The sequence below is a fragment of the Pseudomonas sp. BN414 genome (assembly GCF_029871275.1).
Taxonomy (GTDB): Bacteria; Pseudomonadota; Gammaproteobacteria; order Pseudomonadales; family Pseudomonadaceae; genus Metapseudomonas; species Metapseudomonas resinovorans_C.
This window is the reverse complement of sequence record NZ_SSOL01000027.1, coordinates 1-42,309: the sequence shown is the minus strand read 5'-3', so window position 1 is coordinate 42,309 and position 42,309 is coordinate 1. Positions and strand designations below refer to the sequence as shown.

The window sequence follows — 42,309 nt, the reverse complement described above, 5'->3', positions numbered from 1 at the left end:
GTACAGCGCGAAGCGCTGGCTGGATAGACCTAAACCGGTGTCCAGTTTTACTTGACCACTTCACGCTGCGAAACCGCTTTCTGGCACACCAGTGGTTGCGGGAACAGATCATCCAGGCGGTTTGAAACCTGTAGGAGCGAGCTTGCTCGCGAACCTTCTGAGCCCACCTTTCGCGAGCAAGCTCGCTCCTACACAAAGACCGCAAAGTGGTGGAGGCCCCGCTGGAGCTACCGGGCTACGAGATGGCCATGCTCTGACACGAACGCTCCCACCGAGACCCGGCGCACCAGTGGTTGAGGGAACAGATCATCCAGGCGGTTTGAGACTTGTAGGAGCGAGCTTGCTCGCGAACCTTCTGAGCCGACCTTTCGCGAGCAAGCTCGCTCCTACACGAAGTCCGCATTGAAGGCACAGAGCAGCGGCGGTGCACGGACAGCCCCCTCTCCCGCTGGGGTGAAGAGGCACGCTTTCGGAAGCACCGCTTCCGGTGCCGATGAACGCCTGAGCGCGAAGCGATCAGGCTGGGGCGCAAAGCGGGGTTGGGGTGAGGGGGCAGGCCGGCTCGGTGCCTGCCTATTTCGCGAATGAATTCGCTCCCACAAGGGAATGTGGTGCAGGAATGTCAGAAACAACAACGGGAGCCCTAAGGCTCCCGTCGAGGTGAATCATCAGTGCGGCTGGTTCAGGGTCAGGCGCATTTGGCGGTTCACATCCTTGTACAGCAGGTAGCGGAAGCGACCAGGGCCACCGGAGTAGCAGGCTTGCGGGCAGAAGGCGCGCAGCCACATGAAGTCGCCGGCTTCCACTTCGACCCAGTCCTGGTTCAGGCGATAAACCGCCTTGCCTTCCAGCACGTACAGGCCGTGTTCCATCACGTGGGTTTCAGCGAAGGGAATCACGCCGCCCGGCTCGAAGTTGACGATGTTGACGTGCATGTCATGACGCATGTCGGCCATGTCGACGAAGCGGGTGGTGCTCCAGCGGCCTTCTGTATCCGGCATCACCTTCGGCTCGATGTCCTGCTCGTTGGTGACGAAGGCTTCCGGCAGCGGTACGCCGTCGACTTTCTGGTAGTGCTTGCGAATCCAGTGGAAGCGGGTGTGCTGACCGGAGGTGTTGCGCACCTTGTAGTCGGCACCCGGCGGAATGAAGGCGTAGCCGCCCGGCAGCATGGTGTGGACCTGGCCTTGCAGGGTCAGGGTCAGCTCGCCTTCCACGATGAACAGCACCGCTTCGGCATTGACGTCCTGCTCGGGCTTGTCGCTGCCGCCATTGGGGGCGAGTTCGACGATGTACTGGGAGAAGGTTTCGGCGAAACCGGACAGCGGGCGGGCGATGACCCACATGCGCATGTTGTCCCAGAAGGGCAGGTGGCTGGTGACGATGTCACGCATCACGCCCTTGGGGATAACGGCATAGGCTTCGGTGAACATCGCGCGGTCGGTGAGCAGCTCGGTCTGTGCCGGGTGCCCGCCGTGCGGCGCGTAATAGGTGGATTTGGACATGGGGCATTTCCTCATTGTTGTCATGCTGCCTGGCGCGCATGGCGCCGAGGCGACAAACCGTGCAGATCGGTGCGCCAGGGGGAGGGCGCGGCCGTCGCTGAAAGCCACGATATCCAGCGGCGATTTCATGCACAAATTAAATGTTGGAATCCGCCGTATTCATTTTTCGAATGTGAGTGCGGCTGACGCTCAGCCCCGAGTGTCCTGGGCCAGGACCCGTGTCAGTACGCGCGCGAGCTCCTGCACCATCGGGTCCGCGGCAGGGCGATGGAGCAGGGCCACTTCGAACATATCCACAGCGGGTAGACCGGTGTTCTTCGGCACCACCGCGTGGCCTGCCGTGACCGCGCGCAGGGGCAGCAGGCCGATGCCCATGCCGTCGGCGATGGCCGACTGAATGCCGGAGAGGCTCGAACTGGTGAAGCTGATGTGCCAGCGGCGGCCCACGGATTCGAGGGCGCTGATCATCTCGTCGCGGTACACCCCGCGTGGCGGGAAGGTGACGATCGGCAGCGGGTCGAGGTCGATGCAGGGGTTGTTGGCGCTGTCCACCCAGCGCGTCTTCTCCGGCCAGCAGGCCACCGCCTCGCGGCTGTTCTGGCGCTGTTTGAGCAGCACCAGATCCAGTTCGCCACGGTCGTAGCTGGCACTGAGGTCGCGGCTGAGACCGCTGGTGACCTCCAGTTTCACTTGCGGGTAGCGCCGGTTGAAGGCAGCCAGTTGCTCGGTGGTGCGCCCGGTCGCGAAGTCGTCCGGCACGCCGATGCGTACGGTCAGCGCCACGGTGGCACCGGAGAGCGCCTCGGCCATTTCGTCATTGAGGGCCAGCAGGCGTCGTGCATAACCCAGCAAGGTGTCGCCAGCATCGGTGGGCAGCACATCGCGGTTGCCGCGTTCCAGCAGGCGATGCCCGGCCATTTCTTCCAGACGGCGAATCTTCTGGCTGATGGTGGATTGGGTCGAATGCAGGCGGGTGGCGGCGGTGGTGAAACTGCCGCAGTCGGCCACCGTGACGATAGCTCTCAGCAGGTCGAGGTCGAACAGGCGGCTATTCGATTTCTCACTTTCACTCATGGCGGTATCGGATTTGTGAATGATTATTCAGCTTTTAGCAGCTCACCTTCGTCCCGGCAATCCAGCCTGCAGCCTGCATTGAGTGCCCGGAACGATCAGGCCTGGGGCACCGCAGTGCCCCAGGCCTGGGGCACCGCAGTGCCCCAGGCCTGGGTTGCGGCTAGCTCAGCGGGATTCGATCCTGCTCAGCGAGTGGCCGCGACAAAGATGGAGGCGGCGAGCAATCCCAGGTCCTTGAGGAGGAACTGGCCGGGCGCAACGCTGATGCCTGGGAATCCGACGCTGGGCTCGATCACACCGGGGGTCGAGAACATGAAGCTCAGCGTGGTGAAGAACAGCCCGGCGGAAAGGGCACCACCCACCAGCGAAAACTTCGGCGACAGCAAGCGTCCCGCAATCAGAAGGCCAATGGACACTTCGAGGAACCCGAGCAGGGTGGAGAAGGTCCGCACGCTGAACAGGTCATAGAGCCAGCCCAGCAGCGGGCTGTTGCTCACGAGCGGGACCAATCCTTCTGCTTCGTACTGGGTGAATTTCATGCCGCCGAACCAGAAGTAAATGACGGCGAGGGCGAAGTAGGTGCCGTAGATTCCGACAGCGGTGGTGTAGGACCCGAGCGACAGTCTGTTGGTTTGGGCGTGGCTGGCTTGGCTGGTGATATCGAGCGTTTTCATGATCTGGCTTCCCGTAACTTGGCTAAGGGTGTCCCGGCAATCTGGTTGAGCGGCCATGGGACAAGGGTTCAACGTGCAACCTGCGTGGGAACGACCGAGTGCTCGTTCCGCGCCCCTCACGCCAGGGGCCATCAGTTTCCGATGAGTCATCTCCTCCTGATCCCACGCGGTTTGCGTTGGGCGTGGAGAGAGTGTTGCCGGGTACGCCAAGCGTTTGGGTACAGAACGTATGAGGTTTGGTGCAGATCGTCTAAAGCGAGCGGGAATCCCCTGCCGGCCGCGACGCTGGCGCAGTGCCCAGCCCTGGGCTTCGCTTTCCGATAAGGGGACCGGCAGATCGGTCCGGCCTTGAGAGGAGCATTGCCATGAGCGGGCATAGCGAACTGCTGGAGCGGGTACTGGTGGCGCATGGCGGACGCGAGCGTTGGAATGCGTTCACCCGGGTGGATGCCAGCATCGTGACGGGCGGTTCGCTCTGGGGCATGAAGGGGCTGACGCAGGACAGCGAACCGCGCCGCATGACCGTCTGGTTGCATGAGCAGAGGGCCTCGGTGATGCCGTTTGGCGCGCCTAATCAGCGCACGGCATACACGCCCGGCCGGATTGCGATCGAAACCACCGATGGGCAGTTGCGGGCGGAACGGCTCGACCCACGGGCGTCGTTCCAGGGCCATGGGGAGACAACGCCCTGGGACCCGCTTCACCGCGCCTACTTCAACGGCTACGCGCTGTGGTCATACCTGACCATGCCGTTTCTCTTCACGCTGCCGGGTGTGAAGGTTGAAGAGGTCGCGCCCTGGGATGAGAACGGTCAGCCATGGCGGCGTTTGCGGGTGCACTTTCCAGAGGACGTCGCGACGCATTGCCCGCTACAGGACTTCTATTTCGGCGAGGACTTTCTCCTGCGCCGCCATGACTACAGCGTCGACGTGAGTGGCGGATTGCCCGCCGCCCAGTACGTCCACGATTACATCGAGGCCCAGGGGCTGCGCGTGCCGGGCAAGCGACGGGCGTACCGCCGCGATGCGAATAACCACGCCATCGAAGCGCAGCTGCTGGTCGCCATCGATATCAGCGAACTGCATTACTCATGAGAAATCGATGCTCTGGTCCCAGGGGTCGCTGCTCTTGCCGCGTCTGTTGACTTGCCGGCGGTCCTCCTCGAAGCGGATGGTCTCGCGGCGATCCCCCGTCTTTCGCCGATCACCGCCTTGACGTGTTTCGATCTGGAACTTCGCCTTGCCCCGGGCGGAGGGTTCCGAGGGATCGATGGGCTTCATGCTGAGCTTGTCGAGGTTCGGTTTGTCGTTCGTATTCATCGCTTCACTCCGGTGGGACGCCAACTACCAGAGGGTAGATCGGGGATCGGCCCCACACTTGGGGGATGGAATGAACGGGCGATTGGGGCGCCTATTCGTTGCCTGATTCGCTCCAGTCGACATCGTGCTCGCCGAGGTATGCATCGACTGCCGACCCTACTGTCGGGTGGAACACCTCGGTCCCGATCTCATCCAGTACGCCCAGGCGGTGCATCTTGTCCTTGACCGGGTCCTTCATCTCGGCAAAACGCAGCTCGATCCCCCCTTTGCTTAGCCTCCGCTCCAGCTCCACCAGCATGTCCGCCGAGGTGACGTCGACGCTGGTGACGGGTTCGGCAGCCACCACCACGCGGCGAACCGGAGTGGGTGACTGGGCGATAGCTTCTTCTATGCAGCGCTGGAACTGCTCGGCGTTGGCAAAGAACAGCGGCGCATCCCAGCGGAACAGCAACAACCCCGGCACCTGTCGCGCATCTGGATAGCGCGAGATGTCGTGGTAGCCACGGATGCCCTTCACGCGGCCAAGGATCGCGTGATGAGGGCGCCAGCCGTCCCAGAGAAATTCGATCACCGCAATCAGCACAGCCAGGCCGATGCCGGGGACCGCACCGAGCACGACCACGCCTATCAGGCAAACGATGGACAGCCAGAACTCCCAGCGCTGGATGCGGTGGATACGGCGAAGATCTCTGAGTTCGAACAGCCCGATGGCGGAAGCAATGACCACGGCCGCGAGCGCGCTTTCCGGCAGGTGCTGCAACAAGTTGGGGCCGAGTAGCAACAGCAGCGACACGCCAAGGGCGCCAAATACGCCCGTCAGTTGGGATTTGGCACCTGCAGACTCGGCTACGGGCGTGCGTGAGGAACTACTGCTGATGGGAATTCCCTGGAACAGTCCGGTCGCCAGGTTCGCCACGCCCAGGCCGATCATTTCCTGGTTCGGGTTCACGCGGGTCTTGGTTTTTGCCGCGTAGGTACGAGAAAGCACGCTGGTATCGGCGAAGGCGACCAGGGCCACGGCGAAGCCGCCGATCAGCACGGCGGTCAGGTCTTTCATCTCGATGAGCGGCAGGGCGAAGCTCGGTAATCCCTGGGGTACCTCACCGACCACCTTCACGCCGTGGCTGGCTTCCAGGCCGAATGCACCCACTACCAGGGTGGCCGCCACGACCGCAATGAGAATGCCGGGTACGCGCTCGAAGCGTTTGAGCAACAGAATGACGACCAGGCTGCCGGCGCCCACCGCAAAGGCGTACCAATTGGCCTTGCCGTCGAACAGCGCCTGGAACAGCCTCACCACATCACGCAGCGGACCGGCACTTTCAATGGAGATACCGAACAGCTTCGGCGTCTGGCTTATCAACACCGTCAGTGCGATGCCGTTCATGTAGCCGTAGCGAATCGGCTTGGACAGCAATTCCGTCACGAACCCGAGCCGCAACAGGCCCGCACCGATGCAGACCACGCCTGACACCAGCGCCATGGCACTGGCCAGGACGATGGCGCGCTGCGGGTCGCCTCCAGAGAGCGGCAGCACGACCGCAAGAATGATAGCGACCAGTGCCGAGTCCGGCCCGAGCACCATGTAGCGGCTGGGGCCGAACAGCGCATAGGCGAGCAGGGGAACGATGGTGGCGTACAGGCCGTAGATACCGGGAACGCCCGAGGCCTCGGCATAGGCAATGCCGACGGGAATCAGCATGGCCGTGAGGACCAGGCCGGCCAGCAGGTCCCGCGGAAGCCAGCCAGGTTGGTAGTCGTGCAGGAGCTGCAATCCCGGCACCCAGCGCCGCCATCCAGTGGGCGCAGGAGCCGGGGTGCCCGGCGGTGGCTCTGGCGCAGCAGTCTTGCTGGATGGGGGCTGGTTCATGAACCGCTCCTGTTTCGTGTTGGCCCGATGGCGTAAAGCGACATGTCACGCATGCAAAGGTAGACCCGGGGGAGCAGTCGCACCTGACGGCGCGATGGGCAGTGCCTAGACTCATCAGGCACACGCCTCGTCGTATCCGCGGCGGGTAGTCTGGCGTGCCGTCGTCACTACAACCGGCCCATACCGGGAGGAGGCGGGCGTGAACAAGCATCCAATGGCTGGCATCTCGCGGCGGCATTTTCTCGGCGGCGGCGTGGTGCTGCTGGGTGGCGGATTGCTGGCAAGGTCCGCCTTCGCCCAGCAAGCCTGCTCGGTGACCCAAGGCGATATTCTCGGCCCGTACTACCGCTTCGGTGCGCCGTTCCAGTCGCGGCTGGCCGGGCCCGAGGAACCGGGTGAGCGTCTGGTGGTGACGGGCACCGTGCTCAGCTCCGATTGCCGCACGCCCGTCCCGAACGCGCTGGTGGAGGTCTGGCAGGCCAACGGTGCAGGCCTGTACGACACCGAAACCCCCGGCAACTACACCGACAAGGGCAACTTCAAGTTGCGCGGCATGCTCTACACCGACGAACAGGGCAAGTATCGCATCGAGACCGTCATGCCTGGCCGCTACCCCGTTCCGCCGAATCTGCCGGGGCTGGAAAAGTACGGCGGGATCATGCGCCCCGCCCATATCCACTTCCGGATCATGGAGGCGCTCCATGTGCCGGTCACGCTACAGCTCTACTTCAAGGGCGACCCCTTCATCGCCGACGATCCGTGGGCCCATGATCGCTTCACCAACACCATCGAGTTGGAGCAGGACGGTGAGTTGCGCAGGGGCCTGTTCGATATCGTGCTGGCCCGCGGCTTCGGCTGAGTCATGCCCCAGTTGCAGGCGATACTGCTCGATATCAGCGGTGTGCTGTGCGATGGCGAACAGCCCATTCCTGGCGCCGTGCAGGCCGTGCGCCAGTTGCAGGACAGAGGCTACCCCCTGCGGCTGATCACCAATACCTCGCGCCAGGGCCTGACCACCATCCAAAGACAACTCAAGGCCATGGGCTTCGAGGTGCAGCCGGAGCAATTCTTCACTGCGCCCAGGGCCGTGCGTCGTTACCTGCAGGACCACGGGCTGCGCCCGTTCTGCCTGATCCATCCGGGGCTGGAAGAGGAATTCGCCCAATGGCTCGATCAGGCAGACCCGGATGCCGTGGTCGTGGGTGATGCAGAAATGCGCTTCGACTATGAACACCTGAACCGCGCCTTCCAGTTGCTGATTGGCGGCGCGCCCCTGATCTGCATGGGCGACAACCGCTACTTCCGTGCCCAGGGCGCCTTGCATCTGGATGCCGGGCCTTTCGTGCGGGCCCTCGAATACGCCGCAGGCACCACGGCGCTGGTGCTGGGTAAGCCATCTGCGGACTTCTTCGCCAGCGCGCTGGACGATATGGGCGTGCGTGCCGATCAGGCGTTGATGATTGGTGACGATGTGGTGGCTGACATCATCGGTGCCCAGGCTGCTGGCCTGCACGCTTGTCTGGTGCGAACTGGCAAGTATCGGCAAGGGGATGAGTCCCAAGCTCCGGAGGCCCTGGTGGCCGCCGACCTGGCGGAGGCAGTGGCGCGGTATTGCTGAGCGGCGGGTTGGGCCTTGCTATCACGGAGCTACCGGTCGGAATACCTATTCATTCATTCCGGGTAATAGGTCAGAAAATTCATGAAGTAAGGTGCGATCCCGGTGCTGAGCGCTTTGCGTGATCTGGCCAGGCGAACGAAGGTTCTGGAGGAACTCCATCACCCTCGACGCGATGGGTTTCGTGCCTCAACCCATCCTACGTGGAGCCTGATCAGACTTTGGACGTAGGTTGGCGCGGGCGGCGTTCCGCTAGAGCGAAGCGAGACCCAACGTGAGCACCTGATGTGTTGGATCGAAGAAACCGTCGCGGGCTGTCACACAATTACGTAAACGTCGCGCTCGAACTCGAGTAGCTTTACGCCGTTTATGTAATCGAGAGTTGAACAATGGATATCTTCGACCGTTTGAAGGCCGCCGCGCCTGCCGACTGGAAGAGCTATGTAGATCATGCATTCGTGCGCCAGATGGCAGCCGGGACGCTGCCGCAAGCTGCCTTTCAGACGTATCTGGTGCAGGACTATCTGTTCCTGATCCAGTTCGCCCGGGCCTGGGCACTGGCCGCCTACAAGAGCCGCACTCCGGCGGATATTCGGGCGGCGCAGGCGGGGCTGGCGGCCATCCTCGACGAGACCGACCTGCATGTGCGGTTGTGCGCGCGGTGGGGGCTTTCGCAGGAAGACATCGAGTCGGCGCCGGAGCACCAGGCGACCGTGGCGTATACCCGCTTCGTACTGGATTGCGGCGCTGCAGGAGACCTGCTGGAACTGCACGTGGCCCTGGCACCCTGCGTGATCGGCTATGCCGAGATCGGCCGCAACCTGACGCCCGACGGCGTTGCAGCGCTGGGTGATCATCCCTATCGCGAGTGGATTGGCGAGTACGCAGGCGAGGCGTATCAGGGCGTGGCCGCAGCGGCGCGCAAACACCTCGATGACCTGGCGGCGCGCAGCATGACGGAGCGTCGTTTCGAGGAACTGGTAGACGTATTCGCGAAGGCATCGCGCCTGGAAGCGGACTTCTGGCAGATGGGCTTGGCAAGCGCGCAAGCCTGATCAGAGATATGGCAGCCACTGATGCGGCTGCCATCCAGGCAGCTTCAATCGTCTCTGACGAACCTCTCCCGAAACCTGTCGTGAAATGAAAAGTGCCTGACAGCCAAAGCGAAGTCGGGACGAACCGTCATTCCTAGGATCTTGAGCACCAGGCCGGAGCTGCATCACGCAGCAACCTCGCCTCTGCACACCAGTGTCCCTTGGCGCCTGTCGAGGCCGGGATTCCCTGGTTCCCACAATCCGCAGCGTTGCTCGAATCAGGAATACAGATGCGCCAGAACTTGCCGATCACCCAACGGGAGCGCAGCGTTCCCGATCACCAGCATCTGACTTCGGCCACCGATTGCCGCGGCATCATCACCTACTGCAATGACGAGTTCTCCGCTGTCAGCGGCTTCAGCCGCGAGCAGCTGATCGGCAGCCCACACAACCTGATACGCCACCCGGACATGCCCGAACAGGTGTTCGGGCAAATGTGGGACTACCTCAAGGCTGGCAAAAGCTGGATGGGCATCGTCAAGAACCGCTGCAGCAATGGCGATTTCTATTGGGTCAACGCCTATGTCACGCCGATTCTCGAGGCGGGGCAGGTGGTGGGTTACGAGTCGGTGAGGACCCGTCCTGACGCCAGGCAGGTGCGCCGCGCCGAGCGGCTTTATGCGCGACTCAATCGCGGGCGGGCGGCAAATTCCCCGGGAGAGCGACTGGGCGTGGCTGCGCGCTTCTTGCTGCTGCCAGTGCTCGGCGCGCTGCTGGGCACGACCCTGTACGCCAACGGGCATGCGGGGTTCGGCATCGCCAGCGCGCTGCTGCTTACCTTCGCGCAAACCCTGGCCACCCTGGGTTTTGTGAAGCGTGCCTTATCGCGGGTGGCACAGGCCGCGCCCAAGGCTTTCGCCAGTGACTTGGTGGCCCGCACCTATACCGATGACACCGGTGCTGTGGCCAGCTTGCAGCTGGCGCTGATCAGCGAGGGCGCGCGGATTCGTTCCGCGCTTTGTCGGCTAGGCGATTTTGCTGACCTGACCGGGTGTTTCTATCAATCCCAGCTCAGCGCGCCGCCGGTCTGGTATTCAATAACGCGAGTTTCGAAGAAGTTCTTCTCTTTCTTCAGGTCCATGATTTCGGACATCCACGGGAACGGGTTGCTGGTGCCCGGGTATTCCTCTTTCAGGCCGATCTGGGTCAGGCGGCGGTTGGCGATGAATTTGAGGTAGTCCTCCATCATCGCGGCGTTCATGCCCAGTACGCCGCGCGGCATGGTGTCGCGAGCGTATTCGATTTCCAGCTGGGTGCCCTGCAGGATCATCTGGGTGGCTTCGTCCTTCATCTGGGCATCCCACAGGTGCGGGTTCTCGATCTTGATCTGGTTGATCACGTCGATGCCGAAGTTCAGGTGCATGGATTCGTCGCGCAGGATGTACTGGAACTGCTCGGCAGTGCCGGTCATCTTGTTGCGGCGGCCCATGGAGAGGATCTGGGTGAAGCCGCAGTAGAAGAAGATGCCTTCCAGTACGCAGTAGTAGGCGATCAGGTTGCGCAGGAACTGGCGGTCGGTTTCCGGGGTGCCGGTTTCGAACTTGGGATCGGAGATCGAGCGGGTGTACTTCAGGCCCCAGGACGCTTTCTTCGCGACCGAAGGAATCTCGTGGTACATGTTGAAGATCTCGCCTTCATCCATGCCCAACGACTCGATGCAGTACTGGTAGGCGTGGGTGTGGATCGCCTCTTCGAAGGCCTGGCGCAGGATGTACTGGCGGCACTCGGGGTTGGTGATCAGGCGGTACACGGCCAGCACCAGGTTGTTGGCAACCAGGGAGTCGGCGGTGGAGAAGAAGCCGAGGTTGCGCATCACGATGCGGCGCTCGTCTTCGCTGAGGCCGTCCTTGCTCTTCCACAGGGCAATGTCGGCGTTCATGTTCACTTCCTGCGGCATCCAGTGGTTGGCGCAACCATCCAGATACTTCTGCCAGGCCCAGTCGTACTTGAAGGGTACGAGCTGGTTGAGGTCGGCGCGGGCGTTGATCATCTGCTTGTCGCCAACTTGCACGCGCGCGGCGGAGCCTTCGAGGTCGTCCAGGCCTTCCTGAATGTCGAGGGCGTCCAGGGCCTTCTTGGCGCGGGCTACGGCGTCGGAGTCGTCGGCCGATACGGCGCGGGCGTCTTCAACGGAGCCGGCGGCTTCGTCGTCGAGCTTGTCGATGGTCTTGGCTGCGGCCTGGGCAACGGCGGATGCTGCCTTGGCTTCGGTGGGGTCTTCTTTGTCGAATTCGTCCCAGCTGAGCATTGTTCCTCTCCTGGTCTGCGGGCCGGTCTGTGCCGGCCTGGGTGTTTGGGTGCGTGGATGGATGCACGCGAAAGCGTTGGATCAAGGACGGGGCGGTGGGCTGCCCTGGCCTGTGCACACCCGGTTTGTGGGTGTGATTGTTCGGATATCGGTGCTGCCTTTTTTACCCTCTCCCCCGGCCCCTCTCCCGCAAGCGGGAGAGGGGAGGGAAGAGCCCTCTCCCTAAGGAGAGGGGGAAGCGGCCTTATTGGCAGGCTTCGCAGTCCGGGTTATCGATGGAGCACGCGCTCGGTACCGGAGCCGGTGCCGGCGCTGCAGCCGGGGCGGCTTGCAGGGTGTCGCTGCCACCTGCCGATACGGCGTTCAGCTTGCCGGTGTTGATGGTCGACTTCTCGGTGCTGGTGGCGGCCAGGGCGCGGAGGTAGTAGGTGGTTTTCAGGCCACGGTACCAAGCCATGCGGTAGGTCACGTCCAGTTTCTTGCCCGAAGCGCCGGCGATGTAGAGGTTCAGGGACTGGGCCTGATCGATCCACTTCTGACGGCGGCTGGCTGCGTCGACGATCCACTTGGTCTCGACTTCGAAGGCGGTGGCGTACAGGTCTTTCAGGTCTTGCGGGATGCGCTCGATCTGCTGCACGGAGCCGTCGTAGTACTTCAGGTCGTTGACCATGACCGGGTCCCACAGGCCACGGGCTTTGAGGTCGTGTACCAGGTAGGGGTTGATCACGGTGAACTCGCCGGAGAGGTTCGATTTCACGTAGAGGTTCTGGTAGGTCGGCTCGATGGACTGCGATACGCCGGTGATGTTGGCGATGGTCGCGGTCGGCGCAATGGCCATGATGTTCGAGTTACGGATGCCTTTCTGTACGCGGGCACGTACCGGAGCCCAGTCGAGGGATTCGGTCAGGTCGACGTCGATGTACTTCTGGCCACGGGCTTCGATCAGGATCTGCTGGGAGTCCAGCGGCAGGATGCCTTTGGACCACAGGGAACCATCGAAGGTCTCGTAGGCGCCGCGCTCGTCGGCCAGGTCACAGGAAGCCTGGATGGCGAAGTAGCTCACCGCTTCCATGGACTTGTCGGCGAACTCGATGGCCGCGTCGGAGCCGTAGGCGATGTGCTGCAGGTACAGAGCGTCCTGGAAGCCCATGATGCCGAGACCGACCGGACGGTGCTTGAGGTTCGAGTTGCGAGCCTGCGGAACCGAGTAGTAGTTGATGTCGATAACGTTATCGAGCATGCGTACTGCGGTCTTGACGGTCTTCTCGAGCTTGGCGGTGTCCAGCTTGCCATCGACGATGTGGTTGACCAGGTTGACCGAGCCCAGGTTGCAGACCGCGATCTCGTCCTTGTTGGTGTTCAGGGTGATCTCGGTGCACAGGTTGGAGCTGTGGACCACGCCCACGTGCTGCTGCGGGCTGCGCAGGTTGCACGGGTCCTTGAAGGTCAGCCACGGGTGGCCGGTCTCGAAGAGCATCGAGAGCATCTTGCGCCACAGGTCTTTGGCCTGGATGGTCTTGAACAGCTTGATCTTGCCGTACTGGGTCAGGGCTTCGTAGTACTCGTAGCGCTCTTCGAAGGCCTTGCCGGTCAGGTCGTGCAGGTCCGGTACTTCGGACGGCGAGAACAGGGTCCACTGGCCATCGTCGAACACGCGCTTCATGAACAGGTCCGGAATCCAGTTCGCGGTGTTCATATCGTGGGTACGGCGGCGGTCGTCACCGGTGTTCTTGCGCAGCTCGATGAACTCTTCGATGTCCATGTGCCAGGTTTCCAGGTAGGCACAGACAGCGCCCTTGCGCTTGCCACCCTGGTTAACGGCGACGGCGGTGTCGTTCACCACTTTCAGGAACGGAACCACGCCCTGGGATTTGCCGTTGGTGCCCTTGATGTAGGAGCCCAGCGCACGGACCGGGGTCCAGTCGTTGCCCAGGCCACCGGCGAATTTCGACAGCATGGCGTTGTCGTGGATCGCGTTGTAGATGCCCGACAGGTCGTCCGGCACGGTGGTCAGGTAGCAGGACGACAGCTGCGGACGCAGGGTGCCGGCGTTGAACAGGGTCGGGGTCGACGACATGTAGTCGAAGGAGGACAGCAGGTTGTAGAACTCGATGGCGCGTTCTTCTTTCTGCTTCTCTTCGATGGCCAGGCCCATGGCCACGCGCATGAAGAAGACCTGCGGCAGTTCGAAGCGGATGCCGTCCTTGTGGATGAAGTAGCGGTCGTACAGGGTCTGCAGGCCGAGGTAGGTGAACTGCTGGTCACGCTCGTGGTTGATGGCCTTGCCCAGTTTTTCCAGGTCGAAGGTCTTCAGTTGCGGGTCGAGCAGTTCGAACTCGACGCCTTTTTCCACGTAGGCCGGCAGGGCCTTGGCGTAGAGGTCGGCCATCTCGTGGTGAGTGGCGCTCTCGGCAACACCGAGGAAGCCCAGCGCTTCGGCGCGCAGGGTGTCCATCAGCAGGCGGGCGGTGACGTAGGAGTAGTTCGGCTCGCGCTCTACCAGGGTACGGGCAGTCATCACCAGGGCGGTGTTGACGTCCTTCTCGGCTACGCCGTCGTAGAGGTTCTTCAGGGTTTCACGCTCGATCAGCGCGCCGTCGACTTCGGCCAGGGCTTCGCAGGCTTCGCTGATGATGGTGTTCAGGCGGCCCATGTCCAGCGGCTGCTGGCTACCATCGGCGCGGGTGATGCGGATGCTCGGGTGCGGCTGGGCGACGTCGCTGCCAGCGCCACGCTTGGAGCGCTCCTGGGCGCGGGATTCGCGGTAGATCACGTAGTCGCGGGCGACTTTCTGCTCGCCGGCGCGCATCAGGGCCAGTTCGACCTGGTCCTGGATTTCTTCGATGTGGATGGTGCCGCCGGAAGGCATGCGACGCTTGAAGGTCGCGGTGACCTGTTCGGTCAGGCGGGCGACGGTTTCATGGATACGCGAAGAAGCAGCGGCAGTACCGCCTTCCACTGCGAGGAACGCCTTGGTGATGGCAACGGTGATCTTGTCGTCGGTGTACGGGACGACGGTGCCGTTGCGTTTGATCACGCGCAGCTGGCCGGGCGCAGTGGCGGCCAGATCCTGATTGGAATCTGCTGCCTGCGGCGCTGCGGCCTGCGGGTTCTCGCGAGTGGTGTCGGTCTGCATGGGGTTCTCCATGTTCTGATTTATGTAAGGGCGCCCGAGTCGCCTTCATTCCTTTTCACAACGCGATACGCACGGCAATGCGCCGGACGCGAAACGTGGAGCTACGAGGCTGAAGGACAGGACTCAAGTGCCTTCCTGGCCCTACAAGTCAAACGTCACGGTGTTAAAGCGCCGTGACAAACACAATACCTAGTGGTGGGCGTTGTTCACGCCGCACCGGCTTCCGGCCCCCAGTCACGTTCTTTGTGTCCTGGGCCAGCACCATTCGCCTGGGGCGGATGGTGGGTGAATTACCGCAAGTTACGCACCGGTGGTCAGGCCCTGAAAAAGCCTTTAGCGCTTGATTCTAATTGTGTCCGGTGGTACGCCCTCACCCCAATATGTAGGGGCTGGGCTTGATGGGGGTACAAGATAATGCGCTGTTGGGGGTATTGCAAGGCGACCCACAACATCTAGCCTGTGGATAACTTGTGGGTGATTTGTGGGTGACTGCGGAGTAACGGAGGCAAAGGCCCGGTGGCTCTAGGCTCTGCCGTTCGTCGCCGCCGAAAGGACGTTTTTCGAGGTGCGGCGGCGCTGTCGATGGCGTCGCAAGCTAACACAATATCTTGTGTTTTCGTATCTGGTTGGCATGCGCTGTGCTATCGGTCCGGCATTGCTACAATGCGACCCTTTTCATGATGGTCTGGACGCTGTCTACGGGAGTGTGTGGTGGAGCAAGAAGCCTGGCGAATCCTCATAGTCGAAGACGATCAGCGTCTGGCCGATCTGACGCGCGAGTACCTGGAAGGCAACGGCCTGCAGGTGGCCATCGAGTCCGATGGCGGCCAGGCGGTGGCGCGCATTCTCAAGGAACGCCCCGATCTGGTGGTGCTGGACCTGATGCTCCCGGGCGAGGATGGCCTGTCCATCTGCCGCAAGCTGCGCGGCCAGTACGAGGGTCCGATCCTGATGCTCACCGCGCGCACCGATGACATGGACCAGATCCTCGGGTTGGAGCTCGGCGCCGACGACTACGTCTGCAAGCCGGTACGCCCGCGTGTGCTGTTGGCGCGCATCCGTGCGCTGTTGCGGCGCACCGAGGCGGTGGCCGAAGCACCTGTGGCGGAGAACCAGCGGCGTTTGGAGTTCGGCCCGCTGGTCATCGACAACGCCATGCGCGAGGCCTGGCTCAGTGAGCGCAGCATCGAGCTGACCAGCGCCGAGTTCGACCTGCTCTGGCTGCTGGCGGTGAACGCCGGCCGCATCCTGTCCCGCGAGGAGATCTTCAACTCTCTGCGCGGCATCGAGTACGACGGCCAGGATCGCTCCATCGACGTGCGCATTTCGCGTATCCGCCCGAAGATCGGCGACGACCCCATGCACCCGCGCCTGATCAAGACAGTGCGCAGCAAGGGCTATCTATTTGTAAGGGAGGCCGCCGAAGGCCTCTGACGGGCCGAGCGGCGGCCCGCTGCGTCCGGGCGACAGTCCATGAACTCGATCTTCCTGCGTATCTATGGCGGCATGCTGGTGACGCTGGTGCTGGTGGCGCTTCTCGGCGCGTTCACCATTCACCAGGTCAACGAGGTGCGCTCCGACCAGTACCGCGAGAGCCTCGCTCGCGGCACCTTCCGCCTGATGGCGGACAATCTCCAACCCATGAACGAAGTGGAGCGCCGCCGCGCGGTAGTGCTCTGGGGGCGCCTGCTGGGCATTCCCCTGAAACTGGAATCCATGGACGCCTCGAAGCTGGACAGCAGCGCGCGCAGCCGTCTGGTGCGTGGCCAGGTGCTGGTTGAGCAGACCGGTCCGCATGCCGCGCGGGTTTATGGCCTCATCAGCATGAGCGAACGCTTGCTGCTGACCGGCGAGGTGGAGCAGATCAGCGAGCAGTTGGCGCGGGCCACCGTCTATCTATTGATGGATGAACTGGTGCGTTTCCCGGTGAACGAGCAACCTCAGCGTCTGGCGTCGCTCAAGGAGAACAAGCAGTTCGGTTTCGACCTGCGCCTGATCCCGTTGAGGAGCGCCGATCTCGACATCGACCAGCGCCGCCGGGTGGATGAGGGCGATACGGTGATGGCCCTGGGCAAGGATGGCGATTCCATCCGTGTATTCGCCGGGATGGTGGATACGCCCTGGGTGCTGGAGATGGGCCCGCTGCACCAGATGAACCCTTATCCACCGCAGATGCTGGTGCTGATCGGCTTGCTTGGGTTGACCCTGATCGGCCTGACCGTCTACTTCCTGGTGCGGCAGCTGGAACATCGTTTGATGGGCCTGGAAAGCGCCGCCACCGACATCGCCCAGGGCAAGCTGGATGCGCGGGTGCCGGCCAGGGGCGCGGACTCAGTAGGACGTCTGGCGGCGGCGTTCAATGGCATGGCCGAGCAGTTGCAGCGCCTGTTGATGCTGCAGCGGGAGCTGATCCGTGCCGTATCCCACGAACTGCGCACTCCGGTGGCGCGGCTGCGTTTCGGTCTGGAAATGATCGCCGACGCCGAGAGCGAGGGTGCCCGGCGCAAGTACATGGATGGCATGGACAGCGACATCCAGGAGCTGGATAAGCTGGTGGACGAGATGTTGACCTACGCGCGCCTGGAACAGGGCTCGCCGGCCCTGCATTTCCAGCGTGTGGACCTGGATGCCCTGTTCGACCAGGTGATCGCCGAGCTTTCCCATTTGCGCGCCAATGTGCGTATCGAGCGCGGCCTGTGCCTGAACGTCGGCACTGATGGTGCCTGGGTCGAGGCTGAACCGCGCTACCTGCATCGCGCCCTGCAGAACTTGGTGAGCAACGCCATGCGCCATGCCGAGTCGCGGGTTCAGCTGAACTACCAGATCGGCCACAAGCGTTGCCGCATCGATGTCGAGGACGATGGCCCCGGCGTGCCGGAAAGCCAGTGGGAAAAGATCTTCAAACCCTTCATGCGCCTGGACGACAGCCGCACCCGCGCCTCCGGCGGTCATGGGCTGGGGCTATCCATCGTGCGACGCATCATCTATTGGCACGCCGGTCGCGCGCAGATCGGTCGCAGCGAGACGCTGGGTGGCGCGCGCTTCAGCCTGGTGTGGCCGCGGCGGCAGAGCGAGGCGGAGACGCTGTAACACTGCCCGTCTGGGCACATCTTGTGGGGGCGAATTCATTCGCGATGCAGTCCGAAGGGCTGCCCTGCAAGGTTGAATGGGGCAGCTGCGCTGCCCTAAGCGATTGAAATCGCCCCCACAGGGATTTCCACCAGCTTCAGGCCGCAACTGCCACCAGGCTCAGCAACCGACCCTGGAAGTCGCAATACCAACCTTCCAGCTCACTCCCGGTCTTCCACTCCGCCGACAAGTCGATCAGCAACCTCAGGCGCGCGCGGGCGTCATCGCAATCCAGCAGCTCCGCATCGTGGAAGTAGAAGCGCATTTGCACGATGGGGTAGAGGGCCTTGAACAGGCTTTCCTTGATGGAGAAGGTCAGGGTGATGCGCCGGGCCTGCTGGTCGGGCGTGAGGCCGTCCATTCGTTGCAGTTCGGCGGGGGTGAGGATTTCTTCCGCCAGGCGCAGGGCGCGTTCGGCGGAGATGGGTTCTTCCAGGTCGAGGCCGAGGCCGCGCCATTGCTTGTCATGGGCGACCAGGGCGGTGGCCAGGCCGTGGCTGTGACTGATGGAACCGGTGATACCGGCCGGCCAGACCGGTGCACGGTCTTCCCCGAGGGCGGGCACATCGGCGCGGCCGGTCAGGGCGAGGAGGGCCGCGCGGGCGCAGAGGCGGCCAGCGAGGAATTCCGTCTGACGTTTGGCCACCGAGCGCTGGATATTGGCCGGCGCGGCAATGGCGCTGCGCGGAAAGTCGTCGGCGCCGAGCAGGGCCGGATCGAAGCGGCAGGAACGCATGACCACGCCCGGCAGGGCCTCAGGAAAGGGCCAGCTGGTGTCGAAAGGGCTGCAACAAGCGGGGTGGTTCGAAGTCATGGCGGCATTCTGCCCGGCGTCGTCAGAATCGGCCAGCGGAGCAGCCGTTTACATATGTTTGCAAATGGCAAACAAAGCGAAACGGAAGCTATGCCCCGGTTTTTGCCAGACTAGCCGGGCGTTTCTTCTGGAACGCAGGTGAGGTTGTAGTCTGGAAGCCTGGCAGTGCCGGTTCCGGACATTTTCTCTGAATTGAGTGCGGGAGCCCGGATGGGCTCCCGTTTTTTTTGCCCGCGATTCAGGGCGCGAGGGAAAGAGCCGCCTGACGGAAAGGGTCTCAGACAGGGTTAGAGGTTTCGTTCAGCTCAGGTTCAAGAAGGGTTCAGGAGCGGTTCAGTGGTCGATGGGCAATCTAGCCCCGAGTTCAGCAACTACTCGACCACTCGAAAAGGAATCACACCATGAACCGTACCTTCAGCCGTATCGCCCTTGCATCCGCCCTGGCGCTTGCCGCCGCCGGCGCCCAGGCCGCGGACAGTTTCGTCGGCCTGACCTGGGGTCAGACCAACAACAATATCCAGAAGTCCGATTCGCTGAACGCGAACCTGAACAACCCCGAACTGGACAAGGTCATCCACAAGACCGGCACCTGGGGTGTACGTGCCGGCCAGCAGACTGACGGCGGCCGCTACTACATGACCTACGAGAACTTCTCCGACACCGATAGCGGCTACAAGCTGCGTCAGCAGAACCTGCTCGGCAGCTACGACCTGTTCGTGCCGGTGGGTGACTACAACACCAAGCTGTTCGGCGGCGCGACCCTCGGCCTGGTCAAGCTGGAGCAGGAAAGCAAGGCCATGAGCCGCGACAGCAACATCAACTACGCTGCTGGTCTGCAGGCCGGTATTCTCCAGGACCTGAGCAAGAACGCGTCGATCGAGGCCGGCTACCGCTACCTGCGTACCAACGTCAGCACCGACATGGGCGAACACGGAGGTCCGCGCCTGGGCTCCCTGGACCTGCACAGCAGCGGCCAGGCCTACCTGGGCGCCAACTACAAGTTCTGATGCGTTCCATGCAACAGGCCGGGCATCTGCCCGGCCGCTTCTTTGAAAGGGAGATCGGCCCATGAAACTGCTGGTTGTGGAAGACGAGGCGCTGTTGCGTCATCACCTCTACACCCGCCTCGGCGAGCAGGGACACGTCGTGGATGCGGTGCCCGACGCCGAGGAAGCGCTGTATCGCGCTGCGGAATACAACCATGACCTGGCCGTGGTCGACCTCGGCCTGCCGGGCATGAGTGGGCTGGACCTGATCCGCCAGCTGCGCAGCCAGGGCAAGAGCTTCCCCATCCTCATTCTTACCGCCCGTGGCAACTGGCAGGACAAGGTCGAGGGGCTGGCTGCCGGGGCCGACGACTATGTGGTCAAGCCGTTCCAGTTCGAGGAGCTGGAGGCGCGCCTGAATGCGTTGCTGCGGCGCTCTTCGGGGTTCGTCCAATCGACGATAGAGGCGGGCCCGCTGCTGCTGGATCTGAACCGCAAGCAGGCACAGCTGGATGGCGAGCCGGTGGCGCTCACCGCCTACGAATACCGCATCCTCGAATACCTCATGCGTCATCACCAGCAGGTGGTGGCCAAGGAGCGGCTGATCGAGCAGCTGTATCCGAATGATGAAGAGCGCGATCCCAATGTGATCGAAGTGCTGGTGGGGCGCCTGCGCCGCAAGTTGGAGGGTGGCAGCGGATTCAAGCCGATCGACACCGTGCGTGGGCAGGGTTACCTGTTCACCGAGCGCTGCCGATGACCCATCGCTGGCGAGGCTTCTTCCACCCCACTGGGTGGTCGCTGCGTCTGCGACTGATGCTCGGTGCCGCGGCGATGGCGGTGCTGTTCATGCTGGCGCTGCTGCCGGCGCTGCGCGGGGCCTTCGTGATCGCCCTCGACCAGTCCATCGAACAGCGTCTGGCGGCCGATGCCAGTGCGCTGATCGCGGCGGCCCGGGTGGAGAACGGTCAGCTGGAGATGCCCGAAAAGCTGCCGAACGAGGAGTTCGACAACCTGGAAGCCAGCCAGCTGGGCTACATCTACGACAGCGAAGGCGTCCTGGTCTGGCAGTCGCTGTCTTCACGGGACGAGCAGGTGACCTACCGGCCGCGCTACGACGGCCAGGTCCACGAGTTTCTCCGGGTCGCCGATGCCAGGGGGCGCGAGTTCTTCGTCTACGACGTGGAGGTGGACCTGTTGCGCGGACAACGGGCTGCCTACAGCGTCGTCACCATGCAGCCGGTGAGCGACTACCAGTCCATGTACGACGGGTTCCTCAAGCAGCTCTATCTCTGGCTGGGGGGCGCGTTGCTGGTGCTGCTCGGGCTGCTCTGGTTCGGCCTGACCTGGGGCTTTCGCAGCCTGCGCGGCCTCAGTGCCGAGCTGGACCAGGTGGAATCCGGCAGCCGTGACAGCCTGAGTGACGAACACCCCCGCGAACTGCTGCGCCTGACCAAATCTCTCAACCGACTGCTGGACAGCGAACGCCGCCAGCGCGAGCGCTATCGCAACTCATTGGACGACCTTGCCCACAGCTTGAAGACGCCGCTCTCCGTGCTGCAGGGCGTCAGCGAGAACATCGCCGCCCGGCCGGACGACCGCGAGCAGGCGCGGGTCCTGCAAAGCCAGATCGAGCGCATGAGCCAGCAGATCAGCTACCAGCTGCAGCGAGCGTCACTGCGCAAGAGCGGCCTGGTACGCCATCGCGTGCACCTGGCGCCCTTGCTGGACACCCTCTGTGATGCGCTGGACAAGGTCTACCGCGAGAAGCGCGTGCGGGTGGAGCGGGATTTCGACAGGGACCTGATGATCCCCATGGAGCAGGGCGCCTTGTTGGAGATGCTTGGCAACCTGCTGGAGAACGCCTTCCGTCTGTGCCTGGGGGTTATCCGTGTCAGCGCCCAGGTGCGCGACGGCCATTGCGAACTCAAGGTGGAAGACGACGGCCCCGGCGTACCAATGGATCAGCGCGAACGCATCCTCAAGCGCGGCGAACGCATGGACGCCCAACATCCGGGGCAAGGTATCGGCACAGCGGTGGTCAAGGACATCATCGAAAGCTACGACGGCGAACTTTTCCTGGAAGAGTCTCCGCTGGGTGGGGCGGAGTTCAGGATTCGGTTTCCGTTGATTTGATCCCTGTTGGTGTCCGCATGCCTTGTGGGGGCGAATTCATTCGCGATGGGCAGCGCAGCTGCCCCATGGGCCGGCAGGGCAGACCTTCGGCCTGCATAGCGAATGAATTCGCCCCCACAGGATTGTTCCTGCCTGAGTACCCAGGCGAGATTCAAGCCTCCTGCGCCCGATAAACCCCCGGCGTCAGCCCGGTCCACTTCTTGAACGCCCGATGGAATGCCGAGGGTTCGGAGAAACCGAGCTGCTCGGCGATGTCCTGGATCGAGAGCTCATCCCGGCCGAGGTGGTAGATGGCCAGGTCGCGGCGCAGGTGGTCCTTCAGCTCCTGGAAGCTCGAACCTTCTTCCCTCAGATGCCGGCGCAGGGTCTGCGGACTGATGTGCAGGTGCTGGGCGACTGCTTCCAGGTCTGGCCAGGTGCGGCAGTCGCGGCCGAGCAGGCGGCGGATCTGGCTGGTGAGGCTGTCGCCGCCGTCGGGGCGGGCCAGCAGATCGGCCGGGGAGTGTTCGAGGAAGTGCTTGAGGGTGCGTTCATCCTGCAGCAGCGGCATCGCCAGGTAGCGCGAATGGAAGCGCAGGCTGATGCGTGGCGTCTCGAAGTGGCGGCTGGTGGGGAAGAGCAGTTCGTATTCGGCGGCGTGGGCCGGCTTGGCGTAGCTGAAGGTGGCTTCCTCCAGCCGGATGCGCTGGCCGATCAGCCAGCTGCCGAGCCGATGCCAGATGACCAGCAGGCTTTCCACCAGGAAGTGGTCCGGGTCGCGGAGCAACGTGTCGTCCACCGTCAGGACGGCGAAGTCGCCTTCCCGTTCCAGCTGGATTCGCGGCGAATCGGGGAACAGCCCATAGAAAAGCGTGCCCCTGACCAGGGCCTTTTCCAGGCTGCGGCAATGGATGATGGCGTGGCACATCATGGCGAAGGTGCCGCGCTTGCTGGGTTGCCGGCCAAAGCCCATGTACTCGTCGTCGAGCGTTTCCCAGAGCACCTGCATCAGCCGCGCGAACTGCTCGGGCGCCACCCGTGCCCGTGGTTCGTCCAGCACGGCGGGCTGGATACCGGCGGCACGCAGCAAGGAGGTGCAGTCCACGCCGTGGCGCAGGGCGCCGCCCAGGGCGGCCCGGACGAAATGGCTGGCGATGGTGCGCTCGCGCATGAGGTTGATCCGTAGTCGGGGAGGCCGATGTTAGGGCGCGGCTGGAGGCGGCCACAAGGGCGCAAGTGGCGGAAATCCCCCTGGGGGCCTGGCGGAAATCCGCCCGATGGGGGCGTGGGATCAGGTTGGGTGTGTAGATAAGTTATTGAAATTAAAGGATTTATAAAAATTAGAAGACTTGGCACAGCGGCTGCTATGGAGACAGTGCCGTCCATTCGACTGGACCGCACAACAACAAAAGTCTCCCAGACAGGGAGATCCGTCGATCACAGTGACGCCAGGCCTTACGGAACAGGTCGGGATCACTTGAAAGGAACACTGCCATGTCCCGCCAACCGTTCTACAAGAGCCTGTACGTCCAGGTCATCGTCGCCATCGCCATCGGCATCCTGCTGGGGCACTTCTATCCAGAGACGGGCGTTGCGCTCAAACCCCTGGGTGACGGCTTCGTCAAACTGATCAAGATGGCCATCGCGCCCATCATCTTCTGCACAGTGGTCAGCGGCATCGCCGGCATGCAGGACATGAAGGCAGTGGGTAAGACCGGCGGCTACGCGCTGCTGTATTTCGAAATCGTTTCTACCGTTGCCCTGCTCATCGGCCTGGTAGTGGTCAACATCGTCCAGCCTGGCGTCGGCATGCATGTCGATCCGTCCACCCTGGACACCAAGGGCATTGCTGCCTTCGCTGCCGCCGGCGAACAGCAGAGCACCATTGCCTTCCTGCTCAACGTCATCCCCAGCACCATCGTCGGCGCCTTCGCCTCGGGTGACATCCTGCAGGTGCTGTTCTTCTCCGTGATCTTCGCCTTCGCCCTGCAACGCATGGGTGACCACGGCAAGCCGGTACTGGAGTTCATCGACCGCATCGCCCAGGTCATGTTCGGGATCATCAACATGATCATGAAGGTCGCGCCCATCGGTGCCTTCGGTGCCATGGCCTTCACCATCGGCCAGTACGGCGTGGGTTCTCTGGTGCAGCTCGGCCAACTGATGCTGTGCTTCTACATCACCTGCGTGTTCTTCATCCTGGTGGTCCTGGGCGGCATCGCCCGTGCCCACGGCTTCAGCATCCTGCGCTTCATCAAGTACATCCGCGAAGAACTGCTGATCGTGCTCGGCACCTCGTCGTCCGAGTCGGCCCTGCCGCGCATGCTGAACAAGATGGAAAAGCTGGGTGCCAAGAAGTCCGTGGTCGGCCTGGTTATCCCCACCGGCTATTCCTTCAACCTGGACGGCACCTCCATCTACCTGACCATGGCTGCGGTGTTCATCGCCCAGGCCACTGACACCACCATGGACATCACCCACCAGCTGACCCTGCTGGCCGTGCTGCTGATCGCCTCCAAGGGCGCCGCCGGTGTCACCGGTTCCGGCTTCATCGTGCTGGCCGCCACCCTGTCCGCCGTTGGCCACCTGCCGGTTGCCGGCCTGGCGCTGATTCTCGGGATCGACCGCTTCATGTCTGAAGCCCGCGCCCTGACCAACCTGATCGGCAACGGCGTTGCCACCATCGTGGTCGCCAAGTGGTGCAAACAGCTGGACGAAGACACCCTGCAGCGCGAGCTGGCTTCCGGCGGCAAGTCCGAAGCTCCAGCCGCTCCGCAGACCGCTGCCTGATCGACGACTGCTACAGCGTTCTCCTCCTGGTGAGGAGACTTTCTCAAGCCCGGCCCCCGTAGCCGGGCTTTTTTTTGCTGATCTGTGGGAGCGAGCTTGCTCGCGAAAGATCGCGCGCGGACTGTTCGCGAGCAAGCTCGCTCCTACAAGGGCTCGTTGTGCGCCGGCAAGCTGGCCGAATGCGTCAATGCCCCTGAGCGCTTGCGTCATTGAGGGGGCGAGCGGCTGGCGCCTAACCTGCGGCACGACTTCGGCCCAGGGAGGCAACCCCATGCAGCGCATTCATTTCGAGACCGAACACAATCTGTTCCGCGAGGCTTTCCGTGCCTTCCTGCAGAAGGAAGTGGTGCCCCATCAGGACGAGTGGGAAGCGGCCGGTGTGGTCGACCGCAGCGTGTGGAAGAAAGCGGGGGAGATGGGTTTCCTGCTGCCCTGGGCGGATGAGGAATACGGCGGCTCCGGGCTCAAGGACTTCCGCTACGAGCAGATCATGTGCGAGGAGCTGGCCTTCATCAACGAGCCGGGCTTCATGATCCCGCTGCATTCGGCCCTCTGCGGCCCCTATATCGCCGAGTATGGCAACGCCGAGCAGAAGGCGCGTTTCCTGCCGGGCATCATCCGCGGCGAAACCATCCTCGCGGTGGCCATGACCGAACCCTCCGCCGGTTCCGACCTGGCCGGCATGCGCACCACTGCGGTGGACAAGGGCGATCACTTCCTCCTCAACGGCTCCAAGGTGTTCATCTCCAACGGCCTGCTGGCGGACGTGGTGATCGTCGCCGCCAAGACGGACCCGGCGAACAAGCACGCCATGGGCCTGTTCCTGGTGGAGCGGGGCATGGAAGGCTTCGAGCGCGGCCGCAACCTGAAGAAGCTGGGCATGAAGAGCCAGGACACCGCCGAGCTGTTCTTCAATAACGTCAAGGTGCCGAAGGAAAACCTGCTGGGCGATGCCAAGGGAGGCTTCTTCTACCTGATGAACATGCTCGCCCAGGAGCGTCTGACCAACGCCTGCGGCGCAGTGGCCGGCGCTGAGGCCGCGCTGCTCACCACCATCGACTACGTGAAGGAGCGCAAGGCCTTCGACCGTCCCGTGGCGCACTTCCAGAACACCCGTTTCAAGCTCGCCGAGATGCGCACCCAGATCGACGTTGCCCAGGTGTTCACCGATCGCTGCGTGATGGACCACAACCAGAAAAAGCTCACGCCTGAGGTCGCTGCCGAGGCCAAGCTGTTCACCACCGAACTGCTGTGCAAGGTGGTGGACGAAGGCGTACAGCTGCACGGCGGTTGGGGCTACATGTGGGAATACCCCATCTGCAAGATGTACGCGAACGCGCGTATCCAGCGCATCTTCGCGGGCACCTCGGAAATCATGAAAGAGATCATCAGCCGCGGGATGAAGCTCTGAGGCAAGCGGTGCGCATGGCGCACCCTACCTGTGGGTGTGCCGTGCGCACCTTCGACTGACTCAAGTGAGGCGATCGTCATGACTCAAGCAAAAGGCGCCATCGATGCCTGGGCTCAGCTGGCCACCGGGCGCACCCGTGAGCTGATACCGGAGGCGGTGCGGCTGTTCGAGAAATCCGGGACCACGGCCCTGCTCGACAAGGGCCTGAGCCCGGAAGAAACCGTGGCCGAGATGGACCGCGCCGGCATCGACAAGCTGATGGTCAGCGCCTGGTGCCGGCCCGAACGCTGGGTCAGCACCAACGACGAAGTGGCCGAATACACCCGCGCCTTCCCGGACCGCTTCGCCGGCGTTGCCGCGGTGGACATGAGCAAACCCATGGCCGCCTTGCGCGAACTGGACCGCGCGGTGAACGAGCTGGGCTTCAAGGCGCTACGGGTGGTGCCCTGGCTATGGAAGCTGCCGCCCAACCACCGGCTCTACTACCCGCTCTATGCGAAGTGCATCGAACTGGATATCCCGTTCTGCACCCAGGTGGGCCACACCGGCCCGCTGATGCCCTCTGAAACCGGCCGGCCCGTGCCGTACCTGGATGAGGTGGCGCTGGATTTCCCGGAACTGCGCATCGTCGCCGGGCACATTGGCCATCCGTGGACCGAGGAAATGATCGGCGTCGCCTGGAAGCACGACAACATCTATATCGATACCTCCGCCTACCTGCCGCGTTACTACCCGCAGGCCCTGGTCCACTACATGAAGACCTACGGCCAGGACAAAGTGCTGTTCGGCAGCAACTTCCCGCAGTTGTCGCTTTCGAGCTGCATGGCGCAGGTGGATGAGATGGAGCTGCCGGAGGCCGTGAAGGAAAAATTCCTGCACGCCAACGCACGAAAGGTATTCAGGCTCTAGAGTGACGGGGCCATCGGGCAGCGAGCCGATAACAACAATAAGAGGGGCGAAGGATGAGTGAAGCACTGCCGTTGCAACGTTTCACCCATTGGGTGGCGACCACGCCGGACCGCGTCTGGCTGCGCCAGCCGGTGGCGCGGACCTGGCATCCCATCACCTGGAGCGAAGCTGACGACCGCGCCCGACGACTGGCCAGCGCACTGCGGGCCCTGGGCTGCGAGCCGGGCGACCGGGTGGCGATCCTGGCGAAGAACTGTGCCGAGTGGATTCTGAGCGACATGGCGATCATGCTCGCCGGGCTGGTCAGCGTGCCGCTCTATCCGCTGCAATCGGCCGAGAGCATCGAGTATGTCCTGAGCCATTCCGCATGCAAGGTGATCATCCTCGGCAAGCTGGATGATCCCGAGCGGATGGAACCGGGCATTCCCAGCGATGTTGTGCGCGTTGCCATGCCCTATCCGACCCTGCGTGCCGACCATGTCTGGGGTGAGCTGTTGGCGCGCCACGAGCCTCTGCGCGAAACCCATGAACAGCGCCCGGACGAGTTGCTCAGCATCCTCTATACCTCCGGCACCACCGGCCAGCCCAAGGGCGTGATGCAGACGGCGCGGGCCTTCGCCTTCGCCTCCAGCCGATCGGTGAGGGAGATGGGCTTGGGGCCGGACGACCAGTTCTTCTCCTACCTGCCGCTTTCCCATGCCGCCGAACGCTTCCTGGTGCAGACCAACAGCCTGTATTGCGGTGGTGAAATCGCCTTCGTCGAATCACTGGAGACTTTCGCTGAGGACTTGCGCCAGGTGCGGCCCACCCAGTTCTTCTCGGTGCCGCGCTTGTGGACGCGTTTCCAGCAGGGCGTGCTGGAGCGGTTGCCGCAGGGACGACTCGACCGCCTGCTGGCCATTCCGCTACTGGGCGCCCTGGTGGCCTGGAAGATTCGTCGCGGCCTGGGGCTTGACCGCGCGCGGGTGCTGGTGAGCGGTGCTGCGCCCATTCCGGTGGCGTTGCTGGAGTGGTACCGGCGCATCGGCCTGACCATCTGCGAGGGTTACGGCATGACCGAGAACTTCGCCTACGGCAACTTCAATCGGCCGGGGCAGGTTCGCTTCGGCACCGTGGGCCGGGTGATGCCGGACAACGAGCTGCGCATCGCCGATGACGGCGAAATCCTCTACCGCAGCCCATCGCTCATGACCGGTTACTACCTGGAACCGGACAAGAGCGCCGAAACCCTGCGCGATGGCTGGTTGCACACCGGCGACAAGGGACAGGTCGACAACGACGGCTACCTGCGCATCACCGGCCGGGTGAAGGACATTTTCAAGACCAGCAAGGGCAAGTACGTGGCGCCAGCCCCCATCGAAGGCGAGATCGCCAAGAATCTCTGGGTCGAGCAGGTGTGCCTGATGGGCAGCGGCCTGGACCAGCCGCTGGCGCTGATCGAACTGAGCCCCGCAGCGCGTGAGCAGGCGCGCGCCCAGGTGGAGGCGGACCTGCTGGCAACCCTCGAACAACTCAACGTCCGGCTGCAGCCCCATGAACGCATCAGCCACCTGCTGCTGGTGTGCGAGCCCTGGACGGTGGATAACGGCTGCATGACCCCGACCATGAAGATTCGCCGTAACGTGCTGGAAGCCCGTTACGCCCCGGCGGTCGAACGTCTCGATGCGCGCCAGGCGCTGCATTGGGAATGACCGTCAGAACACACGCATCAGGAGTTGCCATGAAAGGCCCGTTGTCTTCGCTGAAAATCCTCGACTTCTCCACCCTGCTGCCGGGACCCTTCGCCTCGTTGCTGCTGGCCGACATGGGCGCCGACGTGCTGCGGGTGGAGTCGCCCACGCGCATGGACCTGGTGCGCGTGCTGCCGCCCCACGACGGCGGCCAGTCCACCAGCCATGCTTACCTGAACCGCAACAAGCGCAGCATCGCCCTGGACCTGAAACGGCCGGAGGCGGTGGAGCTGGTCCGGCAGTTGGTGCAGGAATACGACATCGTCCTGGAACAATTCCGGCCCGGTGTCATGGAGCGGCTGGGGCTGGGCTATGACGCGCTGAAGGCGATCAACCCGAAGCTGATCTACGTCTCCATTACCGGCTATGGCCAGACCGGCCCCTATCGCGACCGCGCTGGACACGACATCAACTACCTGGCCCTGGCCGGCATCGCCAGCTATACCGGACGCCGCGACAGCGGGCCGCTGCCCCTGGGCGTGCAGTTGGCGGATATCGGCGGTGGCTCCCTGCACGGGGTGATGGGCCTGCTCGCGGCGGTGATCCATCGTCAGGCGAGAGGGGAGGGGCAGCATGTGGACGTCAGCATGACCGACTGCGCCTTTGCGCTGCACGGTATGGCCGGCGCCGGTTATCTCGGTGCGGGTGTGGAGCCGGACATGGAAAACCAGGCCCTGAACGGTGGCAGCTTCTACGACTACTACCGCACCCGCGACGGCCGATGGTTCTCGGTGGGCAGCCTGGAACCACAGTTCATGCAGCAGTTCTGCGCCGCCATCGGCCATCCCGAGCTGGCAGTCCGGGGGCTGTCGCCAAAGCCGGCGGACCAGCAGGAGCTGAAGCGCGCCATCGAAGTCGAGTTCGAAAAGCGCGACTTCGCCGAATGGCTTGAAGTGTTCGCCGCTTTGGATGCTTGTGTGGAGCCGATGCTGCCGCTGTCCGAGGCAGTAGATCATCCACAGATCAGTGCCCGCGACCTGGTGGTGGAGGTGCCGCGCGATGGCCTGCCGCCGCAGAAACAGATCGCCTGCCCGATCAAGTTCTCCGCCGGCCTGCCTGCGCCGCGCCACGTCGGTGGAGCAGTGGGTTCCCATACGACCGAGGTCCTGTCCGAGCTCGGGCTGAGCGCCGAACAGATCGAGGCACTGAAAGCAGCGAAGGTGGTGGGGTAGGGGGGCTCGGGGTTGTGGGGGGAACCTTGTGGGGGCGAATTTATTCGCTAAAGCAGGCCGAAGGCCTGCCCTTAGAAGGTCCGTGGGGCCGCTACGCGGTCCTTAGCGAATGAATTCGCCCCCACAGAAAAGCGGCGCTAAACCTGGCTCTGTTCCCCGCTGAACACCAGCGTCACCCGGCAGCGCCGGCAGTAGTAGCGGCGCCCGCGTGCCACCAGGGCGTGGCGCTGGGCGGAGAAGGGATGGCCGTCGGGGCAGGCGCAGCGGTACAGGTAGCGCGTCACCTTGCGCCGGTTCACTTCATAGGTGTGGCAGCGATTGGGTGGCAGTTCGTAGACGCCGCGCATGATCAGCTGCCATTCCTCGCCGTGGGGCTGGATGCGCGGGCCGAACAGTTGGTGGGCGACCAGGTGCGCCACTTCGTGGGCGACGGTCTGGCGCAGGAAGTCTTCCTGGTTCTCGCGGTACAGCTGCGGGTTGAAGCGCAGCTTGTTCTCGTCCAGATGGGCGACGCCGGCCTTCTGCCCGCGCAGCTTGAAGCTCACTTCGGGGCGGGGAAACCGGCATTTGAAAAAGTCTTCGGCCTGCAGGTAGCAAGCTTCGACGCGGGCAAGTAGCTGCTCGGGCATAGGGCACTCCGTTGGCGCGGAATTATGCCGCAAAGCAGCCGCTGCCCGAATCGCCGTTCGGCCGGGCGGTTATCTCAGGACGTGGGTGACCTCCTGGTACTCGGGTGTCATGTAGAACTGCCAGTGGAGAATCACCGACACCAGCAACGTCACCAGCACCAGCAAGCCCACGGCCCAGATGGACGTCGCATAGAGCATGCTCTGCTCGCGCTTCATGCGCATGAAGATCGGCACGCCCACATAAAGCAGCACCGTGGAGTAGGCGCAGGCCAGGCCCAGCACCAGAAGTGCGAGCCAGCGGCTGGGGTAGAGGCTGGCAAGGCCGGCGATGAACAGCGGCGTGGCCACGTAGGCGACGAAACCGACGCACTGGTTGAAGTTCGGTCGAACCTCGAAAGTGCGCGACATCCAGCGCACGAAAGAGCCCATAAGCACCACGCCAATCACCGAAGTGAGGTAGAGGCCGATGGCGAGTTGCAGGGCGCTGTCTGGCTGCAGTCGCACCACTTCGTCACGGGCCAGGCTCCAGCCGACTTCGGTGGTGCCGACGTAGAGGCTGAACGCTGGAATCAGGGCGAGCAGCAGCAGGTGACCGAGGTAGTGGAGGCTGTTCTGGCGTTCCTCGTCGCGGATTTCATCCCAGGCGCGCAGGGGCTGGGTGAAGAGGTTCACGAAGTGGGGAGTCATGGCGGTCTCCTTGCACAGGACGCTTTGGATTACCTGCGCCTGGCCGCGCAGGTCCTGTGCATATAGAGAGGAGTCGCAAGCGGGGTTTCAGGTTTCTGGCCGAACGGTCATATGCCCATGAAAAAGGCCGCCCGTGGGCGGCCTTGTCTGCATCAGGAAAGCATCAGCTGGTGTACACCGGTCCCAGGCCGAAGCCCCAGAGGATCACGGCGGAAGCGATCATCGCCACCAGCACCACCAGGCCAACCGCCAGCACCGAGCTGGAGAACAGGAAGCCTTCGTCCTTGGGAATGTTCATGAACGTCGGTATGCCCACATACAGTAGGTAGACCGTGTAGCAGATGGCCAAGGTGCCCACCGTCGCCCCGAACCAGAGGTGCGGGTAGAGGGCTGCGAGGCCGCCGATGAACAGCGGGGTCGCGCAGTACGCGGCGAAGACGATGCACTCGGTGATGCTCGGGTTGGCGTCGTAGGTGCGCGCCATCCAGTGGATGAAACCGCCCATGACGGCCACGCCGGCGAGCATCGCCAGGTAGGACATGATGGACATCTGCATCGCGCTGGCCTGGGTGAGCATCACAGGATCGCCCTTACCCAGTACCCAGCCGACCTGGGTTGTGCCGATATAGGCAGAAATTACGGGAATTGCAGCAAGGATCAGGACGTGGGTGAGGTACATGTGGCCGACGCTTTCGTCTTCGCCACGGATCTCTTGCCACTCTTGATCGGGATGGGTGAAGAGCCCCCAAACGTGGTGGATCATGCTGAACACCTCCTCATTATTATGAGGTCGCCCCCCAGCGAAGCGCCGGTAGCGCATGGACAGCGCTCACCGGTGCCCGGCCGACCTATGCGACCTTATGTCGCAGTATAGGCAGGCGATTCGCCGACGCCTTAGAGCGAATCGAAGATTCAGCGTCAGCTGTAATAGCGTTGAAGTATTTCCATGGCCTTGTTGATCGATTGCAGGCGGGAAGTGCTGCCGCCTCGATCCGGGTGGTGCTGGCTCACCAGCTGGCGGTAGCGCTGCTTGATCACCGCCAGGCTGAGGGGCTGGCTGCCGCCGTGCAGGCCGAACAGTTCCAGCGCCGCGAGCTTCTCCTCGCTGCCCTGCATGCGTGTCCAGAAGCTGGCCAGTAGCTTCTCCACGTCTTCCTCGGTGGTGTCGCGCAGGTTGCTCAGGTCCAGGTAGTACTCGCGCAGCGGGTCCAGCTCGCTGAGGGCGGCGGCGCCAGCCACGTAGGGCAGCAATTGCACGCACAGCGGACTGATTGCGAGCTGTACCGCCCTTTCACCGTTCAATTGGTCGCGCAGGCGGTAGAGCGCGTTGAAGACCAGGAAGTGCGTGCGGAACAGCACCAGCTTGTCGGTGAGTTCCAGGTGCGGGATGTGGGTGGAATGGCGGGCCTTGAGGGCTTGGATCAGTTGATACTCGCTCAGCCCCTCGGGGGCCCCGCTCAAGAGTTCGAGGAGCTGGTCGCTGAGGTCCTGGGCGGGGTCGAGGTCGCTGTTCATCCGCCGGAGCCTAGCACAGCCTGACGATGGGGCTGGGGCCGCACGCGCTTTGTGCGTAAAATAGCCAGCTTTTCGCATTCCCCCCGGATTTCAGAGCACCATGGGCACCCTTTCGGTCAACCAGAACAAACTGCAGAAACGCATCCGCCGCCTGGCCGGCGAAGCCATCACCGACTTCAACATGATCGAGGATGGCGACAAGGTCATGGTCTGTCTGTCCGGCGGGAAGGACAGCTACACCATGCTGGACGTGCTGCTGTACCTGCAGAAGGTCGCGCCGATCAAGTTCGAGATCGTGGCCGTGAACATGGACCAGAAGCAGCCTGGCTTCCCCGAGCACGTCCTGCCGGCCTACCTGGAATCCATCGGCGTGCAGTACCACATCATCGAAAAGGACACTTATTCGGTGGTGAAGGAGAAGATCCCGGAAGGCAAGACCACCTGCTCGCTCTGCTCGCGCCTGCGTCGTGGCACCCTCTATACCTTCGCCGACGAGATCGGCGCGACCAAGATGGCCCTCGGTCACCACCGCGACGACATCCTGGAAACCTTCTTCCTCAATATGTTCTACGGCGGCACCCTCAAGGCCATGCCGCCGAAGCTGCGTGCGGATGATGGCCGCAACGTGGTGATCCGCCCGCTGGCCTACTGCAACGAAGCCGATATCGAGGCTTACTCCATTCTCAAGGAGTTCCCGATCATCCCGTGCAACCTCTGTGGTTCCCAGGAGAACCTGCAGCGCCAGGTGGTCAAGGAGATGCTCAACGAGTGGGAGCGCAAGTCGCCGGGCCGCACCGAGATCATGTTCCGCGCCCTGCAGAACGTGGTGCCGTCGCAACTGGCCGACCGCAACCTGTTCGACTTCGTCAACCTGCGCATCGACGAAACCGCGGCGCCGCGCACGCTGGACGTCGTCAACATCTGACCGTGCCCCTGTAGGAGCGAGCTTGCTCGCGAAGGTTCGCCAGCAAGCTGGCTCCTACAGGGAATCGTTCCGCATCGAAAGGACTCCCCATGCGCGATTACCGCTGGCTCCACGAATACTGCCTGAACCGCTTCGGCTCGGCCGAAGCCCTGGAAGCGCGCCTGCCGCAGCCGCGCGGCGAAGCCGAGCTGCGTGTGCTCAGTGATGACCGCTACCTGTCGCTGATGGCGTTGCGCGTCTTTCGTGCCGGTCTCAAACACAGTCTGGTAGATGCCAAGTGGCCGGCGTTCGAAGAGGCCTTCTTCGGCTTCGATCCGCATAAAGTGGTGCTGATGGGCGCTGAGCATCTCGAGCGGCTAATGCAGGACACACGCCTCATTCGTCATCTTGGCAAGCTCAAGAGTGTGCCGCGCAATGCTCAGTTCGTGCTGGACGTGGCGCGGGAAAAGGGCAGCTTCGGTGCTCTGATCGCCGACTGGCCGGTGACTGATATCGTTGGCCTGTGGAAATACCTGGCCAAGCACGGCAACCAGTTGGGCGGACTGTCGGCGCCGCGCTTCCTGCGGATGGTCGGCAAGGACACCTTCATCCCCACGGATGATATGGTTGCGGCCCTCAAGGCCCAGGACATCATCGACAAGGCCCCCACCAGCCAGAAAGACCTGGCGCAGGTGCAAGCCGCGTTCAACCAGTGGCATGTCGAGAGTGGCCGGCCGCTGTGCCAGCTTTCCATGATGCTGGCCCATACCGTCAATCACTGAGCCGCGGCAGACACCCGGCGCCGGTGGGCAGAGGAGGGGAGCATGTCGGATATCCAGCGTGTAGCCGCAGCCATCAAGGCGGCCGAGCGAATCCTGGTGATTACCGGGGCGGGATTGTCGGCGGACTCCGGCTTGCCTACCTATCGGGGGCTGGGCGGTCTCTACAACGGTGTGACGGAGGAAGGGCTGCCTATAGAGGAAGCACTCTCCGGGCCGATGCTCCGACGTAACCCCGCACTCTGCTGGAAGTACCTCGCCCAACTCGGCCGCGCTTGCCTGGGCGCACGACCCAATGCCGGCCACGAAGCCATCGCTCAGCTGCAGAAGATCAAGCCCGAGTGCTGGGTGCTGACCCAGAACATCGATGGCTACCATCGCCAGGCCGGTTCACCGCCGGAGCGGCTGATCGAGATCCACGGCGAGCTGTCGCCGCTTTTCTGCCAGTCCTGTGGCGCGGAAAGTCCCGATCTCAGCCGACATCTGACAGGGGAAATGCCTCCCAAATGCCATGAATGTGGTGGTATTCTCCGTCCACCCGTGGTGCTGTTCGAAGAAATGCTCCCAGAGCAAGCCATCGACAGCCTCTACGCCGAGCTGCGCAAGGGATTCGATGCGGTGATCTCGGTGGGAACCACGGCGAGCTTTCCTTACATCATCGAGCCCGTCCTCCGCACCCGCCAAGCAGGCGGTTTCACCGTGGAGATCAATCCGGCGCTCACCGACCTCAGTCCCGTCGTCGATGTCCACCTCAGAGGAAAGGCCTTAGATGTTTTGCAGGGACTGCTGAGTCACATTTCAGGCGATTAAATTTGCAAATGGGTTTGATAGAGGGCATAGTCGCGCCTTCATCAAAAACTGTCCGACACGGTCGTGCCCATGCTGAAGCGCTTCGCACCCCTCGTGCCTCTCACCTTCGCCCTGTTTCTCGCCGCTTGCGCAGGTAATGTGCAGCAGCAACCCCAGACCCAAACGCAAGCTCCCGTAGCCGACGGCATGCCCGATTCGCTGCTGGCTGATCGCGAGCCTACCGCCCTGGATCTGGCGAACCTCACCGACGATGAGCCCTACCAGATGCCGTCTCTCTCCGACGGCCTGCTGGAGCGTGGTTTCGAACTGGTAGGTACCCCGTACCGCTTCGGTGGCCGCTCCCTGAAGACCGGCTTCGATTGCAGTGGCTTTGTCGGCTACCTGTTCAAGGAAGAAGCGGGCATCCAGCTGCCGCGTTCCACTCGCGAGATGATCAACCTGGATGCCCCGGTGATCGCCCGCAGCGAACTGCAGCCCGGTGACATCGTGTTCTTCAACAACCGTGGCCGCGGCCGCGTCAGTCACGCCGGCATCTATATCGGCGACGACCAGTTCATTCATTCCAGCAGCAGCCGCAGCGGTGGCGTTCGCGTCGACAGCCTCGATGATCGCTACTGGAAGGCCAGCTACATGGAAGCCAAGCGCGTCCTGGCCATGAACACCCCGACTCGCCATCCGCTGCATCGCTGATCCAGCTGGATTCGAGTCGAAAAGCCGAGGCGGCCCTGAGTGGCCGCCTCGGCTTTTTTATGCCCGAGGCTTTCTTGAACGCAAAAAACACCGGATTCCGTAGGTGGTGAGGGAACTTTTTCTCTCCTGGCGTGTAGCTTTCGCTTGCAATATCACTGTGAGATCAGCAAATTAGCGTGCATTCCTCAAGTCAGGACTGACTTGCCATGCTCGCACCGAACCGCCTCGCCATCCTTGCCCTGGCCTCGCTGCTCACCGCTTGCGCGAGCAAGGCGCCTCCGCCTTATTCCCCACCTGTCGTCACTGCGCCTTCCCAGTTCTCCCCGGCGGCTGAAGATGTGCTGTTCCGTGCCCTCGGCCTGGTGGGTACGCCTTATCGCTGGGGGGGCAATACCCCGGATAGCGGTTTCGACTGCAGTGGCCTTATCGGCTACGTCTATCGCGATGCTGCGGGCATCAGCCTGCCACGTTCCACCCGCGAGCTGATTGCCATGCGCGCGCCCAGCATCGGCCTCAATGCCCTGCAAAGCGGCGACCTGGTGTTCTTCGCCACCAACGGCGGCGGGCAGGTCAGCCATGCCGGCATCTATGTGGGCGAAGGCCGCTTCGTCCATGCGCCACGCACCGGCGGAACGGTGCGCCTCGACAGCCTGTCGAACAGCTACTGGCAGCGCAGCTATCTCAGCGCCAAGCGCGTAATCTTCGACCCACGCCTGGCGCAATCCCACTGAGGCACCCATGACCAACCGCACGCTAAACCTCGATGACGCCCTCTACGGCTACCTCCTCGAGGTTTCGCTGCGGGAGTCGCCGTTGCTGGAGCGCCTGCGGGCGGAGACCGCTTCCCTGCCCATGGCGCGCTGGCAGATCGCGCCGGAGCAAGGCCAGTTCATGGCCTTGCTGGTGAAACTCACCGGCGCTCGTCGCATCCTCGAAGTCGGTACCTTCACCGGCTACAGCGCCCTGTGCATGGCGGCCGAGATGCCGGCTGATGGCCGGATGGTCTGCTGTGATCTGCCGGGCGACTACAACGCCGTCGCCCTTCGCTACTGGCAGGAGGCCGGCCTTGCCGAGCGCATCGAACTGCGCCTCGCGCCAGCGCTGGATACGCTGGCTGGCCTGGAAGACGGTAGCTTCGACCTGATCTTCATCGATGCCGACAAGAGCAACTATCCCGCCTATCTGGAGGAAGCCCTGCGCCTGGCGCGGCAGGGCGGGCTGTTGCTCTTCGACAATGTGCTCTGGAGCGGCCGCGTGCTGGAAACCGAGTCGGACGACGCCGACACCCGTGCCATCCAGGCGCTTAATCTCGCCCTGAAAGCCGATCCGCGCGTCGACCTGTCGCTGCTGCCCCTGGGGGATGGCCTGACCCTCTGCCGCAAGCGCTGAAAGCATGCCTGAACCGATTCGCCTACCGCCCCAGCCCGATGCCTGCGAACTCTGTGGCCGCGCATCGACGCTGACCCGCCATCACCTGATCCCCAAGGCGCTGCACGACAAGCCTTACGTGCAGAAGCGCTTCGCGAAAAGCGAGCGCATCACCGCCACCCTCTGGGTCTGCCGTCCTTGTCATAACCAGATCCATAGATTGTTCAGCGAGAAGGAGCTGGCGTTGACCTTCAACAGCCGCGAAGCGCTGCTGGGCGAGGAGCGCATGCGTACCTTCGTCGACTGGCTGGCCGGCAAGCCGGCGGGCTTCAATCCGAGGCACTGAATGACACGCATCCCCGACGACCTTGTCTCCCGCCTGCGGAATTCCCGCCATCTGCTGATCTTCACCGGTGCCGGCGTTTCCGCCGAGAGCGGAATCCCGACCTTCCGTGACGCCCAGACCGGCCTCTGGGCGAAATACCGTCCCGAGGAACTGGCCAGCCCCGAAGGATTCCAGGCCGATCCGCAGACGGTCTGGGACTGGTACGCCTGGCGTCGCGAGCGCTGCCTGGCGGTACCGCCCAATCCGGCGCACCAGGCCATCGCAGAACTGCAGCGGCGGCTGCCGAAGGTCACCCTGATCACCCAGAACGTCGACGGCCTTCACCAGCGCGCCGGCAGCTCCGCGCCCTTGGAACTGCACGGCACTATCCATCGCCTGAAATGCTTCAAATGCCAACGCGACGGCGGCAACTGGCCGGAGGATGTTCGCCGCATCCCGCGTTGCGAATGCGGCGGGCTGCTGCGCCCGGCGGTGGTCTGGTTCGGCGAGAGCCTGCCGGAAGCCGTGCTGGAGGCGGCCGCCGAGGCCAGCCAGGACGCTGACCTGTTCCTCAGCATCGGCACTTCCAGCCTGGTCTACCCGGCGGCCGAACTGCCGTTCCTGGCCAAACGCCACGGTGCCTATCTGGTGGAAATCAATCCGCAGCCCACGCCCCTCAGCGCGCGTGCCGACCTTTGCCTGCAAGGTGCGGCGGGGGAGGTAATGGCGGCCCTATTGGCGACCGCCTGGGCGGGTTCGCAGGTTCGCTAGAGCGAAGCGAATCCAGCGGCTGTGCCTGTATCAAGTGTGGCAGGTCGCCGCATTGTCCGTAGGCGATCTCAATCGTTTTGCTCAGCCTGGGCGTCTCCCGGCGCTTCCTGGGCAGCGGGACTGCGCTGCTTGAGTCGTTCCAGCAGGGTGTCACCGGAGATCAAGCGGTCTTCCGCCACATCGCGGTCGGCGAAGGACAGCAATTTGATCAGCGCCAACGCTTCATCACGTCGCTGGAGCTCGGCGTAGGACTCGACCACATAGGCCGGTACGCCATTCTGGGTGATCACCATGGGCTCGCTGAGATCCAGCGAGGCAGCATGCTGCTTCAGATAGCTGATGGTCTGGAATTTCATGGCATCTCCCAGGTGTTGAGGACCTCGCATTCCGGCGGGATGATGCGCCCTAAAGAGCGTGAATGGAGCGGTCCATTCAAAGTCCGAACAAAGACTGCCATCAATCAGCGAATTCGGGGCGAACTTCCGGTTGCCTTGAGCGCCGTGCCGCATTACCGTCCGCCGCTGCAGAAATTTGCGCCCGCCCGGGCGCCCGACTCAATCGCGCACCAAGCAGGACAAGCATGATCACCGGGGAACTCAAGAGCCAAGTCGACGCCGTCTGGAACGCCTTCTGGACCGGCGGCATCTCCAACCCCATGGAAGTCATGGAGCAGTTCACCTACCTGCTGTTCCTGCGCCGCCTCGACGAACTGCACGCCCTCGAACTGAACAAGGCCACTCGCCTGAACCGGCCGATGGAGCGCCGCATCTTCCCTGAAGGCCTTGACCCGCGCGGCTGCAGCTACAACGACTACCGCTGGAGCGTGTTCAAGCACCTGGCCCCGGCGGAGATGTTCGAGGTGGTCAGCCAGCACGTCTTCCCCTTCCTCAAGACCCTGGGCGATGACGGCTCCACCTACAGCCACCACATGCGGGATGCGCGCTTCACCATCCCCACGCCGGGCCTGCTGGCCAAGGTGGTCGACCTGCTCGACCACATCCCCATGGAAGACCGCGACACCAAGGGCGACGTCTACGAATACATGCTCGGCAAGATCGCCGCCGCCGGGCAGAACGGCCAGTTCCGCACCCCGCGGCACATCATCCAGCTGATGGTCGAACTCACCGCGCCCAAGCCCAACGACGTGATCTGCGACCCCGCCGCCGGCAGCTGCGGCTTCCTGGTGGGCGCCGGCGAATACCTGCGCCGCGAATACCCCTCGCTGCTGCTCGACGCCGCGCAGAAGCAACACTTCCACCATGGCCTGTTCCACGGCTTCGACTTCGACAACGTCATGCTGCGCATCGGCAGCATGAACATGCTGCTGCACGGCGTGGAAAACCCCGACATCCGCTACCGCGACTCCCTCGCCGAAAGCACCGCCGGCGAGGCCGAGCAGTACAGCCTGATCCTCGCCAACCCGCCGTTCGCCGGCAGCCTGGACCACGAAAGCACCGCCCAGGACCTGCAGCGCATCGTCAAGACCAAGAAGACCGAACTGCTGTTCCTCGCCCTGTTCCTGCGCCTGCTCAAGCCCGGCGGCCGCGCGGCGGTGATCGTGCCGGACGGCGTCTGCTTCGGCTCTGGCAAGGCGCACCGGGAGATTCGCCGCCTGCTGGTGGACGAGCACAAGCTCGACGCCGTGGTGAAGCTGCCCAGCGGCGTGTTCAAGCCTTACGCCGGCGTCGCCACCTCCATCCTGCTGTTCACCAAGACCAACTCCGGTGGCACCGACCACGTCTGGTTCTACAACGTCGAAGCCGACGGCATGAGCCTGGACGACAAGCGCAACCTGCTGCTCGACGAAGCCAAGTTCGGCGTCCGCCCCGAACAGGCGCTGGAGGAGGCCGATCACGCCAAAAACAACCTGCCCGACGTGCTGGCCCGCTGGCACGAACGCACCACCAGCGAACGCAACCGCCCGCGCACCGCGCAAAGCTTCTGCGTGCCCCGCGAGGAAATCGCCGCCAATGGCTACGACCTGACGCTCAATCGGTACAAGGAAGTGGAGCAGGAGGTGGTGGAGCATCGCAGCCCGACCGAGATTCTCGATGAGCTGGAGAAGTTGGAGGGGGATATTCAGCAAGGGATGAGTGCGTTGCGGGCAATGTTGGGATGAGTGCTGTGGACATGGAAAACCGTTGGCCCGTCGTTTCACTGAGCGAGGTCGCCGAGCAATGTCTCGGCAAAATGCTCGATGCCAAGAAGAACAAAGGCACTCCGCTGAAGTACCTGCGCAATCCCAACGTGAAATGGTTTGAGATTGACCTTTCTGATCTGCGAGAAATGCCCTTCGAGGACCACGAACTGGATCGCTACGGTCTGGAACAGGGGGATGTGCTGATTTGCGAGGGCGGCGAGGCCGGAAGGGCCGCGATCTGGGACGCCCCGATGGCGAACGTTAAATTCCAGAAAGCCATTCACCGCGTGCGATGCGGTCCCAGATTACACAACCGATTTTTAGTTCATCGCCTGATGGCTGATTACCAGTCTGGTCAATTGGCTGACTACTACACCGGTGTCACGATTAATCATCTGACGGGCCGAGATTTGGCTCGATACCGTTTTGAGTTGCCCCCTGTGGAAGAGCAACAGCGCATCGCCGCCATTCTGGATCAAGCCGAATCCCTGCGCGCCAAACGCCGTGCTGCGCTTGAACAGTTGGATACACTGGCTGAGGCGATTTTTGTTGAAATGGTTGGTAAGGAGAGAAGTGGCGAGTTGATACATAAGCCACTATCCGATTTGGTTGAGGAATTTCGCTATGGAACTTCGGAGAAGTCGGGTGATAGTGGCTTGCCGGTACTGAGGATTCCTAACGTCACTAAAGGGGATTTGGATGTCTCAGATTTGAAGTTTGTTAATTTGGATCGCAAAGAGATTGAGAGACTTCTATTGCGGGATGGTGATTGGACTTGCCCCTATCAAACCGGACACCGGTACCCCGTTAAGTTGATGCCTCAGCCAAGCGTCTGAACTCCCGAGGTGAGCGGTAGTTCAGTGCGCTGTGCGGATGTTCCTCGTTGTAATGCTCGAAGGCGATGGCCAGGTTGCGCAGGGCCGTCGCTCGATCGGGCTTGGGCATGTGGCGGATATAGTCGCGCTTCATGGTCTTCACGAAGCTCTCCGCCATCCCGTTGCTCTGTGGGCTGCACACCGGTGTTGTCAGAGGTAGCAGGCCGATCTGCCGGGCAAAGACCCGGGTCTGTTCGGCGGTATAGGCCGAGCCGTTATCGCTCAGCCATTGCACCGGCGACGCAGGCAGCTCGCTACCGAAGCGTTGCTCGACGGCTTCCAGCATCACGTCGCGGACATCGTCGCCACTGTAGCCGTGTGGGCTGGCCACCCAACTGATGGCTTCGCGGTCGCAGCAGTCCAGAGCGAAGGTCACGCGCAGTTTGTCACCATCCTCGCAGCGGAACTCGAAGCCATCCGAACACCAGCGGGTGTTGCTTGTATCCACGGCGACACGACCTTCGTGACGCCGCGCCACACCCGGCTGCTTGCGACGGCGTTCCAGCAACAGATCGTGATCACGCATGACGCGGTAAACCCGCTTCACGTTGACCGGTGGCAGGGCCTGTTGCTCATGCTGCCGACGCAACAGACCCCAGATCCGACGATAGCCATAGCTGGGCAGGGCGCCGACTGCCTGCTGGATCTGCTCGACCAAGGTCACATCGTTGAACGCTCGGCGCCGACGAGGCCGCAGCCCTGGAGCGGGTTGTTTGAGTCGAGCCGTCAATTGCGAGCGCGCCACACCGAGACTCTCACTGACCGCCTTCACTGGTCGTCCCCCGGCAACAAGGGTGAGTGCGCAATCCATTTTCGCGAGCGGGCGATCTCCACCGCTTCCTTGAGGATCTCGGCCTCCATGGTCTTCTTGCCCAGCATCCGTTGCAGTTCGCGGATCTGCTTGAGGGCATCGGCCAACTCGGAGGCGGGCACCACCGCTTCACCGGCACTGACCGCCGAGAGGCTGCCGTCCTGGTAGAGCTTGCGCCAGTGGAACAGTTGGTTGGGGTTGATGCCGTTGCGCCGGGCCACCACCGAGACGCTTTGCCCGGGCTCGAGACTCTCGCGCACCATGGCCAGTTTTTCCTCGACGCTCCAGCGGCGACGCCGCTCCTGGCCGAGCACTTCGATGGTTTTGTCTTTGCTGGTAGTCATAAACACAGTCGTTTGCCTATCCCTTATGGTAAGGGGGAAACGGTGTCCTGTGTTTCAAGGGGCTCGTTCA

Annotated in this window: 38 protein-coding genes and 3 pseudogenes; 26 read left to right on the top strand and 15 right to left on the bottom strand. The window is 63.0% G+C overall.

The features are described from left to right. Nucleotides 1–203: 203 nt before the first annotated feature. A pseudogene (locus tag E8E95_RS03465) lies at nucleotides 204–323 on the top strand (LysR family transcriptional regulator); the annotation flags it as partial. A 345-nt stretch (nucleotides 324–668) separates the two neighbouring features. Here E8E95_RS03465 and E8E95_RS03460 read toward each other — a convergent pair. From E8E95_RS03460 to E8E95_RS03450, 3 genes and pseudogenes are all read right to left on the bottom strand, one after another. Next, a complete protein-coding gene (locus tag E8E95_RS03460; RefSeq protein ID WP_280348126.1) occupies nucleotides 669–1,505 on the bottom strand; it encodes a bifunctional allantoicase/(S)-ureidoglycine aminohydrolase in 837 nt (278 codons plus the stop codon). Between the two features lie 189 nt (nucleotides 1,506–1,694). Beyond that, nucleotides 1,695–2,579, bottom strand: a complete 885-nt coding sequence (locus E8E95_RS03455) for a LysR family transcriptional regulator (protein ID WP_280348124.1) — start codon at nucleotides 2,577–2,579, stop codon at nucleotides 1,695–1,697. 165 nt (nucleotides 2,580–2,744) lie between these two features. Next, a pseudogene (locus E8E95_RS03450) lies at nucleotides 2,745–3,253 on the bottom strand (DUF417 family protein). Between the two features lie 365 nt (nucleotides 3,254–3,618). On the opposite strand from E8E95_RS03450, the gene E8E95_RS03445 reads away from it, so the two are divergent. Next, the gene (locus tag E8E95_RS03445) at nucleotides 3,619–4,347 is read left to right on the top strand and encodes a hypothetical protein (protein ID WP_280348122.1); all 729 of its coding nucleotides are present in this window, start codon (nucleotides 3,619–3,621) and stop codon (nucleotides 4,345–4,347) included. Here E8E95_RS03445 and E8E95_RS03440 read toward each other — a convergent pair. Beyond that, the gene (locus E8E95_RS03440) at nucleotides 4,342–4,572 is read right to left on the bottom strand and encodes a hypothetical protein (RefSeq protein WP_280348121.1); all 231 of its coding nucleotides are present in this window, start codon (nucleotides 4,570–4,572) and stop codon (nucleotides 4,342–4,344) included. The genes E8E95_RS03445 and E8E95_RS03440 overlap by 6 nt on opposite strands. A gap of 91 nt (nucleotides 4,573–4,663) precedes the next feature. Continuing rightward, complete coding sequence (locus tag E8E95_RS03435) at nucleotides 4,664–6,442, bottom strand: SulP family inorganic anion transporter (RefSeq protein ID WP_280348119.1); 1,779 nt, start codon at nucleotides 6,440–6,442, stop codon at nucleotides 4,664–4,666. 199 nt (nucleotides 6,443–6,641) lie between these two features. Between E8E95_RS03435 and E8E95_RS03430 the strand changes: the two genes are divergently transcribed. From E8E95_RS03430 to E8E95_RS03415, 4 genes and pseudogenes are all read left to right on the top strand, one after another. Beyond that, nucleotides 6,642–7,301, top strand: coding sequence for a twin-arginine translocation pathway signal protein (locus tag E8E95_RS03430; RefSeq protein ID WP_280348117.1), 660 nt, complete (start codon nucleotides 6,642–6,644; stop codon nucleotides 7,299–7,301). 3 nt (nucleotides 7,302–7,304) lie between these two features. Then, on the top strand, nucleotides 7,305–8,060 hold the full coding sequence (locus E8E95_RS03425; RefSeq protein ID WP_280348115.1) for a TIGR01458 family HAD-type hydrolase: 756 nt from the start codon (nucleotides 7,305–7,307) through the stop codon (nucleotides 8,058–8,060). Between the two features lie 386 nt (nucleotides 8,061–8,446). Further along, on the top strand, nucleotides 8,447–9,112 hold the full coding sequence (gene tenA / locus E8E95_RS03420) for a thiaminase II (protein ID WP_280348112.1): 666 nt from the start codon (nucleotides 8,447–8,449) through the stop codon (nucleotides 9,110–9,112). Nucleotides 9,113–9,381: 269 nt separating this feature from the next. Beyond that, nucleotides 9,382–9,711, top strand: a pseudogene (locus E8E95_RS03415) (PAS domain-containing protein); the annotation flags it as partial. A gap of 440 nt (nucleotides 9,712–10,151) precedes the next feature. Here E8E95_RS03415 and E8E95_RS03410 read toward each other — a convergent pair. Both E8E95_RS03410 and E8E95_RS03405 read right to left on the bottom strand, forming a co-directional pair. Continuing rightward, nucleotides 10,152–11,399, bottom strand: a complete 1,248-nt coding sequence (locus tag E8E95_RS03410) for a ribonucleotide-diphosphate reductase subunit beta (RefSeq protein WP_280348111.1) — start codon at nucleotides 11,397–11,399, stop codon at nucleotides 10,152–10,154. Nucleotides 11,400–11,643: 244 nt separating this feature from the next. Continuing rightward, nucleotides 11,644–14,535, bottom strand: a complete 2,892-nt coding sequence (locus E8E95_RS03405; RefSeq protein ID WP_280348109.1) for a ribonucleoside-diphosphate reductase subunit alpha — start codon at nucleotides 14,533–14,535, stop codon at nucleotides 11,644–11,646. A 711-nt stretch (nucleotides 14,536–15,246) separates the two neighbouring features. Here E8E95_RS03405 and E8E95_RS03400 point away from each other — a divergent pair. After that, nucleotides 15,247–15,969: a response regulator gene (locus tag E8E95_RS03400; protein WP_280348107.1), complete on the top strand. Its 723-nt coding sequence runs from the start codon at nucleotides 15,247–15,249 to the stop codon at nucleotides 15,967–15,969. A 39-nt stretch (nucleotides 15,970–16,008) separates the two neighbouring features. Then, on the top strand, nucleotides 16,009–17,625 hold the full coding sequence (locus tag E8E95_RS03395; RefSeq protein WP_280348105.1) for an ATP-binding protein: 1,617 nt from the start codon (nucleotides 16,009–16,011) through the stop codon (nucleotides 17,623–17,625). 136 nt (nucleotides 17,626–17,761) lie between these two features. Here E8E95_RS03395 and E8E95_RS03390 read toward each other — a convergent pair whose 3' ends face one another. After that, a complete protein-coding gene (locus tag E8E95_RS03390; protein WP_280348103.1) occupies nucleotides 17,762–18,478 on the bottom strand; it encodes a 4'-phosphopantetheinyl transferase superfamily protein in 717 nt (238 codons plus the stop codon). Between the two features lie 401 nt (nucleotides 18,479–18,879). Here E8E95_RS03390 and E8E95_RS03385 point away from each other — a divergent pair, with 401 nt between their 5' ends. From E8E95_RS03385 to E8E95_RS03375, 3 genes are all read left to right on the top strand, one after another. Further along, complete coding sequence (locus E8E95_RS03385; RefSeq protein ID WP_280348101.1) at nucleotides 18,880–19,485, top strand: outer membrane beta-barrel protein; 606 nt, start codon at nucleotides 18,880–18,882, stop codon at nucleotides 19,483–19,485. 61 nt (nucleotides 19,486–19,546) lie between these two features. Then, on the top strand, nucleotides 19,547–20,224 hold the full coding sequence (locus tag E8E95_RS03380; protein WP_280348099.1) for a response regulator: 678 nt from the start codon (nucleotides 19,547–19,549) through the stop codon (nucleotides 20,222–20,224). Beyond that, nucleotides 20,221–21,600 carry an ATP-binding protein gene (locus E8E95_RS03375; protein ID WP_280348097.1) on the top strand — a complete coding sequence of 460 codons (1,380 nt, stop codon included), beginning with the start codon at nucleotides 20,221–20,223 and terminating at the stop codon, nucleotides 21,598–21,600. The genes E8E95_RS03380 and E8E95_RS03375 overlap by 4 nt, the downstream gene beginning before the upstream one ends. A 151-nt stretch (nucleotides 21,601–21,751) precedes the next feature. Here E8E95_RS03375 and E8E95_RS03370 read toward each other — a convergent pair whose 3' ends face one another. After that, a complete protein-coding gene (locus E8E95_RS03370) occupies nucleotides 21,752–22,750 on the bottom strand; it encodes an AraC family transcriptional regulator (protein ID WP_280348095.1) in 999 nt (332 codons plus the stop codon). A gap of 323 nt (nucleotides 22,751–23,073) precedes the next feature. On the opposite strand from E8E95_RS03370, the gene E8E95_RS03365 reads away from it, so the two are divergent. The 5 genes from E8E95_RS03365 to E8E95_RS03345 all read left to right on the top strand — a co-directional run bounded on the left by E8E95_RS03365 (nucleotide 23,074) and on the right by E8E95_RS03345 (nucleotide 29,591). After that, complete coding sequence (locus E8E95_RS03365; protein ID WP_280348093.1) at nucleotides 23,074–24,369, top strand: dicarboxylate/amino acid:cation symporter; 1,296 nt, start codon at nucleotides 23,074–23,076, stop codon at nucleotides 24,367–24,369. A gap of 271 nt (nucleotides 24,370–24,640) precedes the next feature. Continuing rightward, nucleotides 24,641–25,780: an acyl-CoA dehydrogenase family protein gene (locus E8E95_RS03360; RefSeq protein WP_280348091.1), complete on the top strand. Its 1,140-nt coding sequence runs from the start codon at nucleotides 24,641–24,643 to the stop codon at nucleotides 25,778–25,780. A 78-nt stretch (nucleotides 25,781–25,858) separates the two neighbouring features. Continuing rightward, complete coding sequence (locus E8E95_RS03355) at nucleotides 25,859–26,689, top strand: amidohydrolase family protein (RefSeq protein WP_280348089.1); 831 nt, start codon at nucleotides 25,859–25,861, stop codon at nucleotides 26,687–26,689. Nucleotides 26,690–26,742: 53 nt separating this feature from the next. After that, on the top strand, nucleotides 26,743–28,380 hold the full coding sequence (locus tag E8E95_RS03350; protein ID WP_280348087.1) for an AMP-binding protein: 1,638 nt from the start codon (nucleotides 26,743–26,745) through the stop codon (nucleotides 28,378–28,380). A gap of 29 nt (nucleotides 28,381–28,409) precedes the next feature. Further along, nucleotides 28,410–29,591, top strand: a complete 1,182-nt coding sequence (locus E8E95_RS03345) for a CaiB/BaiF CoA-transferase family protein (protein ID WP_280348085.1) — start codon at nucleotides 28,410–28,412, stop codon at nucleotides 29,589–29,591. 137 nt (nucleotides 29,592–29,728) lie between these two features. Here E8E95_RS03345 and E8E95_RS03340 read toward each other — a convergent pair whose 3' ends face one another. From E8E95_RS03340 to E8E95_RS03325, 4 genes are all read right to left on the bottom strand, one after another. Further along, nucleotides 29,729–30,220, bottom strand: coding sequence for a SprT family zinc-dependent metalloprotease (locus E8E95_RS03340; RefSeq protein WP_179058184.1), 492 nt, complete (start codon nucleotides 30,218–30,220; stop codon nucleotides 29,729–29,731). A 69-nt stretch (nucleotides 30,221–30,289) separates the two neighbouring features. Beyond that, a complete protein-coding gene (locus E8E95_RS03335; protein WP_280348082.1) occupies nucleotides 30,290–30,907 on the bottom strand; it encodes a Yip1 family protein in 618 nt (205 codons plus the stop codon). Nucleotides 30,908–31,070: 163 nt separating this feature from the next. Then, the gene (locus E8E95_RS03330; RefSeq protein ID WP_077524994.1) at nucleotides 31,071–31,670 is read right to left on the bottom strand and encodes a Yip1 family protein; all 600 of its coding nucleotides are present in this window, start codon (nucleotides 31,668–31,670) and stop codon (nucleotides 31,071–31,073) included. A 155-nt stretch (nucleotides 31,671–31,825) separates the two neighbouring features. Next, the gene (locus E8E95_RS03325; protein ID WP_280348080.1) at nucleotides 31,826–32,422 is read right to left on the bottom strand and encodes a DNA-J related domain-containing protein; all 597 of its coding nucleotides are present in this window, start codon (nucleotides 32,420–32,422) and stop codon (nucleotides 31,826–31,828) included. 100 nt (nucleotides 32,423–32,522) lie between these two features. Between E8E95_RS03325 and ttcA the strand changes: the two genes are divergently transcribed. The 8 genes from ttcA (at nucleotide 32,523) to E8E95_RS03285 (ending at nucleotide 38,069) form a co-directional block, all read left to right on the top strand. Further along, entirely contained in the window at nucleotides 32,523–33,347 is an 825-nt protein-coding gene (ttcA, locus tag E8E95_RS03320) for a tRNA 2-thiocytidine(32) synthetase TtcA (RefSeq protein WP_077524992.1), read from the top strand. 89 nt (nucleotides 33,348–33,436) lie between these two features. Beyond that, the gene (locus tag E8E95_RS03315) at nucleotides 33,437–34,108 is read left to right on the top strand and encodes a DNA-3-methyladenine glycosylase I (protein ID WP_280348078.1); all 672 of its coding nucleotides are present in this window, start codon (nucleotides 33,437–33,439) and stop codon (nucleotides 34,106–34,108) included. A 42-nt stretch (nucleotides 34,109–34,150) separates the two neighbouring features. After that, nucleotides 34,151–34,915, top strand: a complete 765-nt coding sequence (locus tag E8E95_RS03310; protein ID WP_280348077.1) for an NAD-dependent deacylase — start codon at nucleotides 34,151–34,153, stop codon at nucleotides 34,913–34,915. A gap of 69 nt (nucleotides 34,916–34,984) precedes the next feature. After that, a complete protein-coding gene (locus E8E95_RS03305; protein ID WP_280348076.1) occupies nucleotides 34,985–35,605 on the top strand; it encodes a C40 family peptidase in 621 nt (206 codons plus the stop codon). A gap of 206 nt (nucleotides 35,606–35,811) precedes the next feature. After that, nucleotides 35,812–36,336, top strand: a complete 525-nt coding sequence (locus E8E95_RS03300; protein ID WP_280348075.1) for a C40 family peptidase — start codon at nucleotides 35,812–35,814, stop codon at nucleotides 36,334–36,336. 7 nt (nucleotides 36,337–36,343) lie between these two features. Beyond that, the gene (locus tag E8E95_RS03295) at nucleotides 36,344–36,994 is read left to right on the top strand and encodes a class I SAM-dependent methyltransferase (protein WP_280348074.1); all 651 of its coding nucleotides are present in this window, start codon (nucleotides 36,344–36,346) and stop codon (nucleotides 36,992–36,994) included. A 4-nt stretch (nucleotides 36,995–36,998) separates the two neighbouring features. Further along, nucleotides 36,999–37,319 carry a hypothetical protein gene (locus tag E8E95_RS03290; RefSeq protein WP_280348073.1) on the top strand — a complete coding sequence of 107 codons (321 nt, stop codon included), beginning with the start codon at nucleotides 36,999–37,001 and terminating at the stop codon, nucleotides 37,317–37,319. Further along, nucleotides 37,320–38,069, top strand: a complete 750-nt coding sequence (locus E8E95_RS03285) for an NAD-dependent deacylase (protein WP_280348072.1) — start codon at nucleotides 37,320–37,322, stop codon at nucleotides 38,067–38,069. Between the two features lie 68 nt (nucleotides 38,070–38,137). Here E8E95_RS03285 and E8E95_RS03280 read toward each other — a convergent pair whose 3' ends face one another. Then, the gene (locus E8E95_RS03280) at nucleotides 38,138–38,425 is read right to left on the bottom strand and encodes a type II toxin-antitoxin system Phd/YefM family antitoxin (RefSeq protein WP_280348071.1); all 288 of its coding nucleotides are present in this window, start codon (nucleotides 38,423–38,425) and stop codon (nucleotides 38,138–38,140) included. Nucleotides 38,426–38,649: 224 nt separating this feature from the next. Here E8E95_RS03280 and E8E95_RS03275 point away from each other — a divergent pair, with 224 nt between their 5' ends. Next, complete coding sequence (locus E8E95_RS03275; protein ID WP_280348070.1) at nucleotides 38,650–40,188, top strand: class I SAM-dependent DNA methyltransferase; 1,539 nt, start codon at nucleotides 38,650–38,652, stop codon at nucleotides 40,186–40,188. Between the two features lie 11 nt (nucleotides 40,189–40,199). Beyond that, the gene (locus E8E95_RS03270; RefSeq protein ID WP_280348069.1) at nucleotides 40,200–41,045 is read left to right on the top strand and encodes a restriction endonuclease subunit S; all 846 of its coding nucleotides are present in this window, start codon (nucleotides 40,200–40,202) and stop codon (nucleotides 41,043–41,045) included. Here the strand turns inward: E8E95_RS03270 and E8E95_RS03265 are convergent. Then, a protein-coding gene (locus E8E95_RS03265) for an IS3 family transposase (protein ID WP_280347810.1) occupies nucleotides 41,017–42,239 on the bottom strand; the annotation gives its coding sequence in 2 pieces (ribosomal slippage) (nucleotides 41,017–41,894 and nucleotides 41,894–42,239; 1,224 coding nt in all). The two genes, E8E95_RS03270 and E8E95_RS03265, sit on opposite strands and share 29 nt — an antisense overlap. Nucleotides 42,240–42,309: the final 70 nt, after the last annotated feature.

Coding starts and splice junctions, on each gene's coding strand:
- E8E95_RS03305 (WP_280348076.1), top strand. CDS start 34,985: ATGCTGAAGCGCTTCGCACCCCTCGTGCCTCTCACCTTCGCCCTGTTT.
- E8E95_RS03340 (WP_179058184.1), bottom strand. CDS start 30,220: ATGCCCGAGCAGCTACTTGCCCGCGTCGAAGCTTGCTACCTGCAGGCC.
- E8E95_RS03365 (WP_280348093.1), top strand. CDS start 23,074: ATGTCCCGCCAACCGTTCTACAAGAGCCTGTACGTCCAGGTCATCGTC.
- E8E95_RS03375 (WP_280348097.1), top strand. CDS start 20,221: ATGACCCATCGCTGGCGAGGCTTCTTCCACCCCACTGGGTGGTCGCTG.
- E8E95_RS03460 (WP_280348126.1), bottom strand. CDS start 1,505: ATGTCCAAATCCACCTATTACGCGCCGCACGGCGGGCACCCGGCACAG.
- E8E95_RS03425 (WP_280348115.1), top strand. CDS start 7,305: ATGCCCCAGTTGCAGGCGATACTGCTCGATATCAGCGGTGTGCTGTGC.
- E8E95_RS03290 (WP_280348073.1), top strand. CDS start 36,999: ATGCCTGAACCGATTCGCCTACCGCCCCAGCCCGATGCCTGCGAACTC.
- E8E95_RS03325 (WP_280348080.1), bottom strand. CDS start 32,422: ATGAACAGCGACCTCGACCCCGCCCAGGACCTCAGCGACCAGCTCCTC.
- E8E95_RS03410 (WP_280348111.1), bottom strand. CDS start 11,399: ATGCTCAGCTGGGACGAATTCGACAAAGAAGACCCCACCGAAGCCAAG.
- E8E95_RS03440 (WP_280348121.1), bottom strand. CDS start 4,572: ATGAATACGAACGACAAACCGAACCTCGACAAGCTCAGCATGAAGCCC.
- E8E95_RS03390 (WP_280348103.1), bottom strand. CDS start 18,478: ATGACTTCGAACCACCCCGCTTGTTGCAGCCCTTTCGACACCAGCTGG.
- ttcA (WP_077524992.1), top strand. CDS start 32,523: ATGGGCACCCTTTCGGTCAACCAGAACAAACTGCAGAAACGCATCCGC.
- E8E95_RS03295 (WP_280348074.1), top strand. CDS start 36,344: ATGACCAACCGCACGCTAAACCTCGATGACGCCCTCTACGGCTACCTC.
- E8E95_RS03270 (WP_280348069.1), top strand. CDS start 40,200: ATGGAAAACCGTTGGCCCGTCGTTTCACTGAGCGAGGTCGCCGAGCAA.
- E8E95_RS03380 (WP_280348099.1), top strand. CDS start 19,547: ATGAAACTGCTGGTTGTGGAAGACGAGGCGCTGTTGCGTCATCACCTC.
- E8E95_RS03315 (WP_280348078.1), top strand. CDS start 33,437: ATGCGCGATTACCGCTGGCTCCACGAATACTGCCTGAACCGCTTCGGC.
- E8E95_RS03350 (WP_280348087.1), top strand. CDS start 26,743: ATGAGTGAAGCACTGCCGTTGCAACGTTTCACCCATTGGGTGGCGACC.
- E8E95_RS03285 (WP_280348072.1), top strand. CDS start 37,320: ATGACACGCATCCCCGACGACCTTGTCTCCCGCCTGCGGAATTCCCGC.
- E8E95_RS03330 (WP_077524994.1), bottom strand. CDS start 31,670: ATGATCCACCACGTTTGGGGGCTCTTCACCCATCCCGATCAAGAGTGG.
- E8E95_RS03300 (WP_280348075.1), top strand. CDS start 35,812: ATGCTCGCACCGAACCGCCTCGCCATCCTTGCCCTGGCCTCGCTGCTC.
- tenA (WP_280348112.1), top strand. CDS start 8,447: ATGGATATCTTCGACCGTTTGAAGGCCGCCGCGCCTGCCGACTGGAAG.
- E8E95_RS03385 (WP_280348101.1), top strand. CDS start 18,880: ATGAACCGTACCTTCAGCCGTATCGCCCTTGCATCCGCCCTGGCGCTT.
- E8E95_RS03405 (WP_280348109.1), bottom strand. CDS start 14,535: ATGCAGACCGACACCACTCGCGAGAACCCGCAGGCCGCAGCGCCGCAG.
- E8E95_RS03275 (WP_280348070.1), top strand. CDS start 38,650: ATGATCACCGGGGAACTCAAGAGCCAAGTCGACGCCGTCTGGAACGCC.
- E8E95_RS03455 (WP_280348124.1), bottom strand. CDS start 2,579: ATGAGTGAAAGTGAGAAATCGAATAGCCGCCTGTTCGACCTCGACCTG.
- E8E95_RS03345 (WP_280348085.1), top strand. CDS start 28,410: ATGAAAGGCCCGTTGTCTTCGCTGAAAATCCTCGACTTCTCCACCCTG.
- E8E95_RS03360 (WP_280348091.1), top strand. CDS start 24,641: ATGCAGCGCATTCATTTCGAGACCGAACACAATCTGTTCCGCGAGGCT.
- E8E95_RS03445 (WP_280348122.1), top strand. CDS start 3,619: ATGAGCGGGCATAGCGAACTGCTGGAGCGGGTACTGGTGGCGCATGGC.
- E8E95_RS03355 (WP_280348089.1), top strand. CDS start 25,859: ATGACTCAAGCAAAAGGCGCCATCGATGCCTGGGCTCAGCTGGCCACC.
- E8E95_RS03395 (WP_280348105.1), top strand. CDS start 16,009: ATGAACTCGATCTTCCTGCGTATCTATGGCGGCATGCTGGTGACGCTG.
- E8E95_RS03370 (WP_280348095.1), bottom strand. CDS start 22,750: ATGCGCGAGCGCACCATCGCCAGCCATTTCGTCCGGGCCGCCCTGGGC.
- E8E95_RS03335 (WP_280348082.1), bottom strand. CDS start 30,907: ATGACTCCCCACTTCGTGAACCTCTTCACCCAGCCCCTGCGCGCCTGG.
- E8E95_RS03280 (WP_280348071.1), bottom strand. CDS start 38,425: ATGAAATTCCAGACCATCAGCTATCTGAAGCAGCATGCTGCCTCGCTG.
- E8E95_RS03310 (WP_280348077.1), top strand. CDS start 34,151: ATGTCGGATATCCAGCGTGTAGCCGCAGCCATCAAGGCGGCCGAGCGA.
- E8E95_RS03435 (WP_280348119.1), bottom strand. CDS start 6,442: ATGAACCAGCCCCCATCCAGCAAGACTGCTGCGCCAGAGCCACCGCCG.